The organism is Amycolatopsis sp. NPDC104819, assembly GCF_055583145.1.
Genome location: NZ_JBVJON010000003.1, coordinates 113,980 through 168,331, shown reverse-complemented (window position 1 = coordinate 168,331; position 54,352 = coordinate 113,980). Strand labels below are relative to the sequence as shown.

Annotated in this window: 58 protein-coding genes (2 of these 58 running past the window's edge); 35 read left to right on the top strand and 23 right to left on the bottom strand. The window is 70.7% G+C overall.

What is annotated here, in order from left to right; genetic code table 11:
- The 4 genes in view from ACZ63E_RS09875 to ACZ63E_RS09860 are tightly spaced (at most 10 nt apart) and all read right to left on the bottom strand, a layout consistent with a single transcriptional unit that may run on beyond the window.
- Positions 1–1,066 carry the 5' portion of an Mrp/NBP35 family ATP-binding protein gene (locus ACZ63E_RS09875; RefSeq protein WP_465335657.1) on the bottom strand. It extends 80 nt beyond the left edge of the window, so 1,066 of the gene's 1,146 nt are visible here — the first part of the coding sequence; its start codon is at positions 1,064–1,066; its stop codon lies beyond the left edge, outside the window.
- A gap of 10 nt (positions 1,067–1,076) precedes the next feature.
- On the bottom strand, positions 1,077–1,577 hold the full coding sequence (locus ACZ63E_RS09870; RefSeq protein WP_465309361.1) for a DUF1003 domain-containing protein: 501 nt from the start codon (positions 1,575–1,577) through the stop codon (positions 1,077–1,079).
- On the bottom strand, positions 1,570–2,847 hold the full coding sequence (locus ACZ63E_RS09865) for a magnesium transporter MgtE N-terminal domain-containing protein (protein WP_465335656.1): 1,278 nt from the start codon (positions 2,845–2,847) through the stop codon (positions 1,570–1,572). Before ACZ63E_RS09865 ends, ACZ63E_RS09870 begins: the two co-directional genes overlap by 8 nt.
- Positions 2,848–2,857: 10 nt before the next feature.
- Entirely contained in the window at positions 2,858–3,757 is a 900-nt protein-coding gene (locus ACZ63E_RS09860; RefSeq protein WP_465335655.1) for an aminoglycoside phosphotransferase family protein, read from the bottom strand.
- Positions 3,758–3,850: 93 nt separating this feature from the next.
- Here ACZ63E_RS09860 and ACZ63E_RS09855 point away from each other — a divergent pair, with 93 nt between their 5' ends.
- Complete coding sequence (locus tag ACZ63E_RS09855; RefSeq protein ID WP_465335654.1) at positions 3,851–4,762, top strand: slipin family protein; 912 nt, start codon at positions 3,851–3,853, stop codon at positions 4,760–4,762.
- Here the strand turns inward: ACZ63E_RS09855 and ACZ63E_RS09850 are convergent.
- The gene (locus tag ACZ63E_RS09850; RefSeq protein ID WP_465335653.1) at positions 4,759–5,442 is read right to left on the bottom strand and encodes a DUF4190 domain-containing protein; all 684 of its coding nucleotides are present in this window, start codon (positions 5,440–5,442) and stop codon (positions 4,759–4,761) included. The two genes, ACZ63E_RS09855 and ACZ63E_RS09850, sit on opposite strands and share 4 nt — an antisense overlap.
- Positions 5,443–5,618: 176 nt before the next feature.
- Here ACZ63E_RS09850 and ACZ63E_RS09845 point away from each other — a divergent pair, with 176 nt between their 5' ends.
- From ACZ63E_RS09845 to ACZ63E_RS09820, 6 genes are all read left to right on the top strand, one after another.
- A complete protein-coding gene (locus ACZ63E_RS09845; protein WP_465335652.1) occupies positions 5,619–6,815 on the top strand; it encodes an acyl-CoA dehydrogenase family protein in 1,197 nt (398 codons plus the stop codon).
- A 122-nt stretch (positions 6,816–6,937) separates the two neighbouring features.
- On the top strand, positions 6,938–7,462 hold the full coding sequence (locus tag ACZ63E_RS09840; protein WP_465309454.1) for a YflT domain-containing protein: 525 nt from the start codon (positions 6,938–6,940) through the stop codon (positions 7,460–7,462).
- Positions 7,463–7,704: 242 nt separating this feature from the next.
- Positions 7,705–9,027: an ABC transporter substrate-binding protein gene (locus ACZ63E_RS09835; RefSeq protein WP_465335651.1), complete on the top strand. Its 1,323-nt coding sequence runs from the start codon at positions 7,705–7,707 to the stop codon at positions 9,025–9,027.
- Positions 9,024–9,995, top strand: a complete 972-nt coding sequence (locus ACZ63E_RS09830) for a carbohydrate ABC transporter permease (RefSeq protein WP_465335650.1) — start codon at positions 9,024–9,026, stop codon at positions 9,993–9,995. The genes ACZ63E_RS09835 and ACZ63E_RS09830 overlap by 4 nt, the downstream gene beginning before the upstream one ends.
- Positions 9,995–10,834, top strand: a complete 840-nt coding sequence (locus ACZ63E_RS09825) for a carbohydrate ABC transporter permease (protein WP_465335649.1) — start codon at positions 9,995–9,997, stop codon at positions 10,832–10,834. The genes ACZ63E_RS09830 and ACZ63E_RS09825 overlap by 1 nt, the downstream gene beginning before the upstream one ends.
- Before the next feature lie 2 nt (positions 10,835–10,836).
- Positions 10,837–12,018 (top strand): ABC transporter ATP-binding protein, encoded by a 1,182-nt coding sequence (locus ACZ63E_RS09820; protein WP_465335648.1) that lies wholly within the window; start codon positions 10,837–10,839, stop codon positions 12,016–12,018.
- 64 nt (positions 12,019–12,082) lie between these two features.
- Here ACZ63E_RS09820 and ACZ63E_RS09815 read toward each other — a convergent pair whose 3' ends face one another.
- A complete protein-coding gene (locus ACZ63E_RS09815; RefSeq protein WP_465335647.1) occupies positions 12,083–12,955 on the bottom strand; it encodes a hypothetical protein in 873 nt (290 codons plus the stop codon).
- Positions 12,956–13,241: 286 nt separating this feature from the next.
- Here ACZ63E_RS09815 and ACZ63E_RS09810 point away from each other — a divergent pair, with 286 nt between their 5' ends.
- On the top strand, positions 13,242–13,439 hold the full coding sequence (locus tag ACZ63E_RS09810) for a PspC domain-containing protein (protein WP_465335646.1): 198 nt from the start codon (positions 13,242–13,244) through the stop codon (positions 13,437–13,439).
- Here ACZ63E_RS09810 and ACZ63E_RS09805 read toward each other — a convergent pair.
- From ACZ63E_RS09805 to ACZ63E_RS09795, 3 genes are all read right to left on the bottom strand, one after another.
- A complete protein-coding gene (locus tag ACZ63E_RS09805; RefSeq protein WP_465335645.1) occupies positions 13,423–13,662 on the bottom strand; it encodes a DUF397 domain-containing protein in 240 nt (79 codons plus the stop codon). The genes ACZ63E_RS09810 and ACZ63E_RS09805 overlap by 17 nt on opposite strands.
- A gap of 9 nt (positions 13,663–13,671) precedes the next feature.
- A complete protein-coding gene (locus tag ACZ63E_RS09800; RefSeq protein WP_465335644.1) occupies positions 13,672–14,508 on the bottom strand; it encodes a helix-turn-helix domain-containing protein in 837 nt (278 codons plus the stop codon).
- Positions 14,509–14,591: 83 nt separating this feature from the next.
- Positions 14,592–15,257 carry a TetR/AcrR family transcriptional regulator gene (locus ACZ63E_RS09795; RefSeq protein WP_465335643.1) on the bottom strand — a complete coding sequence of 222 codons (666 nt, stop codon included), beginning with the start codon at positions 15,255–15,257 and terminating at the stop codon, positions 14,592–14,594.
- A gap of 120 nt (positions 15,258–15,377) precedes the next feature.
- Between ACZ63E_RS09795 and ACZ63E_RS09790 the strand changes: the two genes are divergently transcribed.
- From ACZ63E_RS09790 to ACZ63E_RS09780, 3 genes are all read left to right on the top strand, one after another.
- Positions 15,378–16,877 (top strand): MFS transporter, encoded by a 1,500-nt coding sequence (locus tag ACZ63E_RS09790; RefSeq protein WP_465309391.1) that lies wholly within the window; start codon positions 15,378–15,380, stop codon positions 16,875–16,877.
- 145 nt (positions 16,878–17,022) lie between these two features.
- Positions 17,023–17,397 (top strand): sigma-70 family RNA polymerase sigma factor, encoded by a 375-nt coding sequence (locus ACZ63E_RS09785; RefSeq protein ID WP_465335642.1) that lies wholly within the window; start codon positions 17,023–17,025, stop codon positions 17,395–17,397.
- Positions 17,397–18,059 carry a hypothetical protein gene (locus ACZ63E_RS09780; protein ID WP_465335641.1) on the top strand — a complete coding sequence of 221 codons (663 nt, stop codon included), beginning with the start codon at positions 17,397–17,399 and terminating at the stop codon, positions 18,057–18,059. The genes ACZ63E_RS09785 and ACZ63E_RS09780 overlap by 1 nt, the downstream gene beginning before the upstream one ends.
- 25 nt (positions 18,060–18,084) lie before the next feature.
- On the opposite strand, the gene ACZ63E_RS09775 is transcribed toward ACZ63E_RS09780, so the two are convergent.
- From ACZ63E_RS09775 to corA, 3 genes are all read right to left on the bottom strand, one after another.
- Entirely contained in the window at positions 18,085–18,930 is an 846-nt protein-coding gene (locus ACZ63E_RS09775) for a chromosome partitioning protein ParB (protein WP_465335640.1), read from the bottom strand.
- Complete coding sequence (locus tag ACZ63E_RS09770; RefSeq protein ID WP_465335639.1) at positions 18,927–19,577, bottom strand: metallophosphoesterase family protein; 651 nt, start codon at positions 19,575–19,577, stop codon at positions 18,927–18,929. The genes ACZ63E_RS09775 and ACZ63E_RS09770 overlap by 4 nt, the downstream gene beginning before the upstream one ends.
- Before the next feature lie 179 nt (positions 19,578–19,756).
- A complete protein-coding gene (gene corA / locus ACZ63E_RS09765) occupies positions 19,757–20,845 on the bottom strand; it encodes a magnesium/cobalt transporter CorA (RefSeq protein WP_465335638.1) in 1,089 nt (362 codons plus the stop codon).
- A gap of 312 nt (positions 20,846–21,157) precedes the next feature.
- Here corA and ACZ63E_RS09760 point away from each other — a divergent pair, with 312 nt between their 5' ends.
- Positions 21,158–21,661: a MaoC family dehydratase gene (locus tag ACZ63E_RS09760; protein ID WP_013223004.1), complete on the top strand. Its 504-nt coding sequence runs from the start codon at positions 21,158–21,160 to the stop codon at positions 21,659–21,661.
- A 7-nt stretch (positions 21,662–21,668) separates the two neighbouring features.
- Positions 21,669–22,763 (top strand): DUF2332 domain-containing protein, encoded by a 1,095-nt coding sequence (locus ACZ63E_RS09755; protein WP_465335637.1) that lies wholly within the window; start codon positions 21,669–21,671, stop codon positions 22,761–22,763.
- A gap of 237 nt (positions 22,764–23,000) precedes the next feature.
- On the opposite strand, the gene ACZ63E_RS09750 is transcribed toward ACZ63E_RS09755, so the two are convergent.
- Positions 23,001–23,414, bottom strand: a complete 414-nt coding sequence (locus tag ACZ63E_RS09750) for an NUDIX hydrolase (protein ID WP_465335636.1) — start codon at positions 23,412–23,414, stop codon at positions 23,001–23,003.
- Positions 23,415–23,608: 194 nt separating this feature from the next.
- Between ACZ63E_RS09750 and ACZ63E_RS09745 the strand changes: the two genes are divergently transcribed.
- The 7 genes from ACZ63E_RS09745 (at position 23,609) to ACZ63E_RS09715 (ending at position 29,854) form a co-directional block, all read left to right on the top strand.
- Positions 23,609–23,770 (top strand): hypothetical protein, encoded by a 162-nt coding sequence (locus tag ACZ63E_RS09745; protein ID WP_285455759.1) that lies wholly within the window; start codon positions 23,609–23,611, stop codon positions 23,768–23,770.
- Positions 23,771–23,793: 23 nt separating this feature from the next.
- The gene (locus ACZ63E_RS09740) at positions 23,794–24,354 is read left to right on the top strand and encodes a PH domain-containing protein (protein ID WP_125307077.1); all 561 of its coding nucleotides are present in this window, start codon (positions 23,794–23,796) and stop codon (positions 24,352–24,354) included.
- A 47-nt stretch (positions 24,355–24,401) separates the two neighbouring features.
- Positions 24,402–25,265 (top strand): PHP domain-containing protein, encoded by an 864-nt coding sequence (locus tag ACZ63E_RS09735; protein ID WP_465335635.1) that lies wholly within the window; start codon positions 24,402–24,404, stop codon positions 25,263–25,265.
- Between the two features lies 1 nt (position 25,266).
- Positions 25,267–25,896, top strand: a complete 630-nt coding sequence (locus tag ACZ63E_RS09730) for a MarC family protein (protein WP_465335634.1) — start codon at positions 25,267–25,269, stop codon at positions 25,894–25,896.
- Between the two features lie 125 nt (positions 25,897–26,021).
- Positions 26,022–28,481 (top strand): alpha-L-rhamnosidase-related protein, encoded by a 2,460-nt coding sequence (locus tag ACZ63E_RS09725; protein ID WP_465335633.1) that lies wholly within the window; start codon positions 26,022–26,024, stop codon positions 28,479–28,481.
- 83 nt (positions 28,482–28,564) lie between these two features.
- Positions 28,565–29,416, top strand: coding sequence for a RecB family exonuclease (locus ACZ63E_RS09720; protein WP_465336091.1), 852 nt, complete (start codon positions 28,565–28,567; stop codon positions 29,414–29,416).
- A gap of 12 nt (positions 29,417–29,428) precedes the next feature.
- Positions 29,429–29,854, top strand: coding sequence for a hypothetical protein (locus ACZ63E_RS09715; RefSeq protein WP_465335632.1), 426 nt, complete (start codon positions 29,429–29,431; stop codon positions 29,852–29,854).
- Between the two features lie 240 nt (positions 29,855–30,094).
- Here the strand turns inward: ACZ63E_RS09715 and ACZ63E_RS09710 are convergent, their stop codons facing one another.
- Both ACZ63E_RS09710 and ACZ63E_RS09705 read right to left on the bottom strand, forming a co-directional pair.
- Positions 30,095–31,426: an Rv3212 family protein gene (locus tag ACZ63E_RS09710; protein WP_465335631.1), complete on the bottom strand. Its 1,332-nt coding sequence runs from the start codon at positions 31,424–31,426 to the stop codon at positions 30,095–30,097.
- A gap of 25 nt (positions 31,427–31,451) precedes the next feature.
- Positions 31,452–32,999 (bottom strand): DEAD/DEAH box helicase, encoded by a 1,548-nt coding sequence (locus tag ACZ63E_RS09705; RefSeq protein ID WP_465336090.1) that lies wholly within the window; start codon positions 32,997–32,999, stop codon positions 31,452–31,454.
- Between the two features lie 485 nt (positions 33,000–33,484).
- On the opposite strand from ACZ63E_RS09705, the gene ACZ63E_RS09700 reads away from it, so the two are divergent.
- The 3 genes from ACZ63E_RS09700 (at position 33,485) to ACZ63E_RS09690 (ending at position 35,108) form a co-directional block, all read left to right on the top strand.
- Complete coding sequence (locus tag ACZ63E_RS09700; RefSeq protein ID WP_465335630.1) at positions 33,485–34,138, top strand: ferritin-like fold-containing protein; 654 nt, start codon at positions 33,485–33,487, stop codon at positions 34,136–34,138.
- A 119-nt stretch (positions 34,139–34,257) separates the two neighbouring features.
- Complete coding sequence (locus ACZ63E_RS09695; RefSeq protein ID WP_284747446.1) at positions 34,258–34,488, top strand: DUF3107 domain-containing protein; 231 nt, start codon at positions 34,258–34,260, stop codon at positions 34,486–34,488.
- 164 nt (positions 34,489–34,652) lie between these two features.
- On the top strand, positions 34,653–35,108 hold the full coding sequence (locus ACZ63E_RS09690) for a pyridoxamine 5'-phosphate oxidase family protein (protein ID WP_465335629.1): 456 nt from the start codon (positions 34,653–34,655) through the stop codon (positions 35,106–35,108).
- Between the two features lie 88 nt (positions 35,109–35,196).
- On the opposite strand, the gene ACZ63E_RS09685 is transcribed toward ACZ63E_RS09690, so the two are convergent.
- Positions 35,197–35,514, bottom strand: coding sequence for a DUF4873 domain-containing protein (locus tag ACZ63E_RS09685; RefSeq protein WP_465335628.1), 318 nt, complete (start codon positions 35,512–35,514; stop codon positions 35,197–35,199).
- Positions 35,511–36,278: a TetR/AcrR family transcriptional regulator gene (locus ACZ63E_RS09680; RefSeq protein ID WP_465335627.1), complete on the bottom strand. Its 768-nt coding sequence runs from the start codon at positions 36,276–36,278 to the stop codon at positions 35,511–35,513. Before ACZ63E_RS09680 ends, ACZ63E_RS09685 begins: the two co-directional genes overlap by 4 nt.
- A gap of 55 nt (positions 36,279–36,333) precedes the next feature.
- On the opposite strand from ACZ63E_RS09680, the gene ACZ63E_RS09675 reads away from it, so the two are divergent.
- Both ACZ63E_RS09675 and ACZ63E_RS09670 read left to right on the top strand, forming a co-directional pair.
- A complete protein-coding gene (locus ACZ63E_RS09675) occupies positions 36,334–37,242 on the top strand; it encodes an AurF N-oxygenase family protein (protein ID WP_465335626.1) in 909 nt (302 codons plus the stop codon).
- Positions 37,239–38,150: an alpha/beta fold hydrolase gene (locus ACZ63E_RS09670; RefSeq protein WP_465335625.1), complete on the top strand. Its 912-nt coding sequence runs from the start codon at positions 37,239–37,241 to the stop codon at positions 38,148–38,150. The genes ACZ63E_RS09675 and ACZ63E_RS09670 overlap by 4 nt, the downstream gene beginning before the upstream one ends.
- Positions 38,151–38,232: 82 nt before the next feature.
- Here ACZ63E_RS09670 and ACZ63E_RS09665 read toward each other — a convergent pair whose 3' ends face one another.
- On the bottom strand, positions 38,233–38,859 hold the full coding sequence (locus tag ACZ63E_RS09665) for a TetR/AcrR family transcriptional regulator (RefSeq protein WP_465303004.1): 627 nt from the start codon (positions 38,857–38,859) through the stop codon (positions 38,233–38,235).
- Between the two features lie 159 nt (positions 38,860–39,018).
- On the opposite strand from ACZ63E_RS09665, the gene ACZ63E_RS09660 reads away from it, so the two are divergent.
- The 8 genes from ACZ63E_RS09660 to ACZ63E_RS09625 all read left to right on the top strand — a co-directional run bounded on the left by ACZ63E_RS09660 (position 39,019) and on the right by ACZ63E_RS09625 (position 48,844).
- A complete protein-coding gene (locus ACZ63E_RS09660; protein WP_465336089.1) occupies positions 39,019–39,951 on the top strand; it encodes an alpha/beta fold hydrolase in 933 nt (310 codons plus the stop codon).
- An 80-nt stretch (positions 39,952–40,031) separates the two neighbouring features.
- Positions 40,032–41,201, top strand: coding sequence for a DUF3152 domain-containing protein (locus tag ACZ63E_RS09655; RefSeq protein ID WP_465335624.1), 1,170 nt, complete (start codon positions 40,032–40,034; stop codon positions 41,199–41,201).
- Between the two features lie 87 nt (positions 41,202–41,288).
- Positions 41,289–42,464: an adenylyltransferase/sulfurtransferase MoeZ gene (moeZ, locus tag ACZ63E_RS09650; RefSeq protein ID WP_465335623.1), complete on the top strand. Its 1,176-nt coding sequence runs from the start codon at positions 41,289–41,291 to the stop codon at positions 42,462–42,464.
- Positions 42,465–42,607: 143 nt separating this feature from the next.
- Positions 42,608–43,405 (top strand): TIGR02569 family protein, encoded by a 798-nt coding sequence (locus ACZ63E_RS09645; protein ID WP_465335622.1) that lies wholly within the window; start codon positions 42,608–42,610, stop codon positions 43,403–43,405.
- 133 nt (positions 43,406–43,538) lie between these two features.
- Positions 43,539–44,897: a nitrate/nitrite transporter gene (locus tag ACZ63E_RS09640; RefSeq protein WP_465335621.1), complete on the top strand. Its 1,359-nt coding sequence runs from the start codon at positions 43,539–43,541 to the stop codon at positions 44,895–44,897.
- A gap of 1 nt (position 44,898) precedes the next feature.
- Positions 44,899–47,406, top strand: coding sequence for a nitrite reductase large subunit NirB (nirB, locus tag ACZ63E_RS09635; RefSeq protein WP_465335620.1), 2,508 nt, complete (start codon positions 44,899–44,901; stop codon positions 47,404–47,406).
- Complete coding sequence (gene nirD / locus ACZ63E_RS09630; protein ID WP_465335619.1) at positions 47,403–47,744, top strand: nitrite reductase small subunit NirD; 342 nt, start codon at positions 47,403–47,405, stop codon at positions 47,742–47,744. Before nirB ends, nirD begins: the two co-directional genes overlap by 4 nt.
- Positions 47,741–48,844, top strand: a complete 1,104-nt coding sequence (locus ACZ63E_RS09625; protein ID WP_465335618.1) for a uroporphyrinogen-III synthase — start codon at positions 47,741–47,743, stop codon at positions 48,842–48,844. The genes nirD and ACZ63E_RS09625 overlap by 4 nt, the downstream gene beginning before the upstream one ends.
- Here the strand turns inward: ACZ63E_RS09625 and ACZ63E_RS09620 are convergent.
- The 3 genes from ACZ63E_RS09620 to ACZ63E_RS09610 are packed head-to-tail and all read right to left on the bottom strand — an operon-like array spanning position 48,841 to position 50,793.
- Positions 48,841–49,260 carry a hypothetical protein gene (locus tag ACZ63E_RS09620; RefSeq protein WP_465335617.1) on the bottom strand — a complete coding sequence of 140 codons (420 nt, stop codon included), beginning with the start codon at positions 49,258–49,260 and terminating at the stop codon, positions 48,841–48,843. The two genes, ACZ63E_RS09625 and ACZ63E_RS09620, sit on opposite strands and share 4 nt — an antisense overlap.
- A 30-nt stretch (positions 49,261–49,290) precedes the next feature.
- Positions 49,291–50,388 (bottom strand): DNA glycosylase AlkZ-like family protein, encoded by a 1,098-nt coding sequence (locus ACZ63E_RS09615; protein ID WP_465335616.1) that lies wholly within the window; start codon positions 50,386–50,388, stop codon positions 49,291–49,293.
- Between the two features lie 9 nt (positions 50,389–50,397).
- Positions 50,398–50,793, bottom strand: coding sequence for a DUF3224 domain-containing protein (locus ACZ63E_RS09610; protein ID WP_465335615.1), 396 nt, complete (start codon positions 50,791–50,793; stop codon positions 50,398–50,400).
- Between the two features lie 63 nt (positions 50,794–50,856).
- On the opposite strand from ACZ63E_RS09610, the gene ACZ63E_RS09605 reads away from it, so the two are divergent.
- Both ACZ63E_RS09605 and ACZ63E_RS09600 read left to right on the top strand, forming a co-directional pair.
- Positions 50,857–51,825, top strand: a complete 969-nt coding sequence (locus ACZ63E_RS09605; RefSeq protein WP_465335614.1) for a helix-turn-helix transcriptional regulator — start codon at positions 50,857–50,859, stop codon at positions 51,823–51,825.
- Positions 51,818–52,651: a uroporphyrinogen-III synthase gene (locus tag ACZ63E_RS09600; RefSeq protein ID WP_465335613.1), complete on the top strand. Its 834-nt coding sequence runs from the start codon at positions 51,818–51,820 to the stop codon at positions 52,649–52,651. The genes ACZ63E_RS09605 and ACZ63E_RS09600 overlap by 8 nt, the downstream gene beginning before the upstream one ends.
- Here the strand turns inward: ACZ63E_RS09600 and ACZ63E_RS09595 are convergent.
- Both ACZ63E_RS09595 and ACZ63E_RS09590 read right to left on the bottom strand, forming a co-directional pair.
- Entirely contained in the window at positions 52,614–53,420 is an 807-nt protein-coding gene (locus ACZ63E_RS09595; RefSeq protein ID WP_465335612.1) for a DUF899 family protein, read from the bottom strand. The genes ACZ63E_RS09600 and ACZ63E_RS09595 overlap by 38 nt on opposite strands.
- Positions 53,420–54,352, bottom strand: partial view of an MFS transporter gene (locus ACZ63E_RS09590; protein WP_465335611.1) — the 3' portion only. 348 nt of this gene lie beyond the right edge of the window; the window shows 933 of its 1,281 coding nt (coding positions 349–1,281); its start codon lies off the right edge, out of view; the stop codon is at positions 53,420–53,422. Before ACZ63E_RS09590 ends, ACZ63E_RS09595 begins: the two co-directional genes overlap by 1 nt.

The window sequence follows — 54,352 nt, the reverse complement described above, 5'->3', positions numbered from 1 at the left end:
TCAGCACCACCGAAGCCGGCGCATCCGGCGCGGCCAGCACCAACGGCTCACCCGCGTCACCCTGCTCGCGCAGGCGGGGGTCCAGCGGCACCTGCCCCAGCAGCGGCACCTCCGACCCGATCGACTTCGACAGCGACGCCGCCACCGAAGCACCGCCGCCCGAGCCGAAGATCTCCAGGCGGGAGCCGTCTTCCTGCTCCAGCCACGACATGTTCTCGATGACCCCCGCCACGCGCTGACGCGTCTGCAGTGCGATCGCCCCGGCCCGCTCGGCCACCTCGGCCGCCGCCTGCTGGGGCGTCGTCACCACCAGGATCTCCGCGTTCGGGATCAGCTGGGCCACCGAGATCGCGATGTCGCCGGTGCCCGGCGGGAGGTCCAGCAGCAGGATGTCGAGGTCGCCCCAGAAGACGTCGGCCAGGAACTGCTGCAGCGCCCGGTGGAGCATCGGGCCGCGCCAGACCACCGGGGTGTTGCCCGGGGTGAACATGCCGATCGAGATCACCTTCACGCCGTGGGCCTGCGGCGGCATGATCATCGTGTCGACCTTGGTCGGCTTCTCGCGCGCGCCCAGCATGCGGGGGATCGAGTGGCCGTAGATGTCCGCGTCCACCACGCCGACCGACAGCCCGCGCTGGGCCATCGCCGCGGCCAGGTTCACCGTGACCGACGACTTGCCGACGCCGCCCTTGCCGGACGCGACGCAGTACACCCGCGTCATCGAGCCCGGCTGCGCGAACGGGATCACCGGCTCGTCGGTGTCGCCACGCAGGGACTTGCGCAGCTCGGAGCGCTGTTCGTCGCTCATCACGTCCAGCTCGACGCGCACGTCGGCGACACCCGGGAGCTTCGCCACCGCCTCGCGGGTGTCGTTCGTGAGCGTCGCCTTGAGCGGGCAGCCGGCCACCGTGAGGTAGATCCCGACGGTGACCACCCCGTCGTCGCCGACGACGACGTCCTTCACCATCCCCAGGTCGGTGATCGGTTTCTTGATCTCCGGGTCTTGCACGCTCTTCAGCGCGCTGCGGACGTCGTCGACGCTGGGGAGCTGCTGGGTGCTGGTCACCCGACCCATGTTACGAGCCGGTAGGAGTGCGCGGCTTCCTGGGCTTGACGTCGAGGTCGTCGCGCAGCCGGTCCAGCTCGCTGCGCAGGTAGTCCCGCGTCGCGACCTCGCCGACCGCGAGCCGCAGCGCGGCCAGCTCCCTGGCCAGGTACTCCGTGTCGGCCTTCGTCTGCAGCGCCCGGTTCCGGTCCTCCTCCAGGGAGACGCGGTCGCGGTCGTCCTGCCGGTTCTGCGCCAGCAGGATCAGCGGCGCCGCGTACGCCGCCTGCGTCGAAAAAGCCAGGTTGAGCAGGATGAACGGGTACGGGTCCCACTGCAGCGAAACCGCGGCCAGGTTCAGCACGATCCAGACGATCACGATGAGCGTCTGCCAGAACAGGTACTTCCCGGTGCCGAGGAACCGCGCGATCCGCTCGGTGAACCGCCCGAAGGAGTCCGGATCGATGTTCAGCTTGAACCGGTTCTGGCTGCGGGGCTGGTCGAGCCGCCGTCCCGAAGTCAGCTCAGGCACGGTCTTCCTCCAAGGTGTCGTGCAGGCCGGTTTCGCGCCAGTCCTCGGGCAGCAGGTGGTCGAGGACGTCGTCGACGGTCACCGCGCCGATCAGGTGGTCTTCGCTGTCGACGACCGGTCCGCAGGTCAGGTTGTACGCCGCGAAGTACCGCGTCACCTCGGCCAGCGACGCGCGTGGCTGCAGCGGCGGCAGCCCGGTGTCGACGGCGCTGGCCACGAGCTCCGCGGGCGGCTCCCGCAGCAGCCGCTGGAAGTGGACAACACCGACGTATCGGCCGGTCGGTGTCGCGGTTGGCGGGCGGCAGACGAACACCATGCTGGCCAGCGCCGGCGGCAGCTCGGCGTTGCGGATGTGCGCCAGCGCCTCGGCGATCGTCGTGTCCGGGGTCAGCACCACCGGCTCCGGCGTCATCAGGCCGCCCGCGGTGTCGGACGAGAACTGCAGCAGCCGCTTGACCGGCGCGGACTCCTCCGGCTCCATCAGCTCCAGCAGCCGGTTCTGCTCGGCCGGGGCCAGCTCGGCCAGCAGGTCGGCGGCGTCGTCGGGGTTCATCGCCTCGAGGACGTCGGCCGCGCGCTCCTCGGCCAGGTAGGCCAGCAGCTCCTTCTGGTCGTCGTCCGGCAGCTCTTCGATGACGTCGGCGAGGCGCTCGTCGTCCATCGCGTCGGCGACCTCGTGGCGCCGCTTGAGCGGCAGGTCGCGCACGGTCGCGGCGATGTCGGCCGGGCGCATCGTGTCGAACAGCATGAGCAGCTGCCCGGCGCCCTGGGGCTGCGCGCCGAGGTCGTTGAGGCCGAGGCCGGAGACCTCCGACCAGGGCAGCACCTGCATGGTCGCGCGACGGCGGGTCAGCCCCAGCCGCCGCTCGCGGATGGCCAGCTTGGCCAGCACCCAGTCGCGGGTGCGGGTCGGCTCCATCCCGGCGTCGACGACCGTGATCCGCGTTTCGGACCCGGCCAGCGTGGCGTGGGCGTCGAGGAGCTGGCCGAGGACCAGGACCTCGTTGGGGCGCTGGTTGAACTGGCGCATGTTGACCGAGCCGGTGGCGAGCGTCACGGCGGTCGGCTCGATCGAGGTGACCCGCAGCATCGGCACGAAGACCCGGCGGCGCGTGGTCAGCTCGACGACCAGGCCGAGGATCCGCGGCGGCTGGGCGTCCAGACGCAGGCCGGCGACCAGGTCGCGGACCCGGCCGATGGACTCGCCGTCGGGGCCGAATACCGGCAACCCGGACAGCTGAGCTGCGAAAACCCTGTTGACCGCGGCCATGCCGCTGACACTATCGGCTGGCTGCCCAGGGGGCGATTTCCGCCACTGTGACGAAGGCCGGGTCGTCGCTGTCCTCGTTGTCCTCTTCGGCCTTCCAAAGCCAGTTCTGCACCGCCCGCACGAGCGTCCACGCGCGCGCCGTCTCGGCGTCCAGCTCCTGCGAAGCGACGATCAGCGCGAACCGTTCGTCCAGTGTGGACTCGGTGAAGCGGTTCCAGAACAACGGGATCACGCCCCACTCGAGGTCGCCGGCGAGCGGTTTCGGGTCGATGACCAGCCACGGCTCGCGCGTGCCGGCCAGGACGTTCTGGAAGTGCAGGTCCTCGTTCACCAGAAGTTCGCCCGACGACGGCCCGAGCTCGCGGCAGATCGCGACGGCGTCGTCCACCAGCCGCCGGTCGAACGGCTCGCCCAGCTCGGTCCAGCGGCGGGGGAGCTCCTCGGTGAGGTCCGCGGCTTCGGTGCGCAGCCGCCGGGTCAGCGACGGCGGCGCGGGCACGGCCAGGCGCCGGGCCAGCTCGCCGAGGACCGGAATGGCTTCGCGCAGCGGGAGGTCGTCGAGGGTCCGCGTGGCGTCGAGTCGCTCCAGCAGCAGGACGCCGTCCTCGGGCGCGGAGTCCAGCAGCCGCACCGCACCGCGACCGGCCCATGTGGACAGTGCGAGCGGCTCGTCGGCGGATTCTTCGTCGCGCCAGCCCAGTTTCAGCACGACCGGTGTGCCGTCGGCGCGCCGCGCGGGCTGCACCACGCCGACGTACCCGTGCATCGCCTCGCCCTCGAAGGTGAGGTCCCACTTCCGGGCGTAGCCGGCGGCGAGCTCCGGCAACGCCGCCAGCCACGGGACGGCTTCGGGGCCGAGCACCCGCGGTGCCCGGCCGGCGAACAGCGGTGGGACGCGCAAGTCGTTCACCCCCTCAGCCTGGCAGCCGCGTCCAGCGCGTTTCGTCCTGCTCCGCACGGGCGTACGCTGGGATTTCAGGGGACGACAACCCCGGGAGCTGCCATGGTGGTGGAGATTCTCAGCGCCGTAGTCGTCGCGGGAGGTGCCTGGCTCGCGGCCAGCGTGCGCGTGGTGAAGCAGTACGAACGCGGGCTGGTCTTCCGGTTCGGGCGCGTCCGCGCCCAGGTCCGCGAACCCGGCCTGGCGATGCTGGTCCCGTTCGCCGACCGGCTGCAGAAGGTCAACATGCAGATCGTGACCCTGCCGGTGCCCGCCCAGGACGGCATCACCCGGGACAACGTCACCGTCCGGGTCGACGCGGTCGTCTACTTCAAGGTCATCGACCCGGTGATCGCGGCGGTCAACGTGCAGGACTACCGGTCCGCGGTCGGCCAGGTCGCCCAGACGTCGCTGCGCTCGATCATCGGCAAGAGCGACCTCGACGACCTGCTCTCCAACCGGGAGCGGCTCAACGAAGGTCTCGAGCTGATGATCGACAGCCCCGCGCTGGACTGGGGCATCCACATCGACCGCGTCGAGATCAAGGACGTCGCGCTGCCGGAGGCGATGAAGCGCTCGATGTCGCGGCAGGCCGAGGCGGAGCGGGAACGGCGTGCGCGCGTCATCTCCGCCGACGGTGAGCTGCAGGCGTCGCACAAGCTCGCGCAGGCCGCGGCGACGATGGCCGACACGCCCGCGGCGCTGCAGCTGCGGCTGCTGGAGACGGTCGTGCAGGTCTCCGCCGAGAAGAACTCGACGCTGGTGCTGCCGTTCCCGGTGGAGCTGCTGCGCTTCCTGGACTCGAACACGCGACGCGGGGTGTCCGCGGCCGACGCCGCCGAAGCCGCCGCGCCCAAGCCGGAACCCAAGCCCGAGCCGGAACCCGAGGCGGTGGAGGCGAAACCGGAGGCGAACGGCCACGCGGCGCCGGCGCCGCGCAGCCCGGGCGACGCCGCGTTGCCCGCCGCCGACTAGCTGTCGAGCTGCCCGTTCGTGCCCAGGATGATGATGGTGGTGAAGAAGCCGACCCACAGCGCGATGACGACGTAACCGATGATCACGGCGGCCGTGGCGAGCCCGCGGCCGCCGGCTTCGCCGCGGTTGGTCTTGCTCAGCGCGATGTGGCCCATGATGAGCCCGGCGAGCGCGGTGATGCCGGAGCAGAAGCCGAGGATCGAGCAGACCAGCGCGCCGATCGCCAGCGCGTTGTCCTGCTTGCGCGCCTGGAGGCCGTACCCGGGCTGGCCGAAGGGCGCCGGTGGCCCGTACGCCGGGCCGCCGTACGGGGACGGGTACGGCTGCTGGTAGGTCTGCTGCGGGTACGTCGGCTGCTGCGGGTAGGTGGGCTGCGGGTACACCGGCTGCGGCTGGCCCGGGGCGGCGTACGGCGTGCCGGGGATGTGCGCGGCGGGCGTCTCGAACGAGCCCGGCGGCAGCGGGGCGGGCTGCTCGGCGACGGTGGTGTCGCCGGCGCCCGGGTCCGCGACGGTGGTGTCGGAGACCGTGGTGTCGGCCGTGGCCGTGTCCGGCTCGGCGGTGGACGGCGGGTCGTAGCTCTCCGGCGTGTAGGACGGCGCCTCCGCGGGCGGCGGCGGCTCGTACGACACGGTCGGATCGGCGGCCGGACGGTCCTTGTCCCCGGACGGGTCGGTCATGACGGGTCCCCTCGCTTCGTGCAGGGCTCCAACGTTAGCCGCTCGGGTACGGCCGCCGGCGGGAGATCCACCCGGCGGAGCGTGAGCGCCCTCATAGCAGGGACGCGCGAACCGGGTCATACTCACCGGTAACCCAGCGCCGGGAGCCGGCGCGCGTCTCCAGGAAGGGAGCCGTGATGGCCCGCCTCGCCCAGACCGCCGGCCTGTCCGACGTGCAGTCGGAGATCCTCGCGACCGTCCGCTCGTTCGTGGACAAGGAGGTCATCCCGCACGCGCAGGAGCTCGAGCACTCCGACACCTACCCGGCGGACATCGTTGAGGGCATGAAGGAGATGGGCCTGTTCGGGATCACCATCCCGGAGGAGTACGGCGGGCTCGGTGAGTCGCTGCTGACCTACGCGCTGGTCGTCGAGGAGATCGCGCGCGGCTGGATGAGCGTGTCCGGCGTGATCAACACGCACTTCATCGTGGCGCACATGATCAGCCGCCACGGCACGGAGGCGCAGAAGCAGCACTTCCTCCCGCGGATGGCCACCGGCGAGGTCCGCGGCTCGTTCTCGATGTCGGAGCCGGACCTCGGCTCGGACGTCGCCGCGATCAAGACGCGCGCTCGCCGCGAAGGCGACGGTTACGTCATCGACGGCTCGAAGATGTGGCTGACGAACGGCGGCTCGTCGAACCTGATCGCGCTGCTCGTCAAGACCGACGAAGGCGCCGAGAAGGCCCACCAGAACCTGACGACGTTCCTCGTCGAGAAGCCGGAGGGCTTCGGCGAGGTGGTGCCCGGGCTCACCATCCCCGGCAAGATCGACAAGATGGGGTACAAGGGCGTCGACACCACGGAAGCGGTCTTCGACGGCTACCAGATCGGCGGGGACATGGTGCTCGGCGAAGCGCCGGGCCGCGGGTTCGCGTACATGATGGACGGTGTCGAGGTCGGCCGCGTGAACGTGGCGGCGCGCGCGTGCGGCATCGCGATCCGGGCGTTCGAGCTGGCGGTGGAGTACGCCCAGCAGCGCAAGACGTTCGGCAAGGCGATCGCCGAGCACCAGGCCGTGGCGTTCAAGCTGGCCGAGATGGCGACCAAGGTCGAGGCGGCCCACCTGATGATGGTGAACGCGGCCCGGCTCAAGGACTCGGGCGAGCGCAACGACGTCGAGGCGGGGATGGCCAAGCTGATCGCGTCCGAGTACTGCGCGGAGGTCACGCAGGACTCGTTCCGCATCCACGGCGGTTACGGGTACTCGAAGGAGTACGAGATCGAGCGGCTCATGCGCGAGGCGCCGTTCCTGCTGATCGGCGAGGGCACGAGCGAGATCCAGAAGACGATCATCAGCCGGGGGTTGCTGCGGGAGTACAAGTCCCGGTCCTGAGGCCTCGACGCCGGATTGTCGCTGTGTCGACAATTCGGCGTCCGGCCTTTCGGGGTAAGCGGCTCGCACGGTACGGGCGTTCTTGACAAGATGGACGCCCAGGACCCACGAGTGCGCAGGTGATGATGGTGAGTAGTCCCTTCGGCGGAGGCCGGGCGCCCCAAGGCCTGCCGCGCTTGCCGACCCCGCCGACCGGCTGGCCGATCGGCTCGTACGCGACCTATGGCGAGGCGCAGCAGGCGGTCGACTTCCTCGCGGACAGCGAGTTCTCCGTCAGCGACGTGACCATCGTCGGGGTCGACCTCATGCTCGTCGAACGGGTCATCGGGAAGCTCAGCTGGGGACGCGTGCTCGGCACCGGCGCGGTTTCCGGCGCCTGGTTCGGCCTGTTCGCCGGCCTGCTGCTCGGCCTGTTCGTCAACCAGGGCTTCGCGCTGCAGCTGCTCACCGGGCTCGTGCTGGGCGTGCTCTCCGGCCTGATGTTCGCCGCGATCGGGTACAGCATGTCGCGGGGGCGGCGGGACTTCTCCTCGGCGAGCCAGCTGGTCGCCGGCCGCTACGACGTCCTGTGCCAGCCGCGCTCGGCCGAGCAGGCGCGCGAGCTGCTCGCGAAGCTGGCGCTCAAGCCGCCCCCTGCCCACCCCTAGAAACCCCACCCCTAGCAGGGAAAAATCACAGTTCAGTCTGCAGTGGGCTGAATCGTTACCGATACTGCTTGCGGGGTGTGATCGCCCGGCATAAGTTGTCCGACACCAGTCGGGCGGCCTCGCCCATTCAGCGCGGCCGCCCGAGCACTAGCACGTCGGGGTGCTGGCGCGGTTCGCCTCATCGCGTCGCGGTGCCCACCGGGCGCCGCGGTAACCGGCGTGCACGCGGGTGAGGAGGCCTGATGGGGAAGAGGATCGGCGCGGGCAAACGGGGACGTTCGCCCGGCCGCACCGCGGTCCTGCTGGGGGCAGGGGCTTTGGTGACCGGCATGCTGACCGGTTGCGGTTCGGGTGGCGGGTTGAAGATCAACGTCTACTACGCGCCCGAAGACAGCTTTCAGAAAGTCGTCGACAACTGCAACCAGGCAGCGGGCGGCCGCTACGAGATCGTCTACAACAAACTGCAGCGCGGGTCGGACGACCAGCGCCTGCAGATGGCCAGGCGGCTCGCCGCGGGCGACACCGCGATGGACGTCCTCGGCCTCGACGTGACCTGGGTTTCGGAGTTCGCCGAAGCCGGGTGGATCGAGGAGTGGAAGGACCAGAACAAGACCGCGGCGTCCCAGGGCGTCCTGCAGGGCCCGCTGGAAACGGCGACCTACAACGGGAAACTCTACGCGGCCCCGAAGAACACGAACATCCAGCTGCTCTGGTACGACGACCGGATCACCCCGTCCGCGCCCAAGACGTGGGACGAGATGATCCAGAAGTCGCAGGAGCTCAAGGCGCAGGGCAAGCCGTACAGCATCGTCTTCACCGGCGCGCAGTACGAAGGTCTCGTCGTCTTCTACAACACGCTCGTCGAGTCCATGGGCGGGCACATCCTGTCCGACGACGGCAAGTCCGTCGTGATGGACGAAGGCGCGGTGAAGGCGCTCGCGCTGCTGAAGCAGATCACCGCGTCGGGGATCACCGACGCGTCGCTGACCAACTCGAAGGAGGACGACGTCCGGCAGACGTTCCAGCGCGGGGACGCCGCGTTCGAGCTGAACTGGCCGTTCGTCTACGCCTCCTACGCGAAGGACAAGGCGTCCGACGTCTCGCACTTCAAGTGGGCCGTCTATCCCGAGGCGCAGGCCGGGACCCCGGCCAAGACCACCATCGGCGGGTACGACCTCGCGGTCAGCTCGCTGTCGGCGCACAAGCCCGAGGCGTACGAAGCGGCGTTGTGCCTGCGCAGCGCGGAGAACCAGAAGTTCTCGGCGATCAACGACGGTGTGCCGCCGACCATCGAATCGGTGTACCACAACGACACCCCGCTCGACCCGTCGAAGCCGGCCGGTGACGACAACCCGAACATGGCGATCAAGTACCCGATGCGCGACTCCATCCTGGACGCGCTGAAGGACGCCGCCGTGCGGCCGCTGACCCCGGCCTACCAGAACATGTCGACGGTGATGTCGAAGGTCCTTTCACCGCCGGCCGAAATCGACCCGAAGGCCACCGCGGACAAGCTGCGCGAGCAGCTCAACGACGCGCTCCAGTCGAAGGGAGTGATCCCGTGACCGTTCAGGACTCGACCCCGGCCGACACCGCCGGGGCCACGGTCGCCGGGGAGGCGACGTCGGGCAGGAAGGGCAAACCCGCGCTCTCCGAAGGGAAGAAGGCCGAGCGGAAGCTCGGGCTGTGGCTGTGCGCGCCCGCGTTCGTCGTGATGATCGCCGTCACCGGCTACCCGATCGTCTACTCGATCTGGCTGTCGCTGCAGCGGTACGACCTGCGGTTCCCGGCGCAGCAGGAGTTCGTCGGCTTCGCCAACTACGGCGCCGTGCTGTCCAACTCGTACTGGTGGACGGCGTTCGGGACGACCATGTTCCTGACCGTCGTGTCGGTGGCGATCGAGTTCGTCCTCGGCATGGCGCTGGCGTTGGTGATGCACCGGACGCTGGTCGGGCGCGGGCTCGTCCGCACGGTCGCGCTGATCCCGTACGGCATCGTCACGGTCGTCGCGGCGTTCTCGTGGTACTACGCGTGGACGCCGAAGACCGGTTACCTGGCGAACTGGCTCGCCGCGGACGGCGCGCCGCTCACCGACCAGTGGCCGTCGTTGTTCATCATCATCGGCGCCGAGGTGTGGAAGACCACGCCGTTCATGGCGCTGCTGCTGATGGCCGGCCTGGCGCTGGTGCCGGACGACCTGCTCAAGGCCGCGGCGATGGACGGCGCGAGCGCGTGGCAGCGGTTCACGAAGGTGATGCTGCCGGTGATGAAGCCGGCGATCCTGGTGGCGCTGCTGTTCCGCACGCTCGACGCGTTCCGGATCTTCGACAACATCTACGTCCTCACCGGCGGCGCGCAGGACACCGGCTCGGTGTCCATGCAGACCTACGACAACCTGGTCAAGGGCCTCAACCTCGGGATCGGGTCGACGATGGCCGTGCTGATCTTCATCACGGTGGCGATCATCGCGTTCCTCTTCATCAAGGTGTTCGGCACGGCCGCACCGGGTTCGGACACGGGGGGTAAGCGCTGATGGTGATGGGAACCGTCACGACGGGCCGCAAGCTCAAGTGGGGCCTGGTCGACATCCTCGTGCTGGTGTTCGCGCTGGTGCCGGTGCTGTGGGTCGTTTCGCTGTCGTTCAAGACCAAGGACACGCTGACCGACGGGTTCTTCATCCCGCAGTCGTGGACCTGGCAGAACTACGCGGACATCTTCCAGACGTCGGAGTTCCTGCTGGCGCTGGTGAACTCGATCGGCATCGCGATCATCTCCACGGTGATCGCGGTGGTGCTGGGCACGATGGCCGCCTACGCGATCGCGCGGCTGGAGTTCCCCGGCAAGCAGCTGCTCGTCGGGCTCTCGCTGCTGATCGCGATGTTCCCGCAGGTGTCGCTGGTGACCCCGCTGTTCAACATCGAGCGGAACCTGGCGCTGTTCGACACCTGGCCGGGGCTGATCCTGCCCTACATCACGTTCGCCCTGCCGCTGTCGATCTACACGCTGTCGGCGTTCTTCCGGGAAATCCCGTGGGAGCTGGAAAAGGCGGCGAAGATGGACGGCGCGACGCCGGCCCAGGCGTTCCGGAAGGTGATCGCGCCGCTGGCCGCGCCGGGTGTGTTCACCACCGCGATCCTGGTGTTCATCTTCTGCTGGAACGACTTCCTGTTCGCCATCTCGCTGACGTCGACCACGGCGTCGCGCACGGTGCCGGCGGCGCTGTCGTTCTTCACCGGGTCGTCGCAGTTCGAGGACCCGACCGGGCAGGTGAGCGCGGCCGCGGTCGTGATCACCATCCCGATCATTGTGTTCGTGTTGTTCTTCCAGCGTCGCATCGTGGCGGGGCTGACCTCCGGTGCGGTGAAGGGGTAGTCATGGCTGAAATCGTCCTCGACAAGGTGTCGAAGAAGTACCCCGACGGCGCGCTCGCGGTGTCCGAAGTGGACATCACCATCGCCGACGGCGAGTTCATCATCCTGGTCGGCCCGTCCGGCTGCGGGAAGTCGACGACGCTGAACATGGTGGCGGGCCTGGAGGACATCTCCTCCGGCGAGCTGCGCATCGACGGCAAGCGCGTCAACGAGAAGGCCCCGAAGGACCGGGACATCGCGATGGTGTTCCAGTCCTACGCGCTCTACCCGCACATGAGCGTGCGGGAGAACATGGCCTTCCCGCTGCGGCTGGCGAAGGTCGACGACAAGACGGTGCGGGCGAAGGTCGAAGAGGCGGCGAACATCCTCGACCTCAACGCGCACCTGGACCGCAAGCCGGCCAACCTCTCCGGTGGCCAGCGGCAGCGCGTCGCGATGGGCCGGGCGATCGTCCGGAACCCGAAGGCGTTCCTGATGGACGAGCCACTGTCCAACCTGGACGCCAAGCTCCGCGGCCAGATGCGGACGTCGGTGTCGAAGATCCAGAAGCAGCTCGGCACGACGACGCTGTACGTCACGCACGACCAGACCGAGGCCATGACCCTGGGCGACCGGGTCGTGGTGCTGCGCGGCGGGTACGTGCAGCAGATCGGCGCGCCGCAGTTCCTCTACGACAACCCGGCGAACCTCTTCGTCGCGGGGTTCATCGGCTCGCCGTCGATGAACTTCGTCCCGGCGACGCTGGAGAACAACGAGCTGCGCAGCCCGCTGGGCACCACGCCGCTCACCGACCGGGTCCGGCAGCTGGTGGAGAAGGCGAACGCGCCCCGCGAGGTGCTGGTCGGCATCCGGCCGGAGCACTTCGAGGACGCGGCGCTGGTCGACGCGGCCCAGAAGTCCGGCGGCGGCACGTTCACCGCGCACATCGACGTGCTCGAGTCGATGGGCTCGGAGAAGTTCGCCCACTTCACGGTGGAGGGTGACGCGGCGACGTCCGCGGAGCTCGCGGAACTGGCCGCGGACAGCGGTTCGGCCGACGTGCCGGGCTCGGAGTCCCAGATCGTCGCGCGGCTCTCGGCGGAGTCGTCGGCGAAGGAGAACTCGGACCTCGAGGTCTGGTTCGACGCGGACAAGGTCAAGCTGTTCGACCCGGCCAACGGCAAGAACCTCACCTACGAGGACTAGCCTGCCGCAGCTCGTCGTGAGTGGTAATTGGGGTTAGAACCCTAATTACCACTCACGACGGCGTTCAGGCTCGGGGGAGCTTCGGGAGCAGGACCGCGGCGGCGGTGCGGGCCACGCCGCAGGTGGCGTCGTTCGCCGTGCCCGCCGTCTCGACCACGCTGATCTCCGCCAGTTCGCGGTGGCCGGGCAGGCCCGGGGCCGGCTGGCTGGTGTCGACCAGGCAGAACGCGCCGGACTGACGCAGCCGGGCCTCGCGGCCGCCGATCTGCTCGTCCGAGACGGCCGGCATCTGCGGTTCGATCGTCTCCACCGTCAGCTTGAAGCTGACCTTGCCGCGGAAGCAGCTGTGCCCGGACAGCCCGGTCGTCGGCCGGGTGCCGGCGCCCGAGACGGCGTCGAGCTCGTGGCTGTCGAGCATCGCGCACGGCAGCACCAGGCCCCACGACGTCTCGGGGAACGTCAGCCGCTTGACCTTGTTGCCGGTGATGGCCGTGAGCGCCGAGCCGACGGCCGCGTCCGCGACCCCGCAGCGTTCGGCCTGGTTGCCGCCCTCGTCGGTCACCGAGAGGTCGAGCCGGTTGCCGTCGGCGAAGGTGATCGCGCGGGTGCAGGCGCTGCGGTCGTTGAACATCGACTGCTGGATCGCGACGCCGTCGGGCACCTGCCCCGCGTAGGCGTAGGGCTTGATGTTCGGGTCGGAGTCGAAGGCCAGCGGCCCGACGAGGATCGTCCGCGGGCCGGCCTGGGCCAGGCAGCTTTCGAACGTCGGCGTGGCGACGGCGCCGGGCGCGACCTCGGGCACGTCGAGCAGGCTGCAGTAGTCGACGGTGCCGAAGTCGCCGAGCGCGGCGCCCGCGGTCAGCGGCGTGGGACCGGACGTCTGCTCGGGCGCGGCCTGCGTCGTGGCGCAGCCCGCCGCGAGCAGGGCACAGAGCATTACGACGGCCAAGCTTTTCCAACGCGGGTACACGGGGCGTAAGTATCACCACATCGGGGCGAAAAAACAGCCCTGACGGGGACATCTCTCAGTATTTTCCGCATCGCGCGCGGAGAACGCGCAGGTCACCGGTTTCCCGGCCCGACGACGGCGGAATCCGCAGTGCCTGAACGTCTTTCGCCTTTACCGTCCCCTAAGGGAGCGATCCTTCCCGCGAGCGATGCGGAACCGGGTGCTCCGGTGGTGAAGTGGGGACAAGAGGAAGTTCGAGGAAAGGGAAAAGACGATGAGCGCACCGGTCACCAGGGGGTCCCTGTCCCGCCCGCGCCACGGCCGCATGATCGGCGGCGTCTGCGCCGGTCTCGCCCAGCGGTGGGGCATGAAGACCGGCACCGTGCGGCTGCTGGCCGTGCTGAGCTGCCTGCTGCCCGGGCCGCAGTTCGTGGCTTACCTGATCCTGTGGGCAGTCATCCCGTCCGAGTGACGGCGGTGAGGAAGCCGCGCCAGGCGGAGGTGCCGACGGTGAAGTGCGGGCCGGAGGGGTCCTTGGAGTCGCGGACGGCTACAGCGGGGGAGGCGAAGGCCACCTCGACACAAGCGGTGTTCTCGCCGCCGCTGTAGCTGCTCTTGCGCCAGGCGAACGCCACTTCGACGCAGGCCTGGTACTCGTCGCCGCTGTAACTGCTCTTGCGCCAAGCCAGTTCCACAGCTCACCCCTAGCTACTAAGCCGGTCCGCGAGCCGCAGGAGAAGATCGCACGATGCCGACTCGCTGAGGGCAAGCTTACCAACTTCCTTGAACCGCCGGGAAAGTTCGGCGATCTGGCCAGGCTTGACCAGCTGCAGGCTTCCGGCGGCGTGATCAACGTACCCGAGGTCGGAGATGGTGTCAGGCGGGAAGCTGAGCAGCGAAAAGGCGCCCCGCAACCCGCGATAGACCCCGATTTCGGCGGGGACCACCTGCACGGTCACGTTGGGCAGCTCGGTCATCTCCATCATGTGCAGCACCTGAGCGGTCAGCACGTGTGCCTCCGCGATCGGCCGGACCAGTGCGGTTTCGTCGACAATCGCGTGCAGCTGGAGCGGATCATCACCTTTCAGCCGCTCGCAACGGCGCATCCGCACGTGCAGCATGTGGTTGCGCTCGCGGGTGCCGAAGTTCGCGTACAGAGCGCGCGCGAAGCTCTCGGTCTGCAGCAGTCCGGGCACGTATGCCAGCTCGAAGTTGCGGACCGAAACCGCCTCCGCCTCGAGCGCCGGATAGCTGTTGACCGACACCCCTTCGATGCGGTTCTGGTTGGGCCGCCGGGCCTCGCGGGCGATGTCGACCAGCTCGACCAGGTCGTCTTCGGGCACCCGGTACAGCTCCGCCATCGCCCGCGCGTGCAGCGGATGAATCGGCCCCTGGCCCTTCTCCATCCGCGACAGCGTGCTCTTCGACAGGTCGAGGTCGCCGCCCGCCTGTTCCAGCGTCAGCCCGGCCTTCTCGCGCCAGGCCTTCAGCTCCCGTCCGAGCTGGAGCCGTCGAATCGCCGGAACGCTGTAGTACGCCACCCGCACCTCCCCGTCGCCATGATCGCGCGGGGTGCAGTGTCCGGGCGGGAGGGCGGCGCCGGGATCCCGCGCCGATCACCCCATCAGGGGCGCCAGCAGGACATCGCTCGGTCGATCTCCTGCTCGTCGAGCGGCGGGCGGGTCAGCTGCGAGGGCTTGCCGGGCTCGGCGCGGAGCCCGTCGAGCAGCATGCCGAGGCTGCGGCGCCACAGGTCCGGGTCGACCGCGCACGTGAACTCGACCACCGAGCCGACCATCATGTGCACGAGCGCCATGTCCGACGGAGCGAAGTCCGCCCGCAGCCCACCGGCGTCCTGCGCCCGCTCGACGAGCTGTGTGATCAACGGCACCATGCGGGCTTTCTCTTCGGCGACGTGCTCGTGGCCGAACTTGTTCGACAGCATGATCTCGCGCAGCCCGCGGTCCGTGGAGTGCAGTTCGGCCGCTTTCCACGTGAAGTCGACGAAGGCTTCCCACGCGTCTTCGGCCTTCAGCGCCGTTTCGGCGAGGTCGCCGATTTCTTCCATCCGCTCGGCGAACATGGCCTCGACCAGGTGTTCCTTGCTGGGGAACCGGCGGTAGACCGTGCCGACGCCGAGGCCGGCGTGGTGGGCGATGTCGTCCAGCGTGGCTTCCAGCCCGCGCTGGCCGAACACTTCGCGGGCCGACGCGAGGATGCGACGGCGGTTGAGTTCAGCGTCACGTCGCAGCGGCCGCGCCGGTGCGGCGGGACCAGCGTCCCGTGCCATGCCGTCCAGTCTAACGCGTCAAGTAGAGGCACCTTCTCCGGTTTGTGTGTACCTTGGGTCGCGTAAGGGGAGATACCTACTCCACATACCGTCTTGATCACTCCCAGTGAGGGGACACCCATGTCCGAATCCACTCTCGCGGTCGCGCCGCCGGGGGACGCGCGCGCCGTCGAGAACCCGCATCACGCCAGGCGCTGGCTGATCCTGGTGATGATCGGCATCGCGCAGCTGATGGTGGTGCTGGACGCGACCGTCGTGAACATCGCGCTGCCCTCGGCCCAGGTCGACCTGGGCTTCTCCAACGACGCGCGGCAGTGGGTCGTCACGGCGTACGCGCTCGCGTTCGGCAGCCTGCTGTTGCTCGGCGGCCGTCTGGCCGACGTCTTCGGCCGCAAGAACGCCCTGCTCGTCGGTCTCGCCGGGTTCGCCGCGGTGTCCGCGCTCGGCGGCGCGGCGAGCAACATCGAAATGCTGCTGATCGCCCGCGCGGCCCAGGGCGTCTTCGGCGCGCTGCTCGCGCCGGCCGCGCTTTCGCTGCTCACCACGACGTTCACCGACCCGAAGGAACGCGGCCGCGCGTTCGGCGTGTTCGGGGCCATCGGCGGTGGCGGCGCGGCGGTCGGGCTCCTGCTCGGCGGCGTGCTGACCGAGTACCTCGACTGGCGCTGGTGCATGTTCGTGAACATCATCTTCGCGGTCGTCGCGTTTGTCGGCGGCTCGATCTTGCTGCGCAACCAGCGTGACGACGGCCCGCGCCCGAAGCTCGACCTGCCGGGCACGATCACGGCGTCGGCCGGCCTGTTCGCGCTGGTCTACGGCTTCGCGAACGCGGAGTCGGACTCGTGGTCGTCGGTCTCGGTGTGGGGCTTCCTCGCGGCCGGTGTGGTGCTGCTGGGCGTGTTCGTCTGGCTGCAGCAGCGCGTCTCGCACCCGCTGCTGCCGCTGCGCGTGCTGCTCGACCGCAACCGCGGCGGCTCGTACCTGGCGATGTTCCTGCTGGCCATCGGCATGTTCGCGATCTTCCTGTTCCTGACGTTCTACGTGCAGCAGAACCTTCGCTTCACCCCCATCGAGAGCGGTGTCGGCTTCCTGCCGATGGTCGCGACGCTGATGCTGGCCGCGACGACGGCGACAGCCGTGCTGCTGCCGCGCTTCGGCCCGCGTCCGCTGGTCCCGACCGGCATGGCGATCGCGGCGGTCGGCCTGTTCTGGCTGAGCGGCATCGGCCTGGACAGCACGTACGCGTCCGGCGTGCTCGGCCCGCTGCTGGTGATGGGCTTCGGCATCGGGCTGGCGATGGCGCCGGCGATGAGCGTCGCGACGTTCGGCGTCGAGGCGCACGACGCCGGTGTCGCGTCGGCGGCGGTCAACACGATGCAGCAGGTCGGCGGCTCGATCGGCACGGCGCTGCTGTCGACGCTGGCCGGCAACGCGGCGACGTCGTACCTCGCGGGCAAGGTCCCGACGCCGCAGCTGGCGGCCGAGGCGGCGATCGAGAGCTACACGACGGCGTTCACCTGGGCGGCCGTGATCTTCGCGGCGGGCGCGCTGATCAGCGGCCTGCTGCTGCAGTCCGGCGTCCCGAAGGGCGAAGCCGCTCCCGGCGCCGTGCACATGTGAGTCTCGCTTGAACCTTCCCGGCCCTCCGCGCACTAGTAACACTGAAAGGTGCGAAGGAGGGCCGGGTGGGGGCGTCGAGAGACCTCGATTTCAGCGACTACTTCGCCGCGCGCGTGCAGCGCTTCCGGCGGACCTGGTCCAGGGCATGTTCGTGCAGCTGTACCGGCACTGGCGGCGGGTCCGCCCGGCCACGGTCGACGGGTACGCCCGCCGCATCCTGCTGAACCTCTTCCTGGCCGGCCGTCGTGGGCCGGTCCGCGAGTACGTGACTTCGTCCCCGCCTGACCAGGAGTCACCACCGGACCGCGACACCCCCGTGCGCCTCGACGTCGAGCGCGCGTTGGCCGAGCTGACCCCGCGCCAGCGCGCGATGGTCGTGCTGCGGTTCCTCGAAGACCTCTCGGTGGCGGAGGTCGCTTCGCTGCTCGGCGTCGCCGAGGGCACGGTCAAGTCCCAGACGGTCCGCGGTGTCGAAGCCCTGCGCGCGGTCCTGCCCGCGCCGACGGCCGAGGAGTGGTGATGGAAGACGTCCGGTCCGCATTGACGGCTTACGTGACCGAAGGAGAGCCGCCCCTCGGCCTTTCGGCGGCCGAGGTCCTGGCATCGGCCCGCCGTTCGCGGCGGCAGCACCTGCTCACCGGGGCGGTGGCGATCATCGTGGCGGTGCTCGCGCTGGGGCTGGCGGTGGTGGTGCTCCCGCACCGCGCCGAAGTCGCGAACCGCCCGTGCCCCACGGCCACGGACACGCGCTCTGCTCTGGTCGATCGGCTGAGCTGCCTGATCGGCAACGCCGTCCGGTCGATGCTCGACCCGGACGCGCGGATCACGCGGCTGACGATCCCGGGGGAGACGCCGCCGGAGGACCCGTTCCACCTCGTCGCCGACGCGGCGGGCGACGCACCCCGGGACGCGTTGTTCCACATGGGAGTGCGGGTGACCGACTCCCGCGGGACCGGATCGGTGTACGTCATGATCGTGCCGGGTGGCGTCGGGACCCCGCCGTGCGGCGAACCGGGGGAGATCACCTGCCGCACGGAGCCGACACCCCAGGGCGTCCTGTGGTTGTCGTCGCTGACCGCGGCAGCGCCCGGAGCCGACGCTGACGCTGGAGCAGGTGCGGCAGCTGGCGTTGACCCCGGAGCTGTCTTTCTAAGGTCTGCCGCAGCTTGTCGTGAGTGGTAATTCGGGTTAGAACCCTAATTACCACTCACGACATCGTGCCGCGGGAACGCAACGCCTCGATGACCTCGTCGTCCCACCGATGCGTCCTGATCAGCCGGTACCGCTCCGCCGCCACCCACATGTACGCCTCGGCCTCCGTGCGGTCGCCGATCATGCCCGCCTGGCTGAGCATCGACACCACCGGCACGAACTCCTCGTCGAACCAGCGCTGCGCGATGCTCGTCCGGTCGCAGAACTTGCCCTCGTCCTGCATCAGCCGGAAGCCCCACGCCTCCACGTGCTCGCCCAGCTTCGCGTAGTCCCACGGGTCCGACACGATCACCGACGCCCGCGCGTGGCCGGTCAGCGGGACGCGCTCCAGGAACAGCCGCCGGTAGTCCTTGACGATCAGGTCGCCGCGGTGGCGGATGCCGCTCGGGTCCAGTTTGGTCCGGACCACCGTCACCGCTGCCTCTATTGTGGACAGTCCCTGCGCGTGCGCGACCGAAACCCGGTGGTGGCCGTCGATGATGAAGTGCAGCTCGCCGACGCGGTAGACCTCGATCGGCGGGATCTCCTCACCACGCCGGGACGCCAGCGCCAGCCGCTCCCAGCGTTCGCGGACGCGGGCGGACGTCGGGCGGAAGCGGCGGTCGAAGTCGCGGCTGCGGTCGACCGTGCCGACGATCGAGTCCAGCTTGATCACCCGCAGCCCGATCCGGCTCTCGCCGAGGTAGCCCAGCGCCTCCACGACCTCGTGGAACGGCAGCATGATGTTGACGTCGTCGGGTTCGCGGCGCAGCCACGTCGAAAGCCGCGAGAGCACCTGGCCCCGGCGCGCGCGGAGGAAGTCGTTTTCCGCGTCGGCGCGGGGGAAGCCCGTCTCTTTCATGAGAACTCCATGATCCGGTGGCCCACCACGTTGCGGACGCGGGTTTCGCCGACGACGCGGTCTGGCACCCGCTCGCCGTGGGGGTGGATGTGCCCGTGCAGCAGCCACTTCGGCCGCAGCACCTCGATCGTCCGGTGCAGGCACGCGAACCCGCGGTGCGGCGGGTCCGCCCGGTCGCCGAGGTCCAGCGGCGGCGAATGCGTCAGCAGGATGTCGACGTCCCGGCCGTCACGACGGCGACGCCGGCGAGCGCGCCGCACCAGCCCGCGAGCCCGCCGCGCCTGCTGGCGCTGCGTCCACTGGTTCGGCCCGTCGTTGTAGCGGATCGAGCCGCCGAGACCGGCGAACCGGATCCCGGCGACGTCGACGACCCGGCCGTCGGCGTTGATGCCGCCGGCCGGGCCCGGCCAGACCGTCGGGAAACCGTCCTTCATGGACAGCCCGCCGTAGCGCGTGTAGCCGCTCAGGTCCGGGTCGTGGTTCCCGGGCACGAACACGCACGGCGCGTCGAGCGCGCTGGCCAGGAACGCGAGGTAGTCGTAGGGGAGGTCGCCGGCGCCGATGACGAGGTCGACGGCGCAGGAGCGGACCGCGTCGGTCCACAACCGCTCGTCCACCTCGTCGGCGACCACCAGCGCTTTCGGCATACGCCCAGGGTACGACGCCGCGGCGTCACTTCATTCCGTGCGCGAACCCCGGGTCGGCGACGATGACAAAAGTGATGACGACGATCCACAGCACGCTGAGCGCGAGCGCCCAGAACTTCAGGTTGGACAGCATCCGGGACATGGCGAATTCTCCGAATCCGGTGGGAAAGAAAGGGGACCTAGAGCCAGCCGTTCTTCCGGAATATTCGGTACAGCAACAGGCAGATGCCGAGGATGACGGTGATCACCAGCGGGTACCCGAACTTCCAGTGCAGCTCGGGCAGGTAGTCGAAGTTCATCCCGTAGATGCCCGCGATCATCGTCGGCACGGTGATGATCGCCGCCCACGACGTGATCTTGCGCATGTCGGTGTTCTGCTGCAGCGAGATCTTCGCGACGGTCGCGTCGACCAGGGTGGACAGCAGCTCGTCGAACGCCGCCACCCGTTCGGACACGGTCGTGAGGTGGTCTGCGACGTCGCGGAAGTACGAGCGGACCTCGTCCGGCACCAGCCGCGTGTAGCCCTCGGCCAGGCGCTGGACCGGCGTTGCGAGCGGCATCACCGCGCGGCGCAGCTCGAGGACCTCCCGCTTCATCAGGTAGATCTGCTCGGCGCTGATCTGCGACCGGGGCGCGAAGACCTGCGCCTCCATCACGTCGATGTCGTTCTCGATCCGGCCCGTGACGTCGAGGTAGTGGTCGACGACATGGTCGGCGATCGCGTGCACGACCGCGGACGGCCCGAGCTTCAGCCGCTCCGGGTCTTCGTCGAGCTCACGGCGCAGCCGCGCCAGCCCCGAGTGGTTCCCGTGCCGCACCGTGATGACGAAGTCGCGGCCGAGGAACACCATGAGTTCGCCCGTTTCGACGATCTCGTTCGCCGTTGTGGGTGACTCGTGTTCGACGTACCGGACGGTTTTCACCACGAGGAACAGCGTGTCGTCGTAGCGCTCCAGCTTCGGCCGCTGGTGCGCTTCGAGCGCGTCCTCGACCGCCAGCTCGTGCAGCCCGAAGGTCTCCGCGATGCCCTGGATCTGCTCGGAGTCCGGCTCGTGCAGCCCGATCCAGACGAACCCCTCGTGCCGCTTCCGGACCTCTTTGATCGCCTCGGTGTGCGTCCAGCGGCCGGGCAGGCGCTCACCGCCGACGTACACCGCGCAGTCGACGACGTACGCGGACAGCGGCACCGGCACAGGGCGCACGGGCACAGCTTTGGCGCGGCTGCCGCCGCGGCCGCGAAGGCCGCCGAGCGACGGAATGGCAGGCATGGGACCTCCTGGGCGTCGTGCGTGGTCGTGCGAGACGACTGACCAGGGGCGGAAGAGTCCGCCCGGCGACACCAGCGTTCCCGGGGAGGGCGCCTACCAGGAGATGAGCCGGCCGGCCGGTGTGGTGGGAACGCTGGGAGTACTAGGGAGCGGACTATCGCCACTACTCATCGGGGTTCCTCACCTCCTTCGGGCCGGTCCAGAGTGGTGGGGCTCGCGTTGACGCGCGAACACCGATGGTTGAGGGTACTCCTCACTACGGATGCGTGTCGTACCAGGCTCACGCGGTGTTACGCGGACAGGAGATGACGAGTGCAGTTCGGGCGGTACTACGAGGAGTTCGAGGTCGGTGCGGTCTACAAGCACTGGCCGGGCAAAACGGTCACCGAGTACGACGACCACCTGTTCTGCCTGATCACCATGAACCACCACCCGCTGCACCTGGACGCGCACTACGCGGAGGAAACGACCGACTTCGGCAAGAACGTCGTGGTCGGGAACTACGTCTACTCGCTGCTGCTCGGGATGTCCGTGCCCGACGTCTCCGGCAAGGCCATCGCGAACCTCGAGGTCGAGTCGCTCAAGCACGTCAAGCCGACCTTCCACGGCGACACCATCTACGGCGAGACCGAGGTGCTGGACAAGACGCCGTCGAAGTCGAAGGACGACCGCGGGGTCGTGTACGTCGAGACCCGCGGGTACAAGCAGGACGGGCTGATCGTGTGCACCTTCCGGCGGAAGGTGATGGTGCCCAAGCGCTCGTACGGGGAAACTCGGGGCGGGGAGCAGCCGGGCCGGCCGGTGCCGCACGAATGAGGCTCTGATGGACTTGGACCGCATCAAGGGCGTACTGCGCAAGTTCGCGGAAGTCGAGGCGCGCGGGGTTTCGCCCCTCTACGAGCACCTGGCGTTGCAGGCGGCCGACGACGACGACGTCGCCGGGCTGCTGGCGTCGGCCCGCGACGGCGAGGTGCGCGCGACCCTGCTGATGGCGACGGCGCACCGGCTCGTGCAGGCCGACCCGATCCACCCGCTGTCCCGGTACTACCCGTCGCTGGGCGGCTTCGACGGCGTCGACTCCGAGACGTGGCCGCTGTTCCGCTCGTTCCTGCTGGAGCGGGCGGAGAAGGCCCGCGCGTTGATCGCCGAGCGGTACACGCAGACGAACGAGGTCAGGCGGGCAGCGCTGCTGTACCCGGGCGTGGCCCGGGCGGCTCGCGAAGCGGGCGGGAAGGTCTCGCTGCTGGAGGTCGGCTGCAGCGCGGGGTTGCTCCTGGGCCTGGACCGCTTCGGCTACCGCTACCAGTGCGACGGCGGCGAGCAGCTGACGGCGGGCCCGGCGAAGTCCGCGGTCGGCCTCCACTGCGCGCTCGACCTGGCGCCCGGCGCGGTGGCGCCGAAGCTGCCGAAGAAGCTCGCGGTGCTCGACCGGGCGGGGCTGGACCGAGCCCCGGTGGACCTGACGGACGAGGACGAGCTGGCCTGGCTGGAGGCGTGCGTCTGGGCCGACCAGCCGGACCGCATCCGCCTCCTGCGTACCGCCGCGGCGGAACAGGCGAAGCACCGCCCGACGCTGATCACCGGCGACGCGGTCGACGATCTGGCATCGGCGGCTGGGACGTTGGAGGGGCCGCTGGTGGTGCTGACCAGCCATGTTCTGGCGTATCTGCCGGCTGGGCGGCGGGAGGCTTTTGCGGGGGAGCTGGCTTCGCTGGCGGCGTCGCGGCCGGTTTGGTGGGTTTCGGAGGAGTTCTACGGAGCTGGGTTGGAAGTCGTGCTGCCCGGGCGGGCGGATCTGGCCGGGGCGGACGGGTTGGCGACTTTGGGTGTTGTGCGGTGGGAGGGTGGGAAGGCTGAGGCTCATGCTTTGGCTCGGACTGCCCCGCACGGGCAGCGCATGACCTGGCTGCCACTCTGACCTGGGCTTCGGCCCGCGTGCCGGAGTTGCGACACCCGTGCCTGAAGGGTCAGCACGCGTGCCTGAAGGGTCAGCACGCGTGTCTGGAGGGTCGACACCCGTGACTGGAGGGTCGACACGCGTGACTGGAAGGTCGACACGAGCTTGGGAGGTGTGTCGACCCCCTCAATCACGCGAGTTGACCCCTGAATCACGCGTGTCGACCCTTCAAACACGCGACCGTGCCCGCAACACCGCTCAAGCCCTCGGCAAGACTCCCCACTCACGCAGCGTCACATACAGGAGATCCACCAGCTCCCCGCCCTCCTCCAGAGCCGAAAGGTCCGCCGAATCAGACCAACGGGCCTCCGAAGCGTCGTCACCCGCAGTGAGAATCCCTCCCGTCACCGAACAGGCGTAGTCGAAAATCTCGAACGGCCCGCGGGTCACCTTCCCGACCAATGTGCCCGGAATCACGTCTAGTCCCGTTTCCTCCCGAAGCTCCCGGATCACGGCCGTTTCGTCGGATTCGCCCGGTTCGACACGTCCGCCGGGCAGGGACCACAGGCCCGAACCGGGGTCGTTGGCGCGGCGGATGAGCAGCAATCGGCCGTTCCGGTCGAAGGCGATGCCGCCTACGCAGCGGATAGTGGCTGTCCGGGGTGCTTCCATGTCCCCAACGGTAGACGTGACCGAACTGAAAACGGATGTCCTGTACACGGAGAGTAGCCGTACGGTACACTTCGGACCGCGTGCTGACCCAAGCGCGGGACTTCCCTCCCCCGTGCCCGCCCAGTGCGGTACAACGTAAAAAGTCAGGATTTGCTCTTGTCCGGTGTCACCGTAAGAGACGGGATTTGATCGCGGTGAACGTGAAGAAGATTGCGGGCCTCGCCGGTATCGCGTTGGTGCTGTTCTTCGTCATTGCGCAGCCGGGGCAGGCCGCTGGCCTCGTCGGCAACATCATCGACTTCCTGCGCAGCTCGGCCGAATCGGTGATCACCTTCGTCAGTAACGTCTTCAGCTGACCGATCGGGGCTAACCTGGACCCATGTTCGCGCCACGCGACCCCGACGAGTACCTCCTCGACACCGAGCGGCGGGTCATCCGGATCCGCCGCCACTGGGCGGTGCTGCTCTGGGACACCTTCGAGGCGGCCGCACTCCTGGCCATCTGCGTCCTGGTGTCCTACCTGCTGCCACCGGCGCTGTACATCGGCCAGAACATCCTCTGGTACGTCGCGCTGCTGGTGGTCCTGCGGTTCGCGTACGTGGTCATGGAGTGGTGGGTCGAGCGGCTGGTGGTCACCGACAAGCGGTTCGTCATGACCACCGGCGTCTTCACGACCAAGGTGCTGATGATGCCGATCAGCAAGGTCACCGACCTCAGCTACGTGCGCACCGCCACCGGCCGCATGATGGGCTACGGGACGATGGTCGTCGAGTCGGCCGGTCAGATCCAGGCGCTGAACAAGATCGACTTCCTGCCACGGCCGGAAGAGTTCTACGACACGATCTCCGAGCTGGTCTTCGGCGACAAGCAGAAGCAGGCCGAGCGCTTCTCGATGATCAAGGCCCAGCGCGCCGCCCGCGGCAAGAAGCCCGTCGGCTGAGAGTCCCGCCGCGGGTGTGACGCAGCGCATCGTCGACAATGGACCCGATGCGCATCGACCTGCACGCCCACTCCACCGCTTCCGACGGCACCGACACGCCGGCCGGTCTCGTCGCCGCGGCCGCTGACGCCGGGCTCGACGTCGTCGCGATCACCGACCACGACACCACCGCGGGCTGGGCCCCGGCCACCGCGGCCATCCCGCCGGGCCTGACGCTGGTCCCCGGCGCCGAGCTCTCCACGGTGTCGACCGACCCCGGCACCGGCCGCCAGATCAGCGTCCACCTGCTGGCCTACCTCTTCGACCCGACGTCCGAGGCCGTGGTCACCGAGCAGACCCGGCTGCGGGTCGAGCGCCGGACGCGGCTGCGCCGGATGGCCGAGCGGATGGCCGCCGACGGCCTCCCGATCGACGCCGACGAGATCTTCGGCCTGCTCCCCGAGGACTCGCCGCCCGGGCGCCCACACCTCGCGCAGGCGCTGGTCCGGGCCGGGCTGGTCAAGAGCGTCGACGAGGCCTTCGCCGACTACCTGAGCCCGCGCCGCGGGTACTACGTCGCCCGGCGCGACACGCCCGTCGAAGAGGCCATCGACATGATCGGCGCCGCCGGCGGCGTCACGGTCATCGCGCACCCCTTCGCCTTCAGCCGCGGCGCCACGATCAGCGAAGACACCCTCGCCGGCCTGGCCGCGCGCGGGCTCACCGGGGTCGAGGCCGACCACCCGAACCACGACCCGGCGACGCGCGCCCGCACGCGGGAGCTCGCCGGTGAGCTCGGCCTGCTGGTCACCGGTTCGAGTGACTACCACGGCACGAACAAGACCATCGCGCTCGGCGAATGCACCACCGACCCCGGGCAGCTGGAAGAGCTGGTGGCGCGCGCGACCGGGTTCCAGGTCGTGAAGGGCTGAAATGGCGATCGCCGACTTCTTCGACGCCAAGCTCTTCATGAGCGCGACGATCACCCTGGTCGTCATCATGGACCCGCCCGGCACCGTGCCGGTGTTCCTCAGCCTCGTCGGCCGCAAGCCGGTCGCGACGCGCGCCCGCGCCGCCCGGCAGGCCGTGCTCGTGTCACTGCTCGTGATCAGCCTGTTCGCGGTCGCGGGCCAGGCGATCCTGGCCTACCTCGGCATCGGCATCCCCGCGCTGCAGGGCGCCGGCGGGCTGCTGCTCCTGCTGATCGCGCTGCAGTTGCTCACCGGCAGCGGGCACGAGCCCGAGGCGGCCGCGGAGGACGTCAACGTCGCCCTCGTGCCGCTCGGCACCCCGCTGCTGGCCGGGCCCGGCGCGATCGCCGCGACCATCGTGTTCGTCCGGCAGGCCGACGGCCACGTCGGCGCGTACATCGCGCTGGCCCTGGCGATCGTGATGACGCACTTCGTCATCTACATCTGCATGCGCTACTCCGGCGTGGTCATCCGGCTGATCAAGGAAAGCGGCATCACGCTGCTGGCCAAGGTGGCCGGCCTGCTGCTCGCGGCCATCGCCGTGGAGCTCGTCGCGAACTCCGTGCGCGGCTTCATCGCCGGCGGCAGCTGACCCCGCCACTCGGGTTGTCCTGCCGGACAGGATCCGCCCGGCGCGTTGACATCGTTGGCACGTCTCCCGCAGCCTGAATCCCAACTCAGCGGTTGAAACGATTCAAGCGCCTTGCGGAGGCCTCGATGAAGTGGCTCAGGGTTTTCCTGCCGGTGGCGGTCCTGGTGGCGAGCGGTGTCGTCGCGACACCCGCCGACGCGGCGCCCGGCTGGCAGAAGTACGTCGTCGCGCCGTCGAGCCGGAACGTCCGGCCGGTGCGCGTGCTGTCCACCACCGGTGACGTCACCAACCCGAACGGCCTGCTCGGCCGCGGTGTCACGACGTTCAAGCGGCAGGCGCCGCCGCCGAAGCCGGCCTGGCCCGGCGGGACGACGGCGGCCGCGTCGTCGTTCCACGCGCCGAACAACGGCGGGAACGGCCAGCCGCGGACGTACGAGCCCGGCAACGCCGTCGACGGCAACACCGACACCTTCTGGAACGACGACACGATCGGCGCCTACCCGGACGTCCTGACGATCACCGCGGCCGCGCCGGTCGCGCTTCCCGGCGTCACGGTTCTGTCCAGTGTGGACGGTGTGCCGCAGGACTTCACGGTCGACGTGCTCGACGGCGGCGCCTGGCGGACCGCGGCCACGGTGACCGGCAACACCGCGGTGCAGCGCGCGGTGGCGTTCGACCGCGCGGTGACCACCGCGCAGGTCCGGATCACCGTGACGAAGGACCAGGCGACGCCGTCGGGCGAGTTCAGCCGGGTCACCGAGGTCTGGCCGGGCCTGGTCGCCGACCCGCCGGCGCCGGTCGCGGTGCTCGACTTCGGCAAGGTCGTCGCCGGATACCCGAAGATCTCCTTCGCGGGCGCGTCGGCGAACCACCCCGGCGTCCGCGTGTCGACCTCGGAAACCCAGCAGTACCTGGGCGAACGCTCCGACTTCAGCCGCTCGGACTTCTCCGGCGGGCCCGGCAGCGACCAGATCGCCGTGCCCACGACGCCGACCGTCTGGCGCGACACGAAGGGCTGCGCCGCCGGCACCCAGGTGTGCGCGGACGGCCTGCGCGGCTTCCGCTACCTGCGGATCAGCCTCGACGCGCTCGCGTCGGACGCGCCGCTCACGCAGCCGTCCGGTGAGGTGCGGATCAACGGCGTCTCGCTCGACTTCACGCCGTTCCTCGGCACGCCGGACACCTACCGCGGCTGGTTCGAGTCGTCGGACGAGCAGCTCAACCAGTACTGGTACGCCGCTTCGTACACCAACGAGCTGGGCATGGACACCTTCCGCGAGTCCGATGTGGACCCGCGCGGCGCGTTTTCGCCGTCGCTGGACGGGAAGCTGGTGCTGCACGACGGCGCGAAGCGCGACCGCGACCCGTACGTCGGCGACGTCGCCGTGTCCGGGCTGACCCAGTACCTGACGCACCAGGACGGCACGGCGGCGAAGAACGTCCTGGCCGACCTGGCCGACCACCAGCGCGCCGACGGCTGGATCCCGCCCGCGTCGATCAACGACTACACACTGCCGCTGTTCGACTATCCGCTCTGGTGGGTGACTTCCAGCTGGGACTACGTCCTCTACACGGGCGACACCGCGTACGCGTCTTCGTACTACTCGAACCTCGTGAAGACGCTCGACGCGTGGTACCCGTCCGTCACCGATTCGCGCGGGTTGCTCTCGAAGGGGCTTAACGGCACAGGCGGCTACGGCGACTACGCGTTCCTGCCGCGTACGGGCGAAGTGACGTACTACAACGCGTTGTACGTCCGCGCGCTTCAAGGCGCAGCAGGCCTGGCGCGCGCGACGGGACACGCCGCCGACGCTGACCGGTGGCTTTCGCGGGCTTCCGGCGTCGCGGCGGCGGTGAACCAGTACCTGTGGGACCCGGCGGCGGGGGCGTACCTCGACTCGGGGACCGGCGCGGTGCGCCACGGCCAGGACGGCAACAGCCAGGCGATCCTGGCCGGCATCGCGTCGCCGGCGCAGGCGTCGTCCTCGCTGGCGCGGCTGGCGGCCGGGGCGCTGCCGTACGGGAACCCGTTCATGGACAACGACACTCTGGTTTCCGACGGCACGAAGCGCGTGTACGCGTTCACGTCGTTCCCGGAGCTGCAGGCGCGGTTCCGGACCGGGCAGACGGCGTCGGCGATCGACCAGATCAAGCGGATGTACGGCTGGATGGCCACGCACGACCCGGGCACCACGGCGTGGGAAGGCATCGGTGACGGCGGCTCGCACTACGAGCAGGGGTACACGTCGGCCGCGCACGGCTGGTCGACGGGCGTGGTGCCGGCGCTGACGAACGAGCTGCTGGGCGTCTCGCCGACGTCGCCCGGCTTCGCGACGTGGCAGGTTGCGCCGAAGCCGGGCTCGGTCGCTTGGGCGCGCGGAGCGGTGCCGACGCCGAAGGGCGCGTTGTCCGCTTCGTGGTCTCAGCTCGGGCCGGTGTTCTCGCTGACCGTTACGGCGCCGCGCGGGACGTCCGGCTCGCTGGTGGTGCCGGCCGCGCGGGTCGTGCTGCTGGACGGCCGTGCGGTGCGGGGCGGCACGTTGTCCGTCGGCGGCGGGACGCACACGGTGCTGGTGGTGCGGTAGCAGGCATTTTCCGCGCGGGGTGGCCCGCCCCGCGCGGAAAGTGTCGGTGGTGGTGCGTAGCGTGGGGAATCGTGAAGGAGCAGATGGGCTTCGATTTCGGCGTCGCGCAACCGGTGCGGCTCACGAAGGTGTCCCCGGCGCGGCTGGCGACCTTCGACGACTGCCCGCGCCGGTACCGGCTGTCGTACCTGACGAGGCCGACACCGCAGCGCACCGGGCCGTGGGCGCACAGCACGCTCGGCGCGGTGGTGCACAACGCGCTGCGGGCGTTGTTCGACCTGCCGGTGCTCAAGCGGGTGCCGCAGCGGGCCGTGGCGCTGGTGGCGGAGTTCTGGAAGGACGCGGGCTTCGAGGACGCCGAGCAGGCGGCGCGGTACCGCGCGCGGGCCAAGGGGTGGGTGGCCGAGTACGTCGAGGACAACGACGTCACCCACGACCCGGCCGGGCTCGAGCGGTGGGTGTCGGCGCCGGTGAACTCGAAGCCGGGGGAGCGGCCGTCGATGATCATCGAGGGCCGTGCGGACCGCATCGACTCGCGCGAGGGGGAGCTGGTGATCGTCGACTACAAGACGGGCCGCCGTCCCCCGGACGAGTACGAAGCGCGGGCGTCGCAGGCACTGGCGCTGTACGCGGTGGCGGCGGCGCGGACGCTGCGGATGCCGTGCAAGACGGTCGAGCTGCACCACCTCCCGAGCGGCACGATCGCGGCGGCGGAGCACACACCGGAAAGCCTCGCGCGGCACCTGCAGCGCGCGGAGGAGACCGCCGCGGACCTCAGGCTGGCCACGGATACCCTGGACGCGGGCGGCGACGGCGACGTGCTGTTCCCACCCCGCCCGGACCGCCGTTGCGCCTGGTGCGACTTCAGGCCGAGCTGCGCGGTGGGCCAGGAAACGGCCCCGCAGGCGCAGCCGTGGGACCTGCTCGCGCCCTGAACAGGAGGGTAAGTGGCCTCACCGGACACCGACGAACTGGCAACCGTGCCGGTCCCGTTGCCAGCGAGCGCGCCTGATGCCGAGACGGTGCCGGTTTCGGCGGCGTCGGAGGCTGTCGAACCTGTCGCGGCCGTCGAACCTGTCGCGCCCGTCGCTCCGGCGAAGGAGCGTGGACGCTGGTGGCGCGGCTTCACGGGCTCGCTGGCGGCGGGTCTCGCGGTCCTGGCGGTGGGCGTGCTGGCGGTGGGGGCGATCAGCCTGTACACGGGCGCCCCGGGGCCGGGGGCGGCGATGCTGATCGGTCACCTGGTCGCGGCGGTGCTGGCTCTGCTGGCGCAGCGGGTCGCGGACCGGCGGAATGGGGTGACGGCGGTGGGAGCGGGAGCCGCGGTTGTGCTGTTGACGGTGTCGGCGCTGACTCTGTTCTGGCTCACCTGACCGCTCGGGTTGCCGGGTTTCGCGTGATCCGGGCCGGAACTGGCGTGATTGGGCCCGGAACTCGCGTGCGTGGGGCCGGAATTCGCGACCTCGGGCCGGCCCACGCGTGATTGGACCCGGAACTCGCGTGCGTGAGCCCGGAACTCGCGTGATTGGGCGGGCATCACTCGTGATCCGGCGGGCTTCTCGCGTGATCAGCGGGGCATCAGCCGTGACTGGAAGGGCATCACGGGCCGGGACCTACTTCAGGGCCGTCAGGGTTGTGCCGCGCTCTTCCAGCAGAACCGGACCAGCCGCGCCCAGCCGGACCGCGCCTGCGTACCCGCGCCGGTCCACCCCTACCGTGCGGATCGTCGAACCGTCGTTCTCGTTCAGCACCGCCAGGCCGCCCTTGATCGGGACCACCAGCTGCGACGCGAAGATGATCCCCGGCCCCATGGCGCTGCTCAGCGTCCAGCGCGGCGACAGGTCGTCGCGGGACAGGGCCATCGTCTTCGAGCCGCTGAACCAGTACACGTTCGCCGGCGTCTGGGTGGTCGCTTCGACGCCGCCGGGTGGGTCTGCCGCCAGGTCGGCCGCGGGCACGTCCAGCGGGTACGCCGCGCGCTGGGAACCGTCGCCGTTGTAGACCACCATCAGCTTCTGGTCCGGCAACACCACCGCCGTCAGCTCGCCGGACATCGCGATCACCCGGGCGCGCTTGCCCGCCAGCACACTGCTGAACGACACCTGCGGCTCGTCGTCCTTCTCGGGCGCCGCCTTGTAGACCGTCAGGCGGTCGGCCGGGTCGCCCGGGCAGCGCTCGATCACACCGACCTTGCCCGACGCCGCCGCCACCGTGCCGTACGTGCAGCCCGAGCGGGGCTGCTTGCCCGCGTTGACCAGCGCCGGGACCTGGCCGTACTCGGCGCTCTTCACCAGGTCGTCGCGCCAGGTGTCGAGGAGCTTCTTGCCCGTCGCCGTCACGTGGGAGCCGTCGCTGACCAGCTGTGTGCCCAGCTCGGCGTTGCCGTTGCGCTGGGCCGTGATCCGGCCCGTGCCCGGGTCGAGCTGCGTGACCTCGCTGCAGTTGAGGCTCTTGTGGTATACGGCGTTCAGCCGCCCCCACGTCTCGTTCACCGTGCACAACGGCAGGTCACGCGTGTAGTGCCAGCGGATCTGCCCGGACAGCGGGTCGCGCGCGGCGACCTCGCCGCCGTCCGCGGTGGCCACCGAGTCGCCGGCCACCAGCGGCACCGGGGTCGACGCGCTCGCGGCGCTCCACAGCTCGGCCAGCGAACCGGGCACCTTGTCCGGCGCCGCGGGCAACGGCGGCGGCGGGTCCGCCTCGGTCCGGTCGGTGGCCGCGCTGTCGCTCGTCATGCCGACGACCAGCGCGACCGCCACCACGACCACCGCGATCACCGCGGCGAGCACCCGGTCCCGCCCGCGGTTCCACGGCGACCGGCGCGCCTTGACCCGCGGCGCGGGCGGGGTGACTTCGACGTCGTCGAGGACGTCTTCGGAGCCGTATCCGGGGGCCTCGGAAGCCGGCGCCGGTTCCTCTTCAGGCGTCTTCTCGACGTCGCTCACGTGCCCGGACCCCCGCCGCTCAGGTTCAGTCTGCCGACGCAGGTGTATCAGACGTCGCGGCGGGGCGGCGACGGCGGCGGCGCCGAGCCGGACGCTCGGCGTTCTCGCCGGCCTCCTTCTCGACCGCCGGACCGGTCGTCTCCGGCGCCGTGCCGCGGGTGCGGCGACGCGTCCGGGTGCGGCCCTCCGACGACGCGGGAGCGTCCCCGTCCGAAGCGGCGGCAGCCTTGTCGGCGGCCTCGACGGCCTCGGCCGCGCGCGAACCACCGCGGGTGCGCTTGCGCGGCGCCCGGGAGCGCTTGCGCGGCGTCTCCTCCGAAGCAGCCGAGGAGGAGTCGCCGCGGCCACGGCCACGCGGCCCGCGGCGCTTGCCGCCCAGGTCCTCTTCCTCCTCGGCGGCCAGGCCGGCCCGCGTGCGGTTGGCCAGCGGAAGCCGGCCGGTGGTGCCCGCCGGGATGCCCAGGTCCTCGTACAGGTGCTTCGACGACGAGTACGTCTCCACCGGCTCGGGCTTGTCGAGGCCCAGGGTGTCGGAGATCAGCTTCCAGCGCGGCTCTTCGTCCCAGTCGACCAGCGTGACGGCGACGCCGGTCCGGCCTGCGCGGCCGGTGCGGCCGATGCGGTGGACGTAGGTCTTCTCGTCGTCCGGGCACTGGTAGTTGATCACGTGCGTGACGTCGTCGATGTCGATGCCGCGGGCGGCGACGTCGGTCGCGACCAGCACGTCGACCTTGCCCGAGCGGAACGCGCGCAGCGCCTGCTCGCGGGCGCCCTGGCCCAGGTCACCGTGGACGGCCGCGGCGGCGAAGCCGCGCTCGACCAGGTCGTCGGCCACCTTCTGCGCGGTGCGCTTGGTGCGGCTGAAGATCATCGTGAGGCCGCGGCCCTCGGCCTGCAGCACGCGGGCGATGACCTCGGGCTTGTCCATCGAGTGCGCCCGGTAGACGAACTGGGTGGTGCGCTCGTGCACCGCGCCGGCGTCGTTCTCCTCGGCGCGGATGTGCGTCGGCTGACGCAGGAACGTGCGGGCCAGCGTGATGATCGGGCCGGGCATGGTGGCCGAGAACAGCATGGTCTGCCGCTCGTCCGGCACCATCCGCAGGATGCGCTCGATGTCGGGCAGGAAGCCCAGGTCGAGCATCTCGTCGGCCTCGTCCAGCACGAGGCCGCGGACCTTGCCCAGCACCAGGTGCTGCTGCTCGGCCAGGTCGAGCAGCCGGCCCGGGGTGCCGATCACGACGTCGACGCCCTTGCGGAGCGCCTCGATCTGCGGCTCGTACGGGCGGCCGCCGTAGATGGCCAGGGTGCGGATGCCGAGGTGCTTGCCGGCGCCCTTGAGGTCGTTCGCGACCTGGATGCACAGCTCGCGGGTCGGCACCACGACCAGCACCTGCGGGGTGCCGTCGCCGGGGACCTGCACGCGGTGCAGCAGTGGGACGCCGAAGCCCAGCGTCTTGCCCATGCCGGTGCGGGCCTGGCCGATGAGGTCGTCGCCGGCCATCGCCAGCGGGAGGGTGAGCGCCTGGATCGCGAAGGTGCGTTCGATGCCGGCCTCGCCGAGGGCCTTGACGATCTCCGGCTTGACGCCGAAGGACGCGAAGGTCGGGGCCTCCGGCTCGACCTCGACGCCCGCCTGGAGCGGGTGCGACGTGTCGAGCGCGGCCGGGCCGGTCTCGCTGTGTTCCAGCGCGACGGCGGGGGTCTGTTCGGTTGTGGGGATTTCTGCGGTCAGGGTGATCGCCTCTCTCGTGACCAGCGCGCACAACCCTGGGTCCCGTTTCGACACTCGACCGGGAGAAACCCTGGTCCCTGGCGCTGATCTGAAGCGCGGAACCGGTCCGTCCCGGGAATGCCGGAAGAGGCGTGCACGCACATTGCAGTACGTCGGCCGGCCTCGTGGCCCGCCTGTTTCCCGACGCCGGTATGGCGTACGGAAGCTTCGATATCGAATGCCAGTGTACCTGGTCAGCAGTTTTTCAACAGTACCCGGCGCGCCGGAGCCAGTGGGATCGGTCTCGTCCCGACACGCCCGGGTGCTTCGGCGATACCCTGGCCGCCGTGAGCGAGCCGAAAGAGATCAGCGAAGGCGTCGTCGACCTTCTGGGTGTGATCGCCTATCTCGAACTGTCCGCCTTCGACCGGCTGGCGGAGGACGCGCGCAGTGCCCCCACGCTGGCCGGACGCGCCGCGCTGGCGACGATGGCGGCCGCCGAGATCGGGCACTACGGCCTGCTGTCGGACCACCTGGCCGGCAACGGCGTCAAGATCGAAGACGCGATGGCGCCGTTCGTGAAGCACATCGACGACTGGCACGCTTCCACCCCGCCGAAGTCGTGGCTGGAGTCGCTGGTCAAGGCCTACGTCGGCGACGGGCTCGCCGCCGACCTCTACCGGGAGATCGCCAGCTGGCTGGACCCCGAGACCAAGGACCTGGTGCTCACCGTGCTGGCCGACACCGGACACTCCGCCTTCGCCGAGCGCGAGGTGGCGGCCGGGATCGAAGCCGACCCCAAGACCCGCGACAAGCTCGCGCTGTGGGGGCGCCGCCTGCTCGGCGAGGCCCTCACGCAGGCCCAGTACGTCGTCGCCGAGCGCGACGGCCTGGCCGAGCTCATCATCAGCGGGTCGGGCGACCTCTCCGGAATTGCGGCGCTGTTCCGGCGGTTGCAACAGGGGCACACGAAGCGCATGCAGGCGCTCGGCCTGGGCTGATCCCGATGGAGTTCCGAGACACGACGAAGTGGCCGGGCGCGGACATGCGGCACCGCAACGACCCGGTTCGGTTAGCCTTGCCGGGCACATCCCTTTCGAATTTCCAGCGGAGGTCCCACGTGGAGGTCAAGATCGGCATCAAGGACACCCCGCGCGAGCTGGTGGTGTCCAGTGGCCAGTCTCCCGACGAGGTGGAGAAGCTGGTCGCCGAGGCCCTGACGGCCGGTGACGGGCTCTTCCGCATCAGCGACGAGAAGGGGCGCAAGTACATCGTCCCCTCCGACCGCATCGCCTACGTCGAGATCGCGCCGTCCGACGTGCGCAAGGTCGGCTTCGGCGTCGGCGACTGACAGCCTCTGAGCCCGCGAAGGCCACTCCAGGACGTCCTGGGGTGGCCTTCGCGCTTTCACCGGATCGGTGCGTTTTCCTTGGAGTGTCGCGAAGCCGCCGCCTAACTTCGGCTGGCGATCCGGTGCCACGGGGCGCCGGAGGAGACCTTCCGGGAGCAGCAAGCATGACCACTGTCGAGCCGTTGGCCGGCGCCGTGGCGGACCTCGTGCGGGACACCCTGTGCGCGCACAAGTCGATGTTCCTCGCGACCTCGGGCAGCGACGGCCCCTGGGTGGGCGGGGTCTACTTCGCCGAGACAGGGCCGTTCACGCTCAACCTGGTCCTCGAAGACCGGGGGCGCACGCTGGCCGCGGTCCGGGAGAACCCGGTCGTGTCGGTGGTCGTCTCGACGGGCTCGCCGATGCAGCCGTTCCTGCAGGCCCAGGCCCTCGCCGAGGTCGTCCCGGCCGAGGACGACGCGCTGGTCCGCGAGCTGCTGGTGGCGAAGGTGCCGGAGGCGGCGCCGTTCCTCGAGGCGCCGGTCACGGCGGTCCGCCTGAGCATCCGCAAGTGGCGCGCGACGGACATCCCGAACGGCTGGCTGCCCGGCCGCGAGCTGCCCGGCCCGCGGCAGCCCTGAACCCGGCCGGGTCGGCCACCGCGCGGGTTGGCCGAACCGGTTCCGAAGTCCGTGAAGGCCCCCTCGGCCGAGGGGGCCTTCACGGCGTTCAGGCGTTGAGCTCTTCCAGTGTCGTCGGCACGGTGAACGGCGGGGTGCTGGTCCCCATGATCCGGTACCGGCCCCACGGGTCCGGGTCCGACAGCTCCCCGGTCGCCGAATACGCGCCGGCCTGGATGGACACCGGCTTCTTCTTTCCGCCCGCCAGCTTCGTCAGCTCTTCGTTCACGGCCACCCGGCCGTACCAGCGGTAGAACCCGTCGATCGGCTGGAAGTAGCCGCGCAGCTCGACCGTCGTCGTCAGCGAGACGCCGTCGACCACCAGGGTCGCTTCGCCGCTGTAGCCGTCTTCGTCGTGGTCGCTCATGACGTCTCCTCCAAAGGCTCGGCGCGGCCCAGCTGGACCACCTTGTTGGCTTCCAGGGGCTGGTTCGGGTCGATGACCACGCCGTTCTGGCGGGTCAGGCCGTCGATCGCCGCCCAGATGATCTGCGTCAGGTACTCCACCACCGCGTCGCGGCTCATCGAACGGCGGTCGAGCCACCACTCGCCGGTGTTCTGGACCATTCCGACGATCCCGTGCGCCCACGGCTCGGCCGCGCCGGAGTCCATGTTGAACATCCGCATGTAGTCGCCGAGGAGCGCCGTCAGGGCCGACGCGATCAGCTCCTTGTCCTCGGCCACGACGTCGGACGACACCGGCTTCTCCGGGCGGCCGTGCGCGAGCAGCCGGTACAGGTTCGGGTGCTCCTCGATCACCGTGAAGAACGCGTCGAGGGCCATCCGGATCCGCGGCACCGGCGCGAGCTCGGCGTTGATCGCCGGGATCAGGCGCTCGAAGAGGATCTCCGTGCCGCGCTGGCCGAGGGCCACATACAGATCGGCCTTGTCGTCGAAGTGCCGGTACAGCACGGGTTTCGTGACGCCGGCCTCCGCGGCGACGTCCTCCATGCCGAGGTCGGGGCCGTGCGTGTCGAGCGCCCGCAGCGCGGCTTCGACGAACTCCTTGCGCCGCGCGATCCGGTGCTTGCGCCAGCGGTCGCGCCGGGCGTCGCCGGTCGCCTCCCCGTCGCGCGACGAGGGCTTGGACGGCTTGCCGGAGCGCTTGACACGTTCGATCACGGGGCTCATGCTACGCACAGGTAACTGTTACCTCAAGTTACACATTGCGGAAGGGGTGTCGGCGATGACGCGGACGCTGAAGGAACCGGATCGCGAGAAGACGGCGGAGCGCCTGCTGAAGTCGTCGGCGAACAAGTTCTACGACCCCGATGTCGACATCGACTGGGCGGCGCCGCTCGTCGAAGGCAAACGCTTCATCCTGGACGAACGCTCCTCGCTGTACGGCACCGAGCTCTGGGACAAGCTGACCCCGGAGCAGCGCATCGAGCTGGGCAAGCACGAGGTCGCGAGTGTCGCGACGACCGGGCTGTGGTTCGAGATCCTCCTGATGCAGATGCTGCTCAAGGAGGTCTACGAGCAGGACCCGACGTCCGCGCACGCCCAGTTCGCGCTCACCGAGATCGCCGACGAATGCCGCCACTCGACGATGTTCGCGCGGATGGCGTCGCGGATCGGCTGCCCCGCCTACGGCCCGGTGCCGTGGCTGCGGCGTCTCGCGAAGCTGATGCCGACGATCTCCTACGGCCCGGCGCGCTACGGCGCGATCCTGGTCGCCGAGGAGGTCCTCGACCGGCTGCAGCGCGAGCAGATGAACGACGACGGCGTCCAGCCGCTGGTCCGGATGGTCAACCGGATCCACGTGCTCGAAGAAGCCCGGCACGTCACCTTCGCCCGCGAAGAGGTCACGCGCGGGATGGCGAAGCTGTCGAAGGCCGAAATCGCCTACCAGCAGTTCATCATCGCGGTCATCTCGTACTTCGTGACGCGCGCGTTCATCAACCCGAACGTCTACAAGGCGGTCGGCATCCGGCCGCGCGACGGCGTCGAGGCGGCGCTGAACAACCCGCACTGGCAGGGCACGATCGCCTGGGCCGGGGAGAAGATCATGCCGTTCCTGCAGGAGTCCGGCCTGGTCGGACTGCCCGGGAAGTACTTCTGGCGCAAGTCCTTCCTGCTCCCGGCGGGCCGATGACCACCGCGGCGCGGCTGCGCGACCCGTCGCTCGGGCACCGGTTCGTCGCGAGTGACGGCGCCGCGCTGCACGTCGAGCAGTCCGGGCCGGCCGACTCGGCGGTGACGCTCGTGCTCGTGCACGGCTGGACGCAGGACCACCGGACGTGGGACTTCGTGCTGCCGCACCTCGACCCCTGCGTGCGCGTGCTGCGGTACGACCTGCGCGGCCACGGCGGCTCGGCGCACGCGCGGCCCGGGTCGGCGTCGATCTCGCGGCTCGCGGACGACCTGGCCGAGCTGATCGCCGACCGCGTCCCGAACGGCCCGCTCGTGCTCGCCGGGCATTCGATGGGTGGCATGACGCTCATGGTGCTCGCCGAGCGGCACCCGCAGCTCGTCCGGGAGCGGCTCGCGGGCGCGGCGTTCGTGGCGACGTCGTCCGGGGACATGGACAAGCTCACGCTCGGGTTCCCGGGGCTGGTCGGGCGGGGCGTGACGCGGTTCGAGCCGCGGGTGGCCCGCCTGCTCGCACGGCTGCGGTCGGACACGCTGCGGCTGCGGCCGGGGATGGTCCGCTCGGGCGCGCGGCGGCTGGTGTTCGGCGCGCGGCCGGGGCGGGCGCAGGTGGACAGCGTCGTCGAGCAGCTGCTGACCGCGCACCCGGCGAGCGCGGGGCTGTTCCTGGACGCGATCGCGGCCCACCGCGGCGTCGGCGGCCTGGGCGCGCTGTGCGACGTGCCGTCGGTGGTGCTGGCGGGGGAGCGGGACCGGCTCTGCCCGCTGGCGCACGCGAAGGTGATCGCGGACGAGCTGCCGCACGCGGAGTTCGTCCGTTACCCCGGGGCCGGGCACATGCTCCCGCAGGAGCGCCCGTCCGAGGTCGCCCGTCGCATCTCGGCGCTGGTCCGGACCGCCACCGCAAAATGACACCGACTGCCAAAAGCGTCGCTTTCACGTGAAAGCGACCACCTGGGGGCGGAGCTTTCACGTGAAAGCTCCGCCTTCGGCGTTACGAGTCCTTGAGGGGGAAGCCGCCGCCGATGCCGCGCCAGGCCAGGTTGGCCGTCAGGGCCACTGCCTCCTCGCGGCTCATCGACTGGTGGTGCTGCAGCCAGAACCGGGCGCTGACCTGGCTCATCCCGACCAGGCCCACCGCCAGCAGTCGCGCCTTGTCCTCGTCGAGACCGGCGTCCGCGGTGATCGTGTCCGTGATCGCGTCGACGCTCGCCGACGTCGCGCGGTCGACCGCCTCCTGGACCGCCGGCTCGCCGCGCAGGTCGGACTCGAAGACCATCCGGAACGCGCCCGCGTCGTTGCTGACGAAGTCGAAGAACGCGCCGACCGTCGCCGGGACGCGCTGCTTGTTCTCGGTCGTCGAGTTCAACGCGTTCTGGACGCGCTTGACCAGTTCGTCGACGTGGCTTTCCAGCAGCGCGATGTACAGGTCGAGCTTGCCGGGGAAGTGCTGGTAGAGCACCGGCTTGCTGACACCGGCCACTTCGGCGATCTCGTCCATCGCGGCGGCGTGGTAGCCGTTCTCGGCGAAGACCCGCTGCGCCGCGGCGAGGAGCTGGGCCCGGCGCTCGGTCCGGGGCAGCCGCACCCCACGTTGCTGCAGCCGTGTCATCTCCGTCATGCTCTTCCTCCCGTCTTCACACCCTTCGACGGGCGGGGTCGCCACCGCGTGAAGTCGCCCTGAAGATTACTCGCCGGTATGTATGCCTTGCCAAGTGTCGGGCATCCTGGATTCGTGAACACCGCCGCGACCACGCGGGCGCCGCTGACCCACGTGCCCATGTCGACCAGGGAACTTCCGCCCCTGGAGCCGATCCTCCCGCCCTGGCCGGCGACCTTCGAAGAAACCGGCCCGGCCCGCCTCCACGTCCGCCGCACCCCGGGTCCGGACGGCGTCCCCGCGGTCTACGTGCACGGCCTCGGCGGCTCCTCGACGAACTGGACCGACCTGGCCGCGCTGCTCGCGCCGGTCGCCGGCGGCACCGCCCCCGACCTGCCCGGGTTCGGCTATTCGGAGCCCGAGGCGGGCTTCGACTTCAGCCTCCAGGCGCACGCGGACGTCGTCGCGCGGCACATCGAGGCCGTCGGCGCGCCGGTGCACCTGCTCGGCAACTCGATGGGCGGCGCGATCGCGCTGCTCATCGCCGAACGGCGGCCGGAGCTGGTCAAGACGCTGACGCTCATCTCGCCGGCGATGCCCGATCGCCGGCCCGACCCGCGACGGCTGTCCGACCCGCGGATGGCGCTGGCCTACCTGCCGCTGGTCGGCGGGCGCGTGCGGGCGCAGCTGGCCGCGCTCGGCCCGCGGGAACGCGCCGCGCAGGTCATCAAGCTGTGCTTCGCCGACCCGTCGAGGTTCCCCGAAAGCCGGCTGGACGAGCTGACCGAGGAGCACGGCGCCCGCGCCGGGTTCACCTGGGCCGCGCCCGCGATGGCCCGCAGCACCTTCGCCATCTTCCGGGCCTGGTCGACGCTCGGGAAGGCGTCCCTCTGGGCCGCCGCGCCCCGGGTCCAGGCGCCGACGCTGGTCGTCTGGGGCCGCGACGACCGGGTGATCTCCGTGCGACGCGCCGTCCGGACCGCGCGCGCGTTGCCGAAGGCCCGGCTCCTCGTGCTCCCGCGCACCGGCCACGTGGCGCAGATGGAACGCCCGATTGCCGTAGCGAAGGCCGTTTTGGGCATGTGGGAGCACGTCGACGCCGGAACCTGGTGACCCGATCGGGTGCCCACTGATCGCCGGACGACCCGCCAGTCGCCGAGGGCGGCGGCCCGGCGCTGTGGCACCCTGGTGCGGTGGACCGGGTGAAGCAGGACGCGCGAGGCGAAGATCGGCGGGCTCCCCACCGCGCGTCGGCCCGCCGTGCGCCGCACGGCGCCCCGGAACCCGAGGACCCCCCGCGCACCGGGCAGTACCGCCCGTCGAGGGCGCCGGCCGAGCGCGTCGCCGAAGACCGCTACCGCCCGGGTGGCCGCCGGACCACCGCCGAGCCGCTGAGCGCTTCCTGGAAGCCGCACAAGGAGGCCCAGCAGGCGAAGGCGGAGGCCGACCCGCCCCAGTCGGCGCTGCACAAGCTCACCAGGACCTACGGCTGGCGTGTCTACGCCCTGCCGATCCTCGTCGTGCTGACCGTGCTCGTCGTGGTCAACACGGCGAACAGCCCGGCCGAGCCGATCGCCGAGCAGGGCGCGCCCGCCGGCGTCGAGTCGGCGGGCGGCGACGCGGCCGGCGGCGCCATCGACGGGAACGGCGAGCAGACCATCCCGGAGAACCCGGCGACCCCGGTCGACCTCAAGGTGCCGACCGCCGACCTGCCCGAGGGCAGCCCGTTCACCCAGGCCGGCGCCGGGACGTGGCACGTCGTGCCGGGCAACGGCCCCAAGGTCGGCACCGGGAAGCCGTACACCTACACGATCGAGGTCGAGGACGGCATCGACCCGGCGAGCTACGCCGGGGACGACGCGTTCGCCGCGGCCGTCCAGGGCACGCTGTCCGACCCCAAGAAGGGCTGGACCTGGGACGGCAGGCTCTCCCTGCAGCGCGTCGACGCCAGCTTCCCGAACCCGACGTTCCGGGTGAGCCTCACCACCCCGGAGACCACCCACCGGGCCGATGCCTGCGGCTTCCAGATCAAGTTCGAGGCGTCCTGCTACCGCAAGAGCATGGGGCGGGTGCTGATCAACCTGGCCCGCTGGGTGCGCGGCGCGAAGGCGTACAACGCCGACATGACCGGCTACCGGCAGTACGCCATCAACCACGAGGTCGGGCACGCCCTGGGCAACCAGCACGTCGGCTGCGGGGGCAACAACCAGCCCGCGCCGGTGATGATGCAGCAGTCCTTCGGCGTGGACGACGACTACGTGTCGATGCTCAACGACATCCCCGGCGGCGACAGGGGCAAGGTGGCCAAGGACGGCCGCACCTGCGTCCCCAACGCCTGGCCGAATCCCACCCCCCAACCCTGATCCCAGCATCTGGGCATGCGGGAAGGTCTCTTTGCCAGCGCGTGTTGTGCATAGTGGGATGGACGCACCCGCGAGATGGAGGACCCGATGTCAGCACTGCCGCCGCTCGTCGAGCCGGCTGCCGAGCTCACCAAGGAAGAGGTGGCGCGGTACAGCCGTCACCTGATCATCCCGGACGTCGGGGTGACCGGGCAGAAGCGGCTGAAGAACGCGAAGGTTCTGGTCATCGGCGCCGGCGGCCTCGGCAGCCCCGCGCTGCTGTACCTGGCCGCGGCCGGGGTCGGCACGCTCGGCATCGTCGACTTCGACGTCGTGGACGAGTCGAACCTGCAGCGCCAGGTCATCCACGGCCAGTCGGACATCGACAAGCTCAAGGCCGCCTCCGCGCAGGAGTCGATCGCCGAGATCAACCCGCTGGTCAAGGTGCACCTGCACACCGACCGGCTGGACTCGTCGAACGCGCTCGAGATCTTCGAGCAGTACGACCTGATCGTCGACGGCACCGACAACTTCGCCACGCGTTACCTGGTGAACGACGCCGCGGTGCTGCTCGGCAAGCCGTACGTCTGGGGCTCGATCTTCCGCTTCGAGGGCCAGGTCAGCGTCTTCTGGGAGGACGCGCCGAACGGCAAGGGCCTCAACTACCGCGACCTCTACCCGGAGCCGCCGCCCCCGGGCATGGTCCCGTCCTGCGCCGAGGGTGGCGTGCTGGGCGTGCTGTGCGCGTCCATCGGCTCGATCATGGTGACCGAGGCGATCAAGCTCATCACCGGCATCGGCGAGACGCTGCTCGGGCGCCTCATCAGCTACGACGCGCTGGAGATGAAGTACCGCGAGGTCAAGATCCGCAAGGACCCGGAGACCCCGCAGATCACCGAGCTGATCGACTACGAGGCGTTCTGCGGTGTGGTGTCCGACGAGGCGGCTTCGGCGGCCTCGGGCAGCACCATCACGCCGGCGGAGCTCAAGGCCAAGTTCGACAACGGCGACAACTTCGCCCTCATCGACGTCCGCGAGCCGCACGAGTACGAGATCGTCAACATCAAGGGCGCGACGCTGATCCCGAAGGACCGGATCCTGTCCGGCGAGGCGCTGGCCGAGCTGCCGCAGGACAAGCCGATCGTGCTGCACTGCAAGTCCGGCGCCCGGTCCGCGGAGGCGCTCGCCGCGTTGCACGCGGCCGGTTTCAAGGACGCGACGCACCTCGGCGGCGGTGTCCTGGCCTGGGCGAAGCAGATCGACCCGAGCCTGCCGACCTACTGACAGTGGCTCCCGTGAAGGCCGCCTCCGGCTTCGGAGGCGGCCTTCACGGCGTTTCGCCCGAGTCGTCCCGCACGTTCCAAAACACTGCGTGACCAGCGCGTCTTCTCGATCGTGGCGGGCTCTGCCGGGTACCGTCACCAGTTGTGCGGTCAACCCTCGAACGTCCCCCGGCGCACGTCTGCGCGGCCTTCGGCGGCCTGGACGACGGCAGCGAGCCGATGCCGGACTCGGCGGCGTGGCGCTGCGGCGACCTCGTGCTCAAGCCGGTCACCGACAAGGCGGAAACGCTCTGGACGGCCCGCGCGCTCGACTACGTCGACGAGCCGGGGCTGCGCGTGGCGAAGCCGGTCCGCTCCTCCGACGGCCGCTGGATCGTCGGCGGCTGGACGGCGTCCCGGTTCGTCGCGGGCGCGCCGGAACACCGAGGTGACGCCTCCGTGCTGGCCGCGGTGAAGCTGCACCGCGCGACCATGGGCCTGCCGCGGCCGGACTTCATCGCCGGCCGCAAGGACGTCGACGCCGTCGCCGACCGCGTCGCGTGGGAAGAGCTGGAAGTCCCGCTCGAGGAGACGAAGGGCGGCCGCTGGTTCGAGGTCCTCGCCGGCGCCCGCCGCCCGATCCGGCTGCCGTCGCAGGTGGCGCACGGCGAGCTGCTCGCGGGCCTGCTCTTCGACGGCGACGCCGCCCCGGGTGTCGTCGACTTCGTCCCGTACTACCGCCCGGGCGAGTACGGCGCGGCGATCGTCGCGGTCGACGCCCTCGCCTGGGGCGACGCGACCCGTGACCTGCTCGAACGCTGGGCGCACCTGCCGGAGTGGCCGCAGTTGCTGCTGCGCGCGGTGCTGTTCCGGCTGGCGGCGCACGCGCTGAACCCGCGGTCCACGCACGCCGCGCTGGACGGCCTCCGCGCGGCGGCCCGCGAGGTCAGCGGCGTCCTGTGAGCGCGTGCACCTCACCGCCAGGGCGGCGTGAGGTCCGCCGCAATGTCAACTGCCCGAAACATTCGGTCGATTCCGAGTAACACGGCCTCCTTAGCGTCAGGGCCTGTCCCCGAGACGCCGAGGAGAGAACGCCGTGGCGCACCAAGGAAAGCACTGGATCGAGCACTGGGAACCGGAGAACGAGCAGTTCTGGGCGTCGACCGGCAAACGGGTCGCCCGCCGCAACCTGTGGTTCTCGGTGCTGGCCGAGCACATCGGCTTCTCGGTCTGGACACTGTGGTCGGTCATCGTCCTGTTCATGGGCAAGGACTACGGCTTCTCCGCGGCCGACAAGTTCCTGCTCGTCTCGACGCCGACGCTGGTCGGCGGTCTGATGCGGCTGCCCTACACCTTCGCCGTGGCGAAGTTCGGCGGCCGCAACTGGACGGTCGTGTCCGCGCTGCTGCTGCTCGTCCCGACGGTCCTGGCCGCGGCCGTGCTGCACCCCGGCACGTCACTCGGCACGTTCCTGCTGGTCGCGGCCCTCGGCGGGGTCGGCGGCGGCAACTTCGCGTCGTCGATGACGAACATCAACACCTTCTACCCGGAGAAGCACAAGGGCTGGGCCCTCGGCCTCAACGCCGGGGGTGGCAACCTCGGCGTCGCGGCCATCCAGCTGGTCGGGCTCCTGGTGATCGGCACGGCGGGCGCCACCGCGCCGCGGCTCGTGCTCTACGTCTACATCCCGCTGATCGTGGTCGCCGCGGTCTGCGCGTACTTCTACATGGACAACCTCGCCACGGTGAAGGGCGACACGAAGGCGATGCGCGAGGTCGTCAAGGACGCGCACACCTGGGTGATGTCACTGCTCTACGTCGGCACGTTCGGCTCGTTCATCGGGTACAGCTTCGCGTTCGGGCTGGTGCTGCAGAACCAGTTCGGCCGCACGCCGCTGCAGGCGGCCGCGGTCACGTTCCTCGGCCCGCTGCTGGGCTCGCTCTCACGCCCGGCGGGCGGCTGGCTCGCCGACCGGATCGGCGGCGGCAAGATCACCGTCGCCACCTTCGCCGGGATGGCGCTGGCGACGGTCGTGCTGATCCTCGCGTCGACGTCGAAGTCCCTGGTGCTGTTCACGGTCGCGTTCATCGTGCTGTTCGTGCTCGCCGGCGTCGGCAACGGCTCGACGTACAAGATGATCCCGGCGATCTTCCGGGCGAAGGCGCGGACGGCGATCGCGAACGGCGCCGACGAGGCGGCCGAGCTGCTCAAGGCGCGGCGGTTGTCCGGCGCGCTGATCGGCCTGGCCGGCGCGATCGGCGCCGAGGGTGGCCTGTTCATCAACCTCGCGTTCCGGCAGTCGTTCGCCGACGCTCGCAGCGGGGTGCCCGCGTTCATCGGCTTCCTGGTCTTCTACGGGCTGTGCTTCGCCGTCACGTGGGTGGTCTACCTGCGCAAACCCGCCGAACAACCGACGGGTGAGCGCGGTCTGGCGCTCGCGGGAGCGGAGGTCTGAGATGCCCACCCTGGTCGTCGCCGGACACGGCATGGTCGCGCACCGGCTCGTCGAGGCGGTGCGGGCGGAAGACCCCGCCGGCTCCTGGCACGTCGTCGTCCTGTCCGAGGAGCCGCGCCCGGCGTACGACCGGGTGGCGCTGACGTCCTATGTGGACACCTGGGACCCGGCTTCCCTGGCGCTGCCGGGCTCGGACTACGCGAACGATCCCTCGGTCGACCTGCGGCTCGGCGAGCTGGTCACGTCAGTGGACCGGACCGCGCACACGGTGACCACCGCGTCCGGCGCCGTGGTCTCCTACGACGCGCTGGTCCTGGCCACCGGCTCACGGCCGTTCGTGCCGCCGGTGCCCGGCCACGACCTGCCCGGCTGCTTCGTCTACCGGACCATCGAGGACCTCGACGCGATCCGCGCGGCGGCCGTCGACAAGCCGGGCCGCGGGCGGCGCTCGGCCGTGGTCATCGGTGGTGGCCTGCTCGGCCTGGAGGCCGCGAAGGCGTTGCGGGACATGGGACTTTCCCCGCACGTCGTCGAGATGGCGCCGCGGCTGATGCCGCTGCAGGTCGACGAGGGCGGCGGCGCGCTGCTGCGGCGGCTCATCACCGCGCTGGACGTGACCGTCCACACGGGAACGTCGACCGACGCCATCGAGGCCGACGGCTCCCGGCTGGTGGCGCGCCTGGGCAACGGGACCGAGCTGGACGTCGACCTCGTTGTGTTCTCCGCCGGGGTGCGGCCGCGCGACGACCTCGCCCGCCAGTCCGGTTTGGACGTCGGCCCGCGCGGCGGTGTGCTCGTCGACTCTTCCTGCCGCACCAGCGATCCGGCGGTGTACGCGATCGGTGAGTGCGCAGCGGTCGACGGCAAGGTGTACGGCATCGTGGCGCCGGGCTACGCGATGGCGGAGATCGTCGCCGCGCAGCTGACCGGCGGGTCGGGGACGTTCCCGGAGCCGGACACGTCCACGAAGCTGAAGCTGATGGGGGTCGACGTCGCGTCGTTCGGGGACGCGCACGCCCGGGCGGAAGGCGCGCTGGAAGTCGCGGTCAACGACGCGGTCGCCGGGACGTACAAGAAGCTCGTGGTCACCGACGACGGCAAGACGCTGCTCGGCGGGGTGCTCGTCGGCGACGCGACGGAGTACAACACCCTGCGCGCGCTGGTCGGCCGTCCGCTGCCGGCCGAGCCGGGCGCGATCCTCGCCCCGGCGGGCGGCGGCGCGGCCGTCGGTGTCGACGCGCTGCCGGACGCGGCGCAGATCTGCTCGTGCAACGCGGTGTCCAAGGGCGCGCTCACCCGCGCGATCCACGAAGACGGCTGCGACTCCGTGCCGAAGCTCAAGGCCTGCACCCGGGCCGGGACCGCGTGCGGCTCCTGCGTCCCGCTGCTGGGCAAGCTGCTGACGGCGTGCGGGGTCGAGCAGTCGAAGGCCGTGTGCGAGCATTTCCCGCAGTCACGCGCGGAGCTGTTCGAGATCGTCCAGGCCACGCGCATCACGACGTTCAGCGAGCTGATCGGCCGCTACGGCTCGGGCAGTGGCTGCGCGGTCTGCAAGCCGGCGGTCGCGTCGATCCTGGCCACGCTCGGCAACGGGCACGTGCTCGGCGGCGAGCAGCTGACGTTGCAGGACACCAACGACCGGTACCTGGCGAACCTGCAGCGCAACGGCACTTATTCGGTCGTGCCGCGCATTCCCGGCGGGGAGATCACGCCGGAGAAGCTGATCGTCATCGGCCAGGTGGCGCAGGACTTCGGGCTGTACACGAAGATCACCGGCGGCCAGCGGATCGACCTGTTCGGGGCCACCGTGGACCAGCTGCCGCTGATCTGGCGGCGGCTGGTCGACGCCGGGTTCGAGTCCGGGCACGCCTACGGCAAGGCGCTGCGCACGGTCAAGTCGTGTGTCGGCTCGACGTGGTGCCGCTACGGCGTGCAGGACAGCGTCGGGCTCGCGATCGAGCTGGAGCTGCGGTACCGCGGGCTGCGGTCGCCGCACAAGCTCAAGTCGGCGGTGTCCGGGTGCGCGCGGGAATGCGCGGAGGCGCGGAGCAAGGACTTCGGGATCATCGCCACGGAGAACGGCTGGAACCTCTACGTCGGCGGCAACGGCGGCACGACGCCCCGGCACGCCGAGCTGCTGGTGTCCGATGTGGACACCGCCACCCTGATCCGCACGATCGACCGGTTCCTGATGTTCTACGTCCGCACGGCCGACCGGCTGCAGCGGACCGCGCCGTGGATCGAGGAGCTGGACGGCGGGCTCGACCACCTGCGCGCGGTGATCGTCGACGACTCGCTCGGCATCTGCGAGGACCTCGACGCGGCGATGGCCAAGCACGTCGACAACTACGCCGACGAGTGGAAGGGCGTGCTGGAGGACCCGGAGAAGCTGGCCCGGTTCACCTCGTTCGTCAACGCGCCGGGCACACCCGACCCGGCGATCGCGTTCCGGTCGGAGCGTTCGCAGAAAGTGCCGGTCATGCTGGGGGTCCCGGAGGTACGCCGATGACAACGTCGATCGAACGAACCTGGACGGCGGTCTGCCCGGCGTCGGCGGTCCCGGAGTACGCGGGGGTCGCGGCGTTGCTCGACGACGGTGTCCAGGTGGCGATCTTCCGGCTGCCGGGCCGCTGGTACGCACTGTCCAACTGGGACCCGTGCAGCGGTGCGGCGGTGCTTTCCCGCGGCATCGTCGGTGACGCGGGCGGGGTGCCCGTGGTGGCCTCACCGGTCTACAAAGAACGGTTCGCGCTCGACAGCGGCCGGTGCCTGGACGCCGAGGGGGTCTCCGTCGCGGTGTACGAAGTGCGCGTGCGGGAAGGCGTGGTCGAAGTGGAGTCGCCGTGACGGAAGTGCTCCCGCTGGCCGGTTTTGTCATCGGCATCACCGCGGCGCGCCGGGCCGACGAGCTCGGCGCGCTGCTGGTGCGCAAGGGGGCGGGGGTCCGGTACGGCCCGGCGATCCGGATCGTGCCGCTGACGGACGACACCGAGCTGCGCGCGGCGACGGCGGCGTTGCTGGAGTCGCATGTGGACGCGGTGGTCGCGACCACCGGCATCGGCTTCCGCGGCTGGCTCGAAGCCGCCGAGGGCTGGGGCCTCGGTGACGCGCTGGTCGCCCGGCTTTCGACGGCCGAGCTGCTGGCGCGCGGCCCGAAGGTGACCGGCGCGATCCGCGCGGCGGGGCTTTCGGAGGCGTACTCGCCGGCGTCGGAGAGCAACGCGGAGCTGCTGCAGCACCTGCTCGCGTCGGGGGTCGCGGGCCGGCGGATCGCGGTGCAGTTGCACGGCGAGCCGCTGCCGTACTTCGTCGAGGCGCTGCGGGCGGCCGGGGCCGAGGTGATCGAGATTTCGGTGTACCGCTGGGTCGGCCCGGTCGACCCGGGCCCGGTGGACCGCCTGCTGGACGGCGTCCTCGACGGGTCGATCCACGCGTTGCCGTTCACGAGCGCGCCCGCGGTGGCGTCGCTGCTGGCGCTGGCCCGCCGGACGGGCCGGCTGCCGGGCCTGGTTTCGGCGCTGTCCGGCCCGGTGGTGGCGGCGTGCGTCGGCCCGATCACGGCGGGCCCGCTGGCGGCGTTGGGCGTGCCGACGGTGCAGCCGCACCGGGCGCGGATCGGCGCGCTGGCCCGGACGGTTTCGGAGACGCTGCTGTCGCGGTCGCCCCGGTTTTCGGCGGGCGGGCTGTCGATCGAGCTCCGCGGCCAGGCGGCGGTGGTCGACGGCGAGTGGCGCGAGGTGGCCCCGGCGCCGATGTCGTTGCTGCGAGCGCTGGCGGTGTCGCCGGGCCGGGTGGTTTCGCGCCGCGAGCTGATTTCGGCGTTGCCGGGAGGCGGCGAGGAGCACGCGGTGGAGACGGCGATCGGCCGCCTGCGGACGTCCCTCGGCGGCGGCCGGGTGGTGCAGACGGTGGTGAAGCGCGGGTACCGGCTCGCGGTGGACGCCTAAGTCGCGTGCAGGAGGGTGGCGATCCTCGGGGCGTCCGGGGTCTTGAGGTGCACTTCGACGTGCCCGGAGCGGTCCGGGTGGAACGCCGACGGATCGTAGCCGAGGATCACCCGGCCCTCCTCCGCGCGGACCTCGATCCCCGCCGGGCGGCCGTCCCGCAGGGGGACGTCGATGTGCTTGCCCTTCTGTTCGCCCGCCGCGAGCCACACCACCAGCCGCTGCCGGGTCACCACCAGCGCGCCGATCGTCGCGTCGACCGCACCGAAGCGGCGTACGCCGGGGGCGCGGTACGCGTGGTAGCGCACCGAACCGGACAACCCCTCGGCCAGGTAAACGATCCCTTCGGCGGTCAGGCCGGCGCGCATCGGCTCCGGCAGCCGGCCGGTCCCGAGCACGAGCCTGCGGAAGAAGTTCACGCCGCCAGCCTAGGGTCCCGGGGCCGCGCGTTAACCCGCAAAAGTGACGTCGTGCTTCTCGAACCCCCGCGCCGCCGCCACCCGGGCCGCTTCGGCCTCGGCCTCTTCGCGGACATCGGGGCGCAGCGGGTCGAACGCCGTCACCGTGAACGCCAGCTTCGCGCCGCTGCCCTTGGTCCGCCACGTGCCCGCGATGTCGCCGTCGGCCAGCAGGACGCCCGGGTTGCCCAGCATCTTCCAGACTTCCTTGCGCCGCGCCGGATCCGGCACGAGCAAGGCCTTGTCGCGCGCCTGGATGAACGGATCCCACGGCGGCAGCAGCCGCACCACGTCCGGCTCCGGCGGGTTCTCCAGCGCCGCCAGCCGGTCGGCGGGCAGGTACCGGGTCTTGCCCTCGACGTCCACCGGGGCCAGGTCCGACGGCCACGTCTGGTCCACGACCGCCCGGGCCGTCCCGACGAACTCCGCCGCGTCGCCGGGGGAGGCAGGGCCGTTGAGCCGCAGGTACGACTCGACGACCGAGGTCGCCGCCGCGACGTCCGGGGTCTTCCGCATCCGGCCGCGGCCCTTCAGCGGCGCCAGCGTCGCCGGGGCCGCGCCCGCCACCAGGCGGACCCCCGCGTGCGGCGCCGCGATGCGCATCAGCTGCTCGTGGATGTGCGTCGCGTCGCAGCCGCGGCACCAGCGCGAGAACGCCGGTGGCAGCTTCTTCGTCACCGCCGTGCTGACCGCGCCCTTGGTCATCGGTTCCTTGACCACCGCACGGAGGGCCTCGGCCGCCGTGAAGACCACTTCGGACGCCGCCAGGCCGGTCTCGGCCAGTTCCTTGCGCTGCCACAGCATCCGGGCCAGCGCGTCCGCGTCGTCCAGCGGCACCAGAGCGCGGGTCACCTCGGCGAGGTCCAGGTGGTAGTGCGGCACGCCCCGCAGCGTCCAGGCGAGCACGAGCCGCGGGTCGTCCACAAGGGACACTTCGCCGTCGAGCCGGGCCACCAGGGCGAGCAGCGCGGTGTCACGCATGCTGTCCTGCAGCCCGGCCTGGACGACGGCGAGGTCGGCGACGTCCCGCGCCGTGCGGTGCAGCCCGTGTTCGGCGATGCGGTAGGCGAGTACCTGGCGACGGTCCACCTGCGGCTCCTAGATCGTGTACTCGAAGGTGTACCCCATTTTCTCCTCACCCATCGCGCCGCCGACGGTGCCGGTGCCGGTGAGTCCCGCCAGCTGGCCGGTGCCCGAGCCGGGGACGACTTCGAACGTCGACGCGATGCCCTGGGCGTCGAACGTGAACTCGTGCTTCACGACGAACGTCCCTTCACGACCGCCGACCCTGCCCTCGAAGCGCTCGAAGCTCGGCGACGTCGTCGTGCCGCTCTCGTAGCCTTCGCCCGCGTAGTAGAGCAGCAGGTCGCAGACCGATTCCCCCTCGATGACGCCGTCGTAGGCCATCGCGGCGTGCGCGTACGCGACCCGCGGGCCTCCTTCGGTCCCGCTGACGATGTTCTCTTCCCAGTTCTTCATGGTGAAAGCGTTCATGGGGACCACCCTGCCGGGTTTACCTGTCAGCTTGTGTCAGGTATTTCTGCCAGACTGGAAAACATGCGCGCCAGCCGGCTCCTGTCCGTCCTCCTGCTGCTGCAGAACCGCGGCCGGATGACGGCCGAAGAGCTGGCCGAGGAGCTCGAGGTCTCGGTCCGCACGGTCTACCGGGACATCGACGCGCTGTCGGCGTCCGGAGTGCCGGTGTATGCCGACCGCGGCCGGACCGGCGGATATCGCCTGGTCGACGGCTACCGCACCCGCCTGACCGGGATGACCGAGGAGGAGGCCCAGTCGCTGTCGCTGGCCGGGCTGCCGGTGGCCGCGGCCGAGCTGGGCCTCGGCACGGTCCTCGCGGCGGCCCAGCTCAAGCTGTACGCCGCGCTGCCCTCGGAGCTGCGAGACCGCGCCGGACGCGTCGCCGAGCGCTTCTACCTGGACGTCCCCGGCTGGCACCGCGGCATCGAAAGCCTGCCGGCGCTGTCCGCGATCGCCGACGCCGTGTGGTCGTCCCACCGGATCCGGATCCGCTACGAGCGGTGGGGCCAGCGGGTCGTCGAACGCGACGTCGAGCCGCTCGGGCTGATCCTCAAGGCGGGCAACTGGTACCTCGCCGCCCGCTGCGACGGCACCGACCGCACCTACCGGATCTCCCGCGTGCTGGAGCTGACGGACCTGGGCGAGCAGTTCGAGCGGCCCGCCGGGTTCGACCTCGCGACGTACTGGCAGGAGTGGTCCGAGCAGTTCGAACGCCGGATGTACCCGCGCGTCGCCGTGGTGCGCCTGTCCCCGCGGGCGCAGGCTCTCGTACCGTTCTACGCGGGCTCGGTCGGCGCCCGCGCGCTGCGGGACTGCCCGAACGAACCGGACGCGGACGGCTGGCTCACCGTCGAGCTGCCGGTGGAACCGGGGGAGCCGGCCATCGGCGAGCTGCTGCGCTTCGGGCCGCACCTGGAGGTCCTCGCCCCGGCGGACCTGCGGGCCGAGCTGGCGGAGGCGATCAAGGAGATGGGCGCGACCTATGGGTGAGCTGAGCGGCGTCACGATCGGCGTCACGGCCGAACGCCGGGCCGAGGAGTTCATCGACGCCCTCGAACGCCACGGCGCGGAGGTCCGCCACGCCCCCACGATCACCATCGTGCCCTTGGGCAGCGACCCCGAGCTGCGCGCGGCCACCGAAGCCGCGCTGGCCGGCCGGGTGGACTTCACGGTGATCACGACCGGTGCCGGGTTCCGCGGCTGGCTGGCGGCGGCCGGGGACTGGGGCCTGCACGACCGGCTCGTGCAGGCGCTGGGGGAGTCCCGGATCTACGCACGCGGCCCGAAGGCCGTCGGCGCGGTCCGCGGTGGCGGCCTGCGCGAGTCCTACTCGGCCGCGTCGGAGAGCAACGCGGAGCTGTTCGGAGCCCTGGTCGCCGCCGGTGTCGACGGCGCGCGGGTGCTGGTCCAGCTGCACGGCACGCCGCTCCCGGAGCACACGGAGCCGCTGGTGCGCGCCGGAGCCAAGCTGCTTCAGGTGCAGCCGTACCGGTGGTATTCGCCGCCGGACGTGACGCCGGTGCACGACCTGATCGACGCGGCCGTGGCCGGTGAGCTGGCCGCACTCGCGTTCACCAGCGCCCCGGCGGCGGCGAACTTCCTGACGCTGGCCCGGGACCACGGCCGCCACGCCGAGCTGCTGGCGGCGTTGCGCGGGCCGGTGGTGTGCGCGTGCGTCGGCCCGGTGACGGCGGCGCCGCTGGAGGAAGCCGGGGTGCGCACGCTGCAACCGGACCGCCAGCGCCTCGGTGCGCTGGTGAAGCTGCTGGTTACGACGCTCAGTGGCACCGGTGGTGCTGTGCAGAGCCGGTCGTAGGGCCGAGGTCGTCGTCACGGCCGGCGGCGAGGCGCGGCCACTGGGCGATGGGCCGCCCGCCCGGCCAGCTCGCCAGCGGGGTCCACTCGGGCGCGCCCGTTTCGGTCCGGACGTTGGTGCACGCCTGCGGTGAACCTTCGGGGGAGTCCTCCCAGGACTCCTGGCGGCCGAACGGCGTCAGGTCCATCAGCGCGTAGCTGTTGTCCATCGCTTCCACACCACGGCGTTTCGTCCAGTACGTCTCGAAGACGCGGTCGCCCTCACGCCGGTAGCAGACCAGGTGGAACAGCCCGATCTCCCGCCCGACGAGCAGCGTGTCCAGCGACGGCTGCGCCGAGTACCACGGCATCCGCCAGTCCATGAAAGCCCGGTACCGCAGGCTTTCCTCGTACGACGTCCGCGCGTCGGCCGGTTCGACCGAGACGTTGCGGCCCTGCGAGAACACCGCGTACGTGATGTCCCGCGAGTGCAGGTTGGCGAGCTCGGCGACCTGGTTGGTGTAGAACGTGCAGCCTTCGCACTGCTCGGCCGCCGGGCGGCCCGGGTTCCACATGAAGTAGTAGGCGATGAGCTGACGGCGGCCCTCGAACGCGTCGAGCAAGGTGACCGGGCCGTCCGGGCCGAGCAGCTCGAGCGTGGCGTCCACCTCGACCACCGGCAGCCGGCGCCGGGCGGCGGCGATCGCGTCGCCTTCGTGGGTGTGGGCCTTTTCCCTGCCGCGCAAGCGATCCAGCTCGGTTTGGAAGGTGGTCCGGTCGACGATGTCCATCACTTCTCCTTCAGGTTGACGGTGATCAGGACGGCGCTCGCGAGCGTCACGGCCACGGCGACACCGAGCGCGAGGGGAGTGCCGCCGAGCACGGCGACCGCGCCCAGGACCGGGATGCCGACGGTGATCCCGACCTGCTGGGTCATCGACGTCAGCCCGGTGGCCAGGCCTTGGTCTTCGTCGGGCAGCCCGGACGTCGCGGTCACGGTGAACGCCACGATCGCGGACACGTGCCCGAAGAACCCGGCGAACAGGGCCGGGACCAGGATCAGCAGCGCCGTGCGGTCCGGGCCGAGGAACACCAGGGGCAGCGTGGCCAGCGCCTGCACGACGAGCCCGGCGGCCAGCAGCACCCGGCTGCCGAAGCGGCCGATGGCCCGCCCGGCGAGCACGCCCGCGGCCACCGAGGCCAGGCCCGGCAGCCCGAAGACGAGGCCGGTGACCAGCGGCGACAGGCCCAGGACCCGCTGCAGGTACAGCGTGGTCAGGTAGATCACCGCGGGCTCCACGGCGAACAGGACCAGGCCGCCGAAGTTGCCCCACTTCACCGTGCGGCGGCCCAGGATCCGCGGCGGCACCAGCGGGGCCGGCGCACGCCGTTCGACCACCGCGAACGCCACCAGCAGCACGGCCGCGGCGGCCGCGGCCACGAGACTCGACGTGATGACCGCGTAGACGAGCGCCAGCAGGCCACCGCTGACCGTCACCGCGCCCGGCAGGTCCGGCCGCGTCCGCCCGGGCCGCGTCGACTCCGCCACGACTCGCGAAGCGAGCAAGATCGCGACGGCCACCGGGACGTTCACGAAGAACGCCGCGCGCCAGCTCAGCAGGCCGACCAGCGCACCGCCGACCAGGGCGCCGACGGTGAAGCCGCCGGAGAGCAGGGCGCCGTTGAGGCCGAGGACGCGGTCGCGCGCCCGGCCTTCGGCGAA

Excerpts from the sequence above, each read along its gene's own strand:
- ACZ63E_RS09795 (WP_465335643.1), bottom strand. The coding sequence starts at position 15,257 with ATGGCACGGGACGCTGGTCCCGCCGCACCGGCGCGGCCGCTGCGACGT.
- ACZ63E_RS09825 (WP_465335649.1), top strand. The coding sequence starts at position 9,995 with ATGGTGATGGGAACCGTCACGACGGGCCGCAAGCTCAAGTGGGGCCTG.
- ACZ63E_RS09610 (WP_465335615.1), bottom strand. The coding sequence starts at position 50,793 with ATGAACGCTTTCACCATGAAGAACTGGGAAGAGAACATCGTCAGCGGG.
- ACZ63E_RS09665 (WP_465303004.1), bottom strand. The coding sequence starts at position 38,859 with ATGACGGAGATGACACGGCTGCAGCAACGTGGGGTGCGGCTGCCCCGG.
- moeZ (WP_465335623.1), top strand. The coding sequence starts at position 41,289 with ATGTCAGCACTGCCGCCGCTCGTCGAGCCGGCTGCCGAGCTCACCAAG.
- ACZ63E_RS09755 (WP_465335637.1), top strand. The coding sequence starts at position 21,669 with ATGGACTTGGACCGCATCAAGGGCGTACTGCGCAAGTTCGCGGAAGTC.
- ACZ63E_RS09785 (WP_465335642.1), top strand. The coding sequence starts at position 17,023 with ATGTTCGTGCAGCTGTACCGGCACTGGCGGCGGGTCCGCCCGGCCACG.
- ACZ63E_RS09820 (WP_465335648.1), top strand. The coding sequence starts at position 10,837 with ATGGCTGAAATCGTCCTCGACAAGGTGTCGAAGAAGTACCCCGACGGC.
- ACZ63E_RS09770 (WP_465335639.1), bottom strand. The coding sequence starts at position 19,577 with ATGCCGAAAGCGCTGGTGGTCGCCGACGAGGTGGACGAGCGGTTGTGG.
- ACZ63E_RS09845 (WP_465335652.1), top strand. The coding sequence starts at position 5,619 with ATGGCCCGCCTCGCCCAGACCGCCGGCCTGTCCGACGTGCAGTCGGAG.
- nirD (WP_465335619.1), top strand. The coding sequence starts at position 47,403 with ATGACAACGTCGATCGAACGAACCTGGACGGCGGTCTGCCCGGCGTCG.
- ACZ63E_RS09605 (WP_465335614.1), top strand. The coding sequence starts at position 50,857 with ATGCGCGCCAGCCGGCTCCTGTCCGTCCTCCTGCTGCTGCAGAACCGC.
- ACZ63E_RS09855 (WP_465335654.1), top strand. The coding sequence starts at position 3,851 with ATGGTGGTGGAGATTCTCAGCGCCGTAGTCGTCGCGGGAGGTGCCTGG.
- ACZ63E_RS09850 (WP_465335653.1), bottom strand. The coding sequence starts at position 5,442 with ATGACCGACCCGTCCGGGGACAAGGACCGTCCGGCCGCCGATCCGACC.
- ACZ63E_RS09720 (WP_465336091.1), top strand. The coding sequence starts at position 28,565 with ATGGGCTTCGATTTCGGCGTCGCGCAACCGGTGCGGCTCACGAAGGTG.
- corA (WP_465335638.1), bottom strand. The coding sequence starts at position 20,845 with ATGCCTGCCATTCCGTCGCTCGGCGGCCTTCGCGGCCGCGGCGGCAGC.
- ACZ63E_RS09725 (WP_465335633.1), top strand. The coding sequence starts at position 26,022 with ATGAAGTGGCTCAGGGTTTTCCTGCCGGTGGCGGTCCTGGTGGCGAGC.
- ACZ63E_RS09865 (WP_465335656.1), bottom strand. The coding sequence starts at position 2,847 with ATGGCCGCGGTCAACAGGGTTTTCGCAGCTCAGCTGTCCGGGTTGCCG.
- ACZ63E_RS09730 (WP_465335634.1), top strand. The coding sequence starts at position 25,267 with ATGGCGATCGCCGACTTCTTCGACGCCAAGCTCTTCATGAGCGCGACG.
- ACZ63E_RS09780 (WP_465335641.1), top strand. The coding sequence starts at position 17,397 with ATGGAAGACGTCCGGTCCGCATTGACGGCTTACGTGACCGAAGGAGAG.
- ACZ63E_RS09595 (WP_465335612.1), bottom strand. The coding sequence starts at position 53,420 with ATGGACATCGTCGACCGGACCACCTTCCAAACCGAGCTGGATCGCTTG.
- ACZ63E_RS09790 (WP_465309391.1), top strand. The coding sequence starts at position 15,378 with ATGTCCGAATCCACTCTCGCGGTCGCGCCGCCGGGGGACGCGCGCGCC.
- ACZ63E_RS09600 (WP_465335613.1), top strand. The coding sequence starts at position 51,818 with ATGGGTGAGCTGAGCGGCGTCACGATCGGCGTCACGGCCGAACGCCGG.
- ACZ63E_RS09815 (WP_465335647.1), bottom strand. The coding sequence starts at position 12,955 with ATGCTCTGTGCCCTGCTCGCGGCGGGCTGCGCCACGACGCAGGCCGCG.
- ACZ63E_RS09690 (WP_465335629.1), top strand. The coding sequence starts at position 34,653 with ATGACCACTGTCGAGCCGTTGGCCGGCGCCGTGGCGGACCTCGTGCGG.
- ACZ63E_RS09675 (WP_465335626.1), top strand. The coding sequence starts at position 36,334 with ATGACGCGGACGCTGAAGGAACCGGATCGCGAGAAGACGGCGGAGCGC.
- ACZ63E_RS09835 (WP_465335651.1), top strand. The coding sequence starts at position 7,705 with ATGGGGAAGAGGATCGGCGCGGGCAAACGGGGACGTTCGCCCGGCCGC.
- ACZ63E_RS09840 (WP_465309454.1), top strand. The coding sequence starts at position 6,938 with ATGATGGTGAGTAGTCCCTTCGGCGGAGGCCGGGCGCCCCAAGGCCTG.
- nirB (WP_465335620.1), top strand. The coding sequence starts at position 44,899 with ATGCCCACCCTGGTCGTCGCCGGACACGGCATGGTCGCGCACCGGCTC.
- ACZ63E_RS09750 (WP_465335636.1), bottom strand. The coding sequence starts at position 23,414 with ATGGAAGCACCCCGGACAGCCACTATCCGCTGCGTAGGCGGCATCGCC.
- ACZ63E_RS09735 (WP_465335635.1), top strand. The coding sequence starts at position 24,402 with ATGCGCATCGACCTGCACGCCCACTCCACCGCTTCCGACGGCACCGAC.
- ACZ63E_RS09685 (WP_465335628.1), bottom strand. The coding sequence starts at position 35,514 with ATGAGCGACCACGACGAAGACGGCTACAGCGGCGAAGCGACCCTGGTG.
- ACZ63E_RS09775 (WP_465335640.1), bottom strand. The coding sequence starts at position 18,930 with ATGAAAGAGACGGGCTTCCCCCGCGCCGACGCGGAAAACGACTTCCTC.
- ACZ63E_RS09680 (WP_465335627.1), bottom strand. The coding sequence starts at position 36,278 with ATGAGCCCCGTGATCGAACGTGTCAAGCGCTCCGGCAAGCCGTCCAAG.
- ACZ63E_RS09670 (WP_465335625.1), top strand. The coding sequence starts at position 37,239 with ATGACCACCGCGGCGCGGCTGCGCGACCCGTCGCTCGGGCACCGGTTC.
- ACZ63E_RS09740 (WP_125307077.1), top strand. The coding sequence starts at position 23,794 with ATGTTCGCGCCACGCGACCCCGACGAGTACCTCCTCGACACCGAGCGG.
- ACZ63E_RS09660 (WP_465336089.1), top strand. The coding sequence starts at position 39,019 with ATGTCGACCAGGGAACTTCCGCCCCTGGAGCCGATCCTCCCGCCCTGG.
- ACZ63E_RS09810 (WP_465335646.1), top strand. The coding sequence starts at position 13,242 with ATGAGCGCACCGGTCACCAGGGGGTCCCTGTCCCGCCCGCGCCACGGC.